Origin of the sequence: Novosphingobium sp. PhB165 (assembly GCF_004341845.1) — a bacterium.
GTDB lineage: Bacteria > Pseudomonadota > Alphaproteobacteria > Sphingomonadales > Sphingomonadaceae > Novosphingobium.
Genome location: NZ_SLVB01000016.1, coordinates 1 through 56,027, shown reverse-complemented (window position 1 = coordinate 56,027; position 56,027 = coordinate 1). Strand labels below are relative to the sequence as shown.

Sequence of the window (56,027 nt, the reverse complement as noted above, 5' to 3'; positions counted from 1 at the left end):
TCGTTCCGACGACTGCCCGAACTTCATGCGCCGGAGGCGGGCTAGTTGGACCTTGAACTTCTCGATCTGCAGCGCCGTCAGCTTGATCGAGTTCTGAGCGGTCTCAGGCTTCTCGCGGGTCTCGTCATGGGCTGCCCGTTCCGCTCCAGGAACGACCCCACTCGGCTCTTGGCTACGAAACCCCGGCGGCTTTTGCTGCCGAACTGCAAAACCAATGGCCTGCTCCGCTGCGCCCTAGGGCTCCGCTCCACAGGCCATTGCTTCATCCGCGCTCATGCGCAACAAAACTGCCCGGCTCTACCCAGCTGGAGGTAATCCGGGGGCGCGTCACAGATCCTCCCAATGTTGCGGGAGGAGCTTACCCCGAACAGTTGCAAATGTGAGTCAGAGCCACTTCTCGGCGGCGATCACCACCGTTCCTATTGACACATGCAAGAAATGAATATCTGCTGCATTGGTGGGAGAAGGGTATGCATTTTGGAGCCAAATCGTTGCTAAAGATCCTCTCGACAGTAGCGATGAGTTCCCTGATGCTTGCAGGCTGTCAGCACTCTGCGCCTGCGGCGTCGATCGGCGGCGGCAATCCCTATCCTATTAGCGACTACGTTTGCGAAGATGGAACTCACTTGGGTGTGCGCCTCCTGGGAGATCGGGTTTCGGTATCGGTCAACGGTGGGCCTGCGTTCGATTTGTCCTCTATGGGCTCAGAAGGGACCACTTATTCGAACGGCCGGCAGACGCTGACCATCGCGCAAGGGCGTCTATCGTGGGGCGTTGGCCGAGCGGTGCCGTCCGCATGCAGTGGTGGCTGAGTCTGCCCAGTATAAAATTGAAATGCGGAGTTTATTCGCTTGAAATGGGCCCTTGGCGGTATTTCACCGCGCTGAGGCGGCTGCGCGCGTTTTGCAACTATCTGCCCCTATGTGAATGCCCCTGCTGCACCAGAAGCCGCTATCCTTTCGATCGGAGAAGGTGAGCGTCAAACATTGGGCTCGACCTGATCAGACCAAAAATATGATGCAGCGCAACAAACAAATTGAGCTTTCGTAGAGGGGATTTTTATCCTACCATCAAGAAAAGGCGGCCCTTATACAAGGAGATATCGCTTGCGCCAATTTAGGGATAGCGCAGTCGACCTAGGCGCCAAGTCGTGTATTCCGGCGTCATGGCTCGCATTCCTGCTAGGCGTCTCGGGAACGACAGATATCTTCAACATGCACATGCAGGCTCAGCGGGCGTCATCTGGCGCCGACGTGAAGATAATTCCCGGGTGGGCCGAAGGCGTGTTCAAATGGTGGCCCAAGCGGACCAGTCCTCTCTGACGACAATGGCTTCCGGGTTGTATATGGGCTTAGCTGGCCGGTGAAGGACGCGCGGGCGCTTTCCTGGATGCTATGCAACCGCCGCCTGGACCCTAAAGTGCTAAACTAATCCGTTGGCATCATCCGGAAATCCGATGAAAGCCGGGCTCGCGAGGGAGCGCATCAGCTAACGGGGGTGTTTTGGGCCATCTCTCCAGGCGGTTGTCAGACACAATGCAGCGTGTTCGCACTTGGAAATGAATGAGCAATCGGTCGTTTAAGGAGGAGATGACATGATATCATGCAAATGGTTGAAGAAGGTTCTCGGTGCGCGCGATTCGCGTGTCTGGCGTCGGTTTCTTCCGGTCGGTCTTATGGCCTCGCTGTTTGTAGTGCTGTCTGCTCCTGTCACGGCCCAGCAGGTCGCTGCGTCGGGAGTTCAGGCGACACTCTTCAAGAACGTGCGTATTTTTGACGGGAAGAGTTCAGCTCTTTCCGGGCCGTCCAACGTGCTTGTTCGAGGCAATATCATCGAACGCATTTCGACCGCCCCGATTACCGCTGACGTGGGCACGATAATAATCGACGCAGGCGGACGTACGTTAATGCCTGGCCTTATCGACGCCCATTGGCATGCGATGTTCATCCGACCAACCCCTCCTGAGATGCTCGCCGGCAACGTGGGTTACCTCAATCTCATTGCTGGGGATGAGGCGAAAGACACGCTGCTGCGCGGCTTCACAACTGTCCGAGATGTGGGCGGCCCGGTATTCGGGCTCAAGCAAGCCATCGACAGCGGATTCGCGATAGGTCCGCGTATCTTTCCTTCTGGCGCAATGATCACCGTGACCAGCGGACACGGTGATTTCCGACAGTTGTCCGACTTGCCGCGTCAGATCGGGGGGCCGCTTACCCGCGGAGAACAGATCGGCGGCTTTGCACTCGCCGATAGTCCGGACGAGGTGCGCGTGCGCGCCCGCGAGCAATTGATGCAGGGTGCCTCGCAGGTCAAGCTTACCGCCGGAGGGGGCGTTTCCTCCCCTTTCAGTCCGATCGACGTGGTGACCTTCACTGAGCCGGAACTCCGTGCCGCAGTGGAGGCTGCGCACAACTGGGGTACCTACGTTGCCGTGCACGCGTTTACACCGGAAGCGATCGAGCAGGCCATTGCAGCTGGCGTGACCTGCATCGAACACGGCTTTCTCATGACTGAGGCCGACGCGAAGCTGATCGCCCAAAAGGGCATCTGGCTCAGCCTGCAGCCGTTGCCTGATGACCTGCGGACCGGATTTCCGGTGGGCTCCGTTCAGCGGGAAAAGGCGGATGAAGTGTTCCCCGGCATTAGCCGGACCTACGAATTGGCAAAGAAGTACAAGATCAAGACCGCTTGGGGTACCGACGTATTGTTTTCACGTGCACTTGCGCAGCAGCAGGGCGCCATTCTGGCTTCTCTCGCTCGCTGGTATACGCCTGCGGAGGCCTTGATCATGGCAACCTCCACCAATGCGGAATTGCTGAGCCTCTCAGGCAAACGTGCTCCCTATGTCGGTAAGCTTGGCGTGGTGGAAGCGGGTGCATTGGCGGATCTGTTGCTAGTCGACGGTGACCCGCTGCAAAATCTCAATTTGGTCGCTGATCCGAACCGAAATTTCCTCGTCATCATGAAGGATGGGAAGATCTACAAGAATACTTTGGCGCCCTGATCTTGAGGGGGGGCGGATCATGGCGAGTCGTTTGGCATCGTGACATAGTAAGCCTGTGATCCGCCAACTTGTTTGTGAGGAGTTGAATTGGTGAAACGTAATTCTACATCGCTTCTTAAGCACATTAAGTTTCTCATTATTCAATGTATAGAGAACTATTCGGAACTGAAGTGTGGCTATGCAATGCGCTAAACCCACTTCGTGACGTTCAGTCACCCGTCAGTCGCGCGTCTGCTATCCGGCAACCCGCAACATCGCGAAGAGAATGGCGCCAGCGACGATGATCACCCCTGTCGCAAAGACTAGTCGGTCGGCAAACAAACGGCGCATGGAACCCTCCCTAAACGAAGCTGTAGCGCTCAGCGTGGTACTTTGACATCGGCACATCCAGCTGTGCAAGCGCCCGTTCGATCGCGTCCATCATCGCATCCGGCCCACATATGAAGTATTCATGAGCGGCGTAGGGCGCCGGCAGATGTTGGATAAGCACGTCAGCGGAGATGAAACCCCGCTCCCCGCTCCACTCAGCTGGAGGATCCGCGAGGACATGAATGACTTTGAGGTCGAGCCGCGCCTCGAGCGCCTCTAGTTCCTCGCGAAACGTGATCAAGTCCCAGTCCTTGCTGCCATAGAATAGGATTACCGTGCGCTTGTCGCCTCGATCGGCAAGCGTACGAATCATGCTCATCATCGGTGTAACGCCGACGCCTCCGGCAATCAGCACATGCATGTTTGCAGGATTGCCAATGGTGAAGGAACCGTACGGCCCATCGAGATAGACACGCTGGCCGACTCGGGTCTTGGGTATCTCCCTTGTGAAATCACCCAGGTTGCGGATCGACATCTCGACACTGCCGTCCGTTACCGCCGCGCTAGACGAGAACGAAAATGGATGTGCGGTGATTTTGAACGGGCTTCCCAACACTGTCAGCCATCCGAACTGGCCGGTGCGGAAATGAAATCCATCGTGTCCCTCCGGCTGCATCACCAGCGTTGTGGTATCCCCGCGCTCCTCACGCACTTCCGTCACCCGATAGGGACGGCGGAGCATGAATAGCGGCTTGATTATCCGCACGTAGAGCAGCAACCCGACCCAGAAGATCGTCAGGCCAAACCAGAGAGCCCGTTTCCAGGGGTTGGCGAGGTAAAAACTCCAGCCTACCATGTGGAAAAGCCCACCTGCTACGGCGATGAGTGCAAGCGTGATGTGGCTGAGATGCCAAACCTCGTACGGGATTTTCAGCTTCGCACGCCAGAGCGCCGTCACCACCATGGCTATCAAAGAAAATAAGGAGAAAAAGGCGGCAACCGCGCCCCACGGCGCCTCGCTCAACTCGGGGACCTCCAGCAATTCCGGGTGGACCGCCGCCATGATAAGGGGGTGCACTATCACCAATGCGACCGCTAAAAGCGAAATCTGCCGATGAAAATGGTAAATGATGTCTTCGCCCCAGGGTTCGGTAACATAGCGGAAGCGAGCTGTGATCCCGAACTGCAGCCCCATGATCGCCAACCCGGAATAACCGAGGGCTGCCGAAAACTCGGTCCAAAAATCACGCGCCGGGGGCAACGAACCTAACAGAAGGGTCAGCAAAGGAAAAAGGACGAACAGTAGATATACAACGACCCAAACAACGCGGCGCATAGTATAAGTCATAAGATGGAGCTCCGCTCGAGAACACATTCCTCATTCCCCATTACCGCGCGGAGCGGGTCGGGATTTAGGTGCACGTCGTCAGAAATAACGCGGGGCCAAGCGTGAAAACGATCGTGATGAAGGCCGCAATCAGGGTCCCCATGATGACCCAGCGCATGAACGAGTCGGTTTGACTGAGGGGCGGGGTGGGGAACCTGCGCGCAAAAGTTCGCCACAGCGCTCCAATCAACGCAAGGTGGATGAGGATAGCCAGCGCCAGGCTCCAGCGCAGCGTGTCTGTCGACCAGCCAAACGTGCAGCCAACGCTGTGGAGGACGTAAGCGGCGGCGAGTGCGCAGGCCCAGACGCTAAACCCCACTGCGAGCAACCACAAATGACAAGCTTGGCCTTTATGGACCTTCATGGTGCTGTTTGTCAGTGTTTCAGGCTGAGACTTTGCCTTCACGATCGCATCCCCAATAGATCCACGAGCGCGGGCAACGCTAGGACTAGGCCGATGGCTAGCGCACCGGTAATCGCCGTGTAGTCGCTCCACAGCCGTGTTAAGCGGAAGTCGATATGACGCCGGGCTGACACAAGGCCGAAGGTAAGGCGCAGGATATTACTCAGCAGGAAAAGCAGACCGATCGCGGCGTGCAGCACGACAAATCCAAGAACAGCCGCGGCTGTCGCGCCGAGCGCATGTTCGGTAGGACGCGGAATGACATTCCCGATTAGGACGACGAGGCCGGCTATCGCCGCCACCAAGGCGGCGGCTGACAGCGCGATCCAGGCTCCTGGTGCGCGACTGCCGACGACGGCACGCAATGCCCCTCGCGCGCTGATCGCAGCGACAACGAGTACGACGACGGATGCCAGAGCAATCGCAAGGCTGGTGTCGGGCCTGCCCACCGGCGGCCAGTTCGGAGCGGAGATCCACAAATAGAGCAGGCCGAATATCAGCGATGTAAAGAGCGTCCCGTCCGCAACGAGCGTGAACGCGAGTGCCCACCATGCAGGAGGATTGGTCGTTTCCGTGTGTGGCGGCAAGCTCAGACCCCGACCAACCGGCAGGAGGCCATAGTCACGGGTTTGACCCGCGCTCTGTCCCGCCAGAACGAACAACGCAGCCGTCACCAGCACCATACCAAGGGATAGCAAGTAGAGCTTGAACAGCATGCACAGTACGGCGGTAGCCGTCGCCAGCGCTGTCCAAAGGGGCAAATAGGTCGAACGCGGCAGCACGATCAATTGTTCCGGCATGCCCGATGTCATGTGAACACCGAGCGTTTCCTGCCAGCCATTGCGCACGAACCCAAGATATCCTTCTCCACGAGCCAGTGACGGCGCAAGATCGCCAACGGCGATTCGGTCTGCACGAACTTCGATATGAGGTAGCGAAGCAAAGGCATATGGGGATGGCGGGATCGGCATGGCCCATTCGAGCGTCGCCGCCTTCCAAGGATCGCGGCGTACCCGCCGCCCGTAGCGGACCTGCGCGATGAGGTCGATCACCACCAGCGCGAAGCCGATCGTCATGATAAAGCCACCCAGCGAAGACAGGAGATTGAGCCAAGTCCAGTTTTCAACCGCCGGATAGGTGTAGATGCGCCGTGGCATACCGAGCAGCCCGGCCAGATGCATCAAGAAGAAGGTCATATTGAAGCCGACAAAGATCAGCCAGAACGCCGGGATAGCAAGCCGATAGACCGCGGTCCTGCCGGTCAGCAGTGGCAACCAATAATAGAGCGCTGCCAATATCGGGAAAGCGACGGAGCCACCGATTACGTAGTGGAAATGGGCGACAACGAAATAAGTGTCGTGCGCTTGCCAATCAAACGGAACCATGGCGAGCATAACGCCTGTCAGCCCGCCGATCGCAAAGGTGGAAAAAAAGCCGAAGATGTAGAGCATTGGCACATTCCAGATCGGCCGGCCATGGGCCAACGTGGCGAGCCAGGCAAATAGCTGCACCGAAGTCGGTACCGCCACGATCGCAGATCCTGCCGAAAAGAAGGCGAGTGCGAGATGCGGAATGCCCACGGTGAACATGTGGTGCACCCATATACCAAAGCTGATGAAGGCAAGGCCGATGATTGCAACGATGATCGCCCGGTATCCTATCAGAGGCGTTCCAGCGAACACCGGGATCATCGTGGACAGGAGGCCTGCCATAGGCAGGAAGATGATGTAGACATCCGGGTGACCGAAGAGCCAGAACAGGTGCTGCCAGAGCAGCGGATCGCCGCCTCGCGACGGGTCGAAGAACGGCAGGCCAAAGGCCCGCTCCGTCTCGAGCAGGATTGAGCCCAGGATTAAGGGCGGAAAGGCGACGACCATCATCAATGCGGTCACCAGCATATACCATCCGAAAATCGGCATCCGGTCGAGTGACATGCCCGGCGCCCGCATCGTCAAAATCGAGACGATGATCTCGACGGCCAGCGTCAGGGCCGATATCTCGACAAAAGTCACTCCCAACAACCACACGTCGGCATTGATACCGGGCGTGTAAACATTCGAGCTCAGCGGCGTATACATGAACCACCCGCTGTCGGGTGCGACACCTGCGACCAATGCGGTCGTGAGGATTGTACCGCCGAAAAGGTAGCACCAATAACCGTATGCGGTAAGTCGCGGGAAGGCGAAGTCCCTTGTGCCAAGCATCTTGGGCGTGAGATAGACCGCGATACCCTCCAACATGGGAATGGCGAACAGGAACAGCATAATCGACCCGTGCATGGTGAAGACCTGATTGTAGGTCTCCGCATCCATGAACGTCGCATTGGGCGTCGCAAGTTGCACGCGGGTCAGCATACCGAGCACGCCGCCGATCGCAAAGAACACGAACGCCGTCACCATGAAGCGCACCCCGATAACGGAATGGTTTATGGCTGCAAGACGCTGCAGCCCGGGGCCGGTGGCCCAGATCTCCGCGAGCTGGCGATGAAGCTTCAATGCCGATCCACCATGCGTGCCATCGTCAATCGTTGTATTCATTGCGGTACCTTCCCGGCTGCGTCGGGTTTGGCCAGTGCGGCGGAGAACTCCGCTGCCGGGTGAACGATGACGTCGAAGCGCATGCGACTATGGCCGATGCCGCAGAATTCGTTGCAGAGCCCCTGGTAATGACCGGGCACATCTGCCTGGAGCCGTAGAACGTTGCGATGTCCAGGCACCGCGTCGATCTTGCCTCCCAACCGGGGAATCCAGAATGCGTGGATGACATCGACACTAGTGACCACGATATCGACCGGCTTGCCTGCAGGGAGATGCAATACACCCTCGGTTTCGCCCCCATCGATCCCCGGGTAGCGGAACTTCCATTTCCATTGAGCGGCCTGCGCTTCGATGCGCATCGGATCAGCCCCGGTCCCCGGCAATAGCCGCTCGCCTGTTACCAACGCATAGGCGACAAGAGGCGTCAGGACGATTGCCGGCAGGCACAATCCTCCAAAGACGATCCAGCGCGCCGGTGCCACTTTTGCTCCCCAGTGAGGCCGAATCATCACCATAGCAAAGAGGATCATGACCAGTGCAAACAGCGAGACGGCGCCTGTCAGCATTAGCCACCACAGATTGGCGATCGAGCGCGCCGCCGATCCGGCGGGATCGAGTGTTGACAAAGGTCCTGTGCATCCCGCGAGTGTGGAAGATATTGTGGAGTAGACCACCGCGCGCGAAGCGATATGATAGCGCCTGAAAAAATGGTTCGGACCAGGAGAGCAGGCATCATGGCACCGAGCAAGAAGGATCCGTCCACGACGACAGAAAGTCCGGTCACGCTTGAGTTGCTTCGGCTTGACACCGGCTCCGCGGTGGCATTGGTCGGCCACCCGCTGCATGTGATGATGGTTCACTTTCCGATCGCCTTTGTCGTCGCCACACTTGGAGTCGATATCTTCTACTGGTGGTCGGGTGACCCGTTCTGGTTGCGTGTCAGCCTCTGGTCCGCCGGTTTCACTTTCTGGACGGGTGTCGCAGCGAGCGTCGTTGGCACTGCAGAACTCTTGCTCGTACGCGGCATACGTATGCACGAAGCGAGCTGGTCCCACGCGATTGCTGCCATGACCTTGGTCGCTATCTCCGGGGCGAACTGGGGGCTCCGGTTGGGCTATCCCGAATCGATTCTGCCGCACGGCCTTGCGCTCTCTGCGCTCGCCGCCACTGTGGCAGGCTTTGCGGGCTGGCATGGCGGCAAGCTCATATTTGATCATGGAATCGGAATTCTGGTTTCGCCCAGGAACTGACGCAGGCCGCCAGGCGCAAAGAGTTCCGTAGCGAACTGACTGGAATCGATATGGGGCTTTGCGAGCACCACCCAGATTATTGCTGTGATCAGGACGAGATAGGAGCTCGTAAGCGCCACGTACGAGAACCGTCGAAAGCTTTTGCCAGGCTCGAACAAGTGCGCAAGAACGAGGCCAGCGACGACGTGCAGCATGACCATCAAGCTGACGAGTGCCATCTTTAGTGAGAACCACTCGAGGAACGTGGTTTGCAGAAAGATGAGCGCTGTACCACTGCCGATGGCGATGAAGGCCGCTGGAGAGGTCATCCCCACGAAGACGAAGCGGGTCAACCGATGCAGCCGCTCAAGTTCCGGCCCGGGTTCAATGTTTCGGCGCTGCCAGAACAGAAATGGCATAATAATCAGACCGCTCGACCAAATGGCGATAGCGGCCAAGTGGATGAATTTGAATAAAGTTGTCATATGGATGGCGCGACCGGTCGCAAGTTCGACCATGCTAACCAGAGTCCCACGCCAAGGTAGGATAGAGACGCCGGCACCCACATCAGGAGGCCTGCCAATTGTTGGTCCGTCAGCGGGCTCATGCCCCAAGCTTGCGTGCTCGCGAAATGAACCGCGTACAGTGGATGCTGGGCGAATACGATCAACGCAGCCAATAGGCCCATCTGCGCGACCGTCGCCACAAGCGCGAGAAGCGCTGAACCAGGCTGCGTAGTCGGCGACAGAATTGTCCGCCACAAGAGCCAGGCACTGCCAAGAAGTGTGGCTTGCATCAGCCAGTAGCGTGGCACGCTGGCAAGTCCCCACTCATAAGGCGCCGGCATATGCCACACCCACAGCACGATCGCGTGAAGGCCGACGAGCAGAGCAAGCGGCGGCACCGACAGTTTTCGGAGGGGGAGCGAAACTGCGAGCAACGGTGCGACGGCAGATATCAACAAGACGTGATGCAGGACGCGTGCGGAGAAGAGCGCAGAGGACAACGCGCAAAGCGGGGAGACGAAGATCACGATTATGAGGACAGCCGCCGCGTAGCCGGCGGGGGCGTTTGCAGTGCGACCGGCCGCAATCACAATTGCTAACGCTGCGATTGCTGTCAGCAACAACGGATCGAAGTTCCAGCGCGCCAAGAGATCGCTTGGTATTGCAGCGGGACCGCAATAAGCGATAGCAACGGTGTCGCTCATCGTTGGCCTTCCGTTTCTGATTTTCTCGCTAAAGCATTGGTGCACCTATTAGCGAGGGAGCGCAATGCGCTCTTTGATGGGAAATACCTGTTCACACCCCGCCGAGATCACACCGATCGAGCTCTATCGCTATCGTTGTGTAAGCGCCGACGGATCCCCGCCTTGTGGGGATGGGTATCGGCGTGAATTTCGCAGCTCGCATGGAGGCCTTGCGAGTCTATATCGACCAGTCAATCGAGCCTCGTATGAGCGCCCGCTGAGATGGTGGAGCGATCGTACGAATGGAACGGCGTCGGCACTGGAGCGACGAAGAGAAGCTGGCGATCCTGAAGGAGACGACGCAGCCCGGCGCCATCATGACGGGCGCGCGCGCCGGTATCTACCGGGCCGTCGATGCCGCTGCCGCCTGACCACCTTCTAAGCCAGCTTCTGTGCCCAGCGCTATCCCTCTATCGGCCAGAGCTGGCGCCGGGCATGGCCCGAGATCATCCCATTTTTCGCCTTTCCCGACGAAGTCCGGCGGATCCTATACACAACGAATTCTATAGAGGCTTTGAATGCCAACTTTCGCCGCGCTGTTCGCGCACGGGGCCATTTCCCCAATGATGACGCCGCGACCAAGCGGCTGTATCTGATCTTGAACCGTTCGGAGAAAGAGTGGAAAATGTCGCCGCGTGAGTGGAACATGGCGAAAGCGCAATTTGGCCTGATGGCAACCGCCTCGCCACACGAAATTCCTGACAGTTCCGAATGGCTCCGTGATTGGCCGCAATATGCAGCGACACCGGCATCAGGAGTTCATCCGCTTACTGAATGCCAACGAAGCTCAGATGCCTGCCGACAAGACCATCCACGTTATCCTCGGCAATTATGTGGCCCACAAGCAGCCCAAGGTCCGGGCTTGGCTGGCCCGGCATCCGCGTTGAACCTTACACTCCGTTTCAACATCCCGCTCCCGGCTCAGCGCCGTCGAAGGTTTCTTCGCAAAGCTCACACGCCGGCGGCTGAAGAACGGCGCCTGTCATTCCGTCGTCGATCTGCCGGCAGCCATCAACCGCTTCATCAGCGAGCACAACGAGGCACCCTGTCCTTTCCTCTGGAAAGCCGATCCAGACGAAATTGTCCCAGTCATCAGGCGCGGTCGCCAAATGTTGAAATCAATCCAGGTTGGAGGTCGCATTGACACTAGCTCGTCACGCGGCTGTCCGCTTGCGGAAATACACTCTTTCAGCCCTTGGTTCGGCGATGGCGTCGAACCCGGCATCCAGCCAGGCGCGTCGATGCGGCGCGCTGCAATCGGCATGGCCGTTTGTGCACCACCATTCGGGCTCCGCCGCGCCGCGCGGAAGCAGGCCGCCAATGATGCTCTCTATCTGCGCGAAACCGATCTCGACGCCTTCGGCGTCGTTGCGGACTCGCCACCGTCTCAGGAAGACGCCCAATGCATCGTATTTGCCCATGTCGATATCCAGACGCTCAGTTCGGGATCGTCAAGCCGATGTGCGCCGGATCGGCGTCATGACCGGGACGAGCGGAGGGAATCGTCAGCGCCATCATAATCCGGGTCGAGCAGAGGGCGCAGTCGAGCGCGGAGTCCGAGTCCTCGGTGCAGGCGATGCAGCCGAGGCCCGACCGCGTACCGTCAAACAGGCCGAGCAGCAGGCGCTCGTCGGGGGAAAGCCACGCCGCTGCCACCCGATCGGGCGGCTGAGCACGGCCTGGTACCGCGTCATCAGGCTGGCGAACACCGGCGCGAGCATCCCGCAATCGATTGGGGACAGCGGCGCTTAGAGGCGTTGCTGGGCGGGCGCGCTGGCGTCGCGCGCGCCGCCAGAAACTGGCAGCCGCCGTATCCAGTTCGCGGACGCGCGCAGTTTGCTGAGGACATCAAGGCCCTCCAGCCCTGGAAGCATCCGGTCCAGAATGATGACGTCGAAAGTCTCAGCCGCCCCGAATTCGAGAGCTTCCGGCCCGCTCTCCACCATCCGGGTCACAATACCATTGGCGGTGAGACCGCATTTGACGAACACGGCGGTCGCCGGATCGTCTTCAGCCAGTGGCGCGCACACTATAGCCAAACTCCAGCAGTCTCATCGCCACGTAATGCCCGGACGCCGAACACTGTGTCGGACATCTCTCCTGTGTCCCGACAAACGAGTGACGCCAAAAGAATTCGCCAATCGGATCTCAACGCCTTCGAATCCGCTTTCCCTGGAAGTAGTGCAATACGAACATCGGCAGCGCCAGAATGCCCGTGATCCAATGCGCCTTGCTCGTAATTTCCCGCCAGTCCTCGTTGGCTACATAGTAGAGCAGGAATCCGCTGACGATGAGCAGGGCGGCCATGCTTAGCAGTGAAAGGCCCAGAGCGCGTTGGCTTCGGTACGTCCAGCCGCGCCAGACGTGCACGACCAGCAAGCTTCCCAGACCCAGCAGGACGATCTGCATCGCCGCGCCGTGAATGCGCAGCATCCATGGTTCCAGCGGATTGGTTTCGGGGCCGAAGTCCCCCTGGATCTGCATGAAGTTGTGCAGCACCAGCCATGCTGCGCCGCTCAGCCACAGGATGCCGCAGCCCCAACACAGGAGCCGGACTTGCCAGCGCGCAAGTTTGGCAGTCTTGAGATGCAGCATCAGTGGGTCGCTCCCAACGCGCGCCTGTCGATCAGTTCAGCATTCAAGGTCGCAAGAACACGCCCGGCAGTCGTCGGACATGCTATCGCCACCTTGGTCATTGCATCAGCGATAACGCACCGTTCGGCAATGACAGTGACGGCATCGCCTGCCAACACCGGCGCTTCGCCCAGGACATGCGGGCTGGTTGCGTGCGTGCGGTGCTGGCGCCGATTGTGGAGATTGCTCGAACTCGCAAGGGCAGCGTTGCGAATGGCAAGCGACGCCCCGAGGGTTTCATCGGCTTCCCGCAGATGCACGATTTCCTCCCATTCCCCGAAGACGCGAAGATCACCGCCGGCATTAACGATTCCCGATGGAGCACCGGCTTCCAGCAATGTCTCCACCGCACAGTCGACCGCATAGCCCTTCGCGATGCCGCCAAGGTCCAACAGGGTGGCGCGCGAAATCGACACATGGGCCTCGTCGAGAATCTCCACATCGGGCATCCCGCCGATCCATTCCTTGTCCCGATATCCGGCGGGTTGCGGCAGGAATCCCCATTCGACCAGTTGCCTGCCTACCGCCGCATCGAACACGCCATCAGTCTGATGATAAAGATCCTTGGCGAGCCGTAGAACCCCTATCGTCGCGCTGTCTACGTGCACGCTGGAGTCCGGGCGTGCACGGCGCAACGCGGCCAGATCGCTGTCCTCTGAATGAAAGGACATCCGTGCGTGGATATGCTCGATCCGCGCAAAAGCGGGATCGATCGACGCCGCCGCCGCTTCGGGAACCGCAATTTCGACGAAGGTCCCCAGGATCGGCCGGCAGCGCCGAACCATTTGGTCATGCATGGGCAAGAGCGACAGCGTAAGTCGCCAGGACGCGCCTTACGCCGTCCGTGATATGCTTGCAGGAAAGTGTCGCTCCCGAGACATTGCGTATTTCGCCGCCGAGCTTCAGAGACTGACCGGCGCGCTTGCCGACGAATTGCTGCCGCCAGCGCGGATCGCGGACCTGACCGCCATAGGCCTCGCGATAGTCGAGGATCTCGACATCGCGTATTGCCCCACTGCTGTCGAGAGAGACGGCATAGGTGATGAATTCGTGCTTGCCGACGACTTCATCGACGATGAACCAGCCGCCGTCCGCCGCCCGCCAGGCCCGCAGATCACGCGACAGGGGGCTTTCCCCCGATGCCTTGCGGATCGCGGCGACCTGCTCGGCCGTCAGAGTGCGGAACTGCGGCGTCAGCGATTGGCGCGGGAACATCTGGTTCTGCGCCTGTTCGACCGTCAGGTAGACCGTTGCCTGCGCTGGTACGGCCAGGGCGAGCGCTGCCAGCGGAATGATGCGATAGGAAAACTGTGCCATGATCCGATCCTAGAAATAATATCCAACCTTCAGGCGGAAACGGTACTTTTCGAAGTCGTCGGCATTGGAAATGCCATTGACGACAAGGCTATCGGAGGGCGGATTAGCGTAATCCTTTGCCCACGGCATCTGGAACAGTGTGGTGAACGTCGCGAAGAAGTGGCGGCCGCCGTAATGGAGCGTCGGACCCATATACCAGGCCAGGTTCGTACGGTTGGATGCCTTGAAGGGATTGAGCCCCGCAAATTCGCGCTCGTTCTGCAGTTCGCCGCCAAGTGACCAGTTCGACGTGAAGCGGTAGCTGCCGGCAAAACCGAAATTGACGTCGGTCTCCTTGTCCCAGTGCGTGACGAACTCTTCAGACGTAGGATCGGCGCTCGGATCGCCCAGCAGCTTGCGCCATTCGTAACCCAGCGTGGCGTTGGCGGCGAAGACGAGCTTGTCGTCCAGGAAATTCTTCTGGAGGATGAGGCGCGATTCCAGTTCGCGCGTGCGTGGCCCGATCGAAGGTTCCATATAGAGGGCGACCCCGATCCCGTTCGTGTAGGGGCTGGAAACCCGGTAGATGCCTTCGACAGAGACGGATTCCAGGCGCGTCTTGCGAAAGCGCTGGTCCGGGTCCGAAGCGAAGTCAGCAAACACTTCTGGCGGGACGGTATCGCCGCTGGGCGTATTGCCCTTCACGTTTGCGTAGGCGAGGTTGAGGTAGCCAGAGAGCTGGAAATTGTCCGTCACGCCGTGCGAGACTTCGGTTCGCGTCTGGATGAGGTGAAAGTCTCCCTGTGAGCGCCCCTCCCGCAGAGTGATCCATTGTTCGACCTCGGACTGGTCCTTCGGCAACGTATCCGTGGTGTAGATGAACCCAAACAATGGTTCGTCTGCGCGGGCAGGTCCCGCCAACACAGCACTCACAGCGAAAATTCCCAGCGCCGCTGGCTTCCAGTACCCCACACTCAAACTCCCTAATGCGATTGCTTCGCATTACCGGGAAAGCAGCCGTGTGGTTGTTATAAAATCCCAATGTACCTTAACGAAGATGTATCGAACTGCCTGCCGCCACCTCTGGGAACTACGTTTCGGCGGCTTGCCAATGGACGAGCAAGTCTGGAGACATAGCTGCCCTTCAGGGGGAATCGACTCTAAAGGGAGCTGTCGACGCTCGCGCGCGTCAGGTTCGACACTGTCGGGGCCGTTTCAACCAGAAAGACCAAACGGCGACGAAGCCTAGCAGAGCGAGTCCGAGCCCGGAGATGCTCATCAGCAGTCGATTGGCAAGCCGCCGGTCTTCGCCGCATGGAGCGTGTACAAGGCGTTTTGGGCCGATGTGCCGATGGGCTGAGTGCGCGCATCGCCGGACGGCCCCGTCAGCACGTCGATGCGCTCGATATTCTCCATCGGTACGTCGAAATAAGGCGCGAGCGCGAAACCATCGCGCCGCAGGTGTTGGTGAAATCGACCGGGAACCCTCGGATACTTATGTTGTCGAATGCGCCGCCAATCGCGTTATCCTGAACCGAGGGATCATAATAGCGCTGGCTCGCCCGTCGCTGGGGATTTGTTGTATCGAGTAGCGTGGAGGGTTATTAAACGATGCGCTTGCGCTTTGCCCTACAGATTTTTCAGTGGCGGAATAATTTTTCTATCCATGCCGAGTTTGGCACTAATTGGATGGCATCCGGAAGACGGCAGAATACGGTCAATAGGGCGCTTTAGGCAGTGCGAGGATTGTGTCGATCATGCCACATATGACAAAGTTGTAATTTCGTTGTTGAAGAACGGTCCGCGTATAGTAATCTTTGCAAGCATCGTTGTTTTGTTCGATGCCGAGACGTGAGAACCTCACAAGCAAATAGGGATAGTCTCGCCTCGCGGGACTTGACCGGATGGCCGATGCATATGTCCAGGACCCTTTGCGGTCTAAACGCGACGGCGCATGTGCTTGCATGTTCTCAACATCCGGTTCCTACCGGCTCCGCCTCGCTAGTCGAGCGGAGCCGGTAGATGTTTTCCATGACTGATCTTGGTTTACCTGGCAGCAAGTCATGCGATTTGCTTTAGGCTTTGGTAGCGTCCCGCTCGGTGACGATGAACCTCTTCCACCTGATGACGACCGGGTTTGCGCGGCTAGCGAGACGCTCGACCGCATTTACCGCGTCGAGCGCTCGGGGCTACTGCGGTTCGTAATGCGCCGGTCGCGCCGGGAGATCGCGGAAGATGTCGTCCAGCAGGCCTTCGTGCGATTTGCGGCACGCGGCAATGTGCCTCAGATCGAGAACCCGGGAGGCTATCTGCGGCAATCGGCGATCAACCTGCTGCGTGACAATGCCCGGCTGGCAATGCGCAATCCGGCGCCAAATTTCGAGGTCATGGACGTTGCGGAAATTCCCGATTGCGATCCCGTGGCGGCGCTTGAGGCCCGTGACCGTCTTCGCCGCATCGAAGCCGCTGTAGGCAAGCTTAAGCCTCTGACACGGCAGATATTTCTGGGGCGAAGGGTCTATGGTTATAGTCTCGCCGAAATCTCGAAGCAGACGGGTCTGAGTCAAAAGGGGGTCGAAAGGCACATGGGAATCGCGATCAAGAAGCTCGGCCAGCACTTGTGTAGCCATGACTGACCGGCCCCCGTACTCGCTTCCGGAGCGGCTTTACGAAGAAGCGAACCGATGGGCTGAGCGCTGCGATGCCGGCGAGCGTGGCGTAACTGAAAGCCTCGAGGCCTGGCTCGGCTCCGATCCACGCCACCGTCAGGCCTATGAGGAAAGCAGGGCCTTGCTGGGCGAAGCGCGGATCGTCCCCAAAGGTCTCGGTGGCTTTGATGGAAACCTGACGAAGGCGCCGTTCTACGCACGCCAAAGTACCCACATCGCGCTAGGGACTGCGGCGGCGGTCTTCCTTGTCGGTTTAGCGACCGTCTGGGCCAGCGGCCATCATCTCTTGCCCCAATTGGTGACCCCGGCCGAGGCGGCGACGTACGAGACTGGAATCGGGGAAATCAGGACCTTCCGCCTCGCCGATGCGAGCGCGATCACCCTCGACACCGATACCCACATTTCGGTCTCACTTTCCGGAACGGCCCGGGACATCGTTATTGCGAAGGGACGGATCAGGGTGGAAAGCGGGGCGGGTTCCAGCCCTTATGCCGTGAGCGCGGGCAGGAACAGAGCGACAGTCCAGGGCGGTGTCTTCGATGCCTTACTGACAGGTGCAGCGCTGCGAATTGCCGCTCCGCATGGGGCGGTTGAACTGAACGCGGCCGAGCCGCCAACCGGCGCCCCCCGGCAGATCGCTGCAGGCTCGCAGATCGAGATCGGATCGCCGGCAAGCGCCGCCGCTGTTCCGGGGCCCGACCTTGAATGGGTCTCCGGAATGCTCGCGCTCAACGGTACCCGGCTCGATCAGGCTGTGGAGGCGATCAATCGCTACAATCGCGCCAAGATCCGTCTTGGCGCCGAAGACCTGGGCTCGCGCAAGCTCAGCGGCGCTTTTGCAGTAGGCGATCCCGTGGGGTTTGCCGAGGCGGTCGGCAAGATGCTGGATCTGCATGTCGACCTGTCAAATCCTGCTCATATTGTTCTCTCGAAACAGTAAGAATTAGTTTCCGGAAAATGCGATGAAAAAAGAGTAGGGCAAAATCTCGTCCCATCGTTCCCCTCATGACCAGCCAATTCGTGGCGGAGGGGAAACAAGAAAATGGAAAAGAGAGCTTATTCGGTCACGCTTTGGCTGGCGTCGGCGTCACTTGTCGCATTTGTAGCCTGCCCTTCGGTCGCAATAGCGCAGCAAACTGCGCAACTATCCGTCGATTTGCCAGAGCAGCGCCTGGCAGAATCGCTGAGGGCTCTTGCGCTGCTCTCGGGCCGGACGGTCCTTGCGGATGACGGGAGCGTTGCCGCGAGGCGCGCTCCCGCTCTGCATGGAACTTTCACGCTCGAGCAAGCTCTCGACCGTCTTCTCGCAGGTTCAGGTCTGAAAGCGGAGGCTGCGGGCAACGGTTATGTCGTCCGCGGCGCCGCGCGCGGCGGCAAGGAGAGTGCTGCTGGAGGCGATGATATTGTCGTGACCGGTACGAGACTGCGCGGAACCGAGGTGGCTTCCCAGGTCATCGTGCTTGGCAACCAGACACTTCAGGATTCCGGCTTCGGCGACCTTGGCGATGCTGCGCGCAACATTCCGCAAAGCTTCGGCGGCGGGCAGAACCCGGGGATCGGGCTTAACGTACCGGCATCGGCGGGCGCAAATGCCGGTGGCGGTTCGACCGTCAACCTGAGAGGGCTTGGCAGCGATGCGACGCTGACCATCCTCAATGGCAGGCGGCTGCCCTACGATACCGCGCTTCAGGGCGTCGATATCTCGGCCATTCCGCTCGCGGCGGTGGACCGTATCGAAGTCGTCGCAGACGGTTCTTCGGCAATCTACGGGTCTGATGCCGTTGGCGGCGTGGTGAACGTGATCCTGAGGCAGGACTACGAAGGCCTGCAGACCCGCGCCCGCATTGGCGGCGCAACCGAGGGCGGTGATTTCCAGCAGCTCTACGGGGTGCTCGCTGGACATCGCTGGAACGGTGGCGGCATGTTCGTGACTTACGAATACAACCGCAACACCGAGCTCAATTCGAACCAGCGCGACAGTACGGTATCGCACCCCAACATGACGCTGCTGCCCGCGAGCCAGCGTCACGCCGTGGCGGCGCACGTGCATCAGGATCTGGTGACCGGCCTCACCTTTGAAGGCGACGTTCTCTACAACGAGCGAACGGGTTCGCTCACTTATCCGCTCAATGCGGCCTCCGATCCGCATGTCAGCCGCGTCGACCAGTCCTACAATTCCTACTCGCTCGCGCTTGCCGGTGCGCTTCACTACCGGCTCGGTCACTGGGACGTCACGGCAGCCGGGACATACGGCAAGGGGCGCAACGACCTTCTGGCCGAATACGTCTATAGCGATGTCACGGGTCTCACCTCCGCAAAGCGCTACCGCAACCGTTCGACCACCGGCGAACTTGCGGCCTCTGGTCCGGTGTTCCACCTGCCCGGAGGCGATGCCCGGATGGCGGCGGGGCTGGGCATCCGCGACAACGGTTTCGAGATCTATGCGGGGCCGGGCAATTACCAGAACGCCAAACCGAGCGAGACGGCCCGCTATGTCTTCGGCGAGCTCAACCTGCCGCTCATCAGTCCCGATCTTGGCGTTCCCCTGGTTCGCAAGCTGTCACTGAGCGGAGCGCTGCGGCACGAGGATTACGATACGGTCGGCCAGATCACGACGCCCAAGCTGGGGCTCATCTACGCGCCCGTGTACGCGCTCGAGCTCAAGGCCACCTGGGGGCGCTCGTTCCGCGCGCCGAGCTTCTATGACCAGTACGGTGCCCAGACCGCCAGCCTTTACGGCGCCTCGCGCCTGGGTGGGGTCGGCTATCCGGCGAGTGCGACTGCCATCCTGCTCGGTGGCGGGAATCAGGACCTGAAGCCCGAACGGGCGAGAAGCTGGTCGGCGACCGCCTCGTTCCATCCCGCCGCGCTCGCAGGCGCGAGTTTCGAAGTGACCTACTTTTCCACGAACTACGTGAACCGCGTCGTCACCCCGATCACACTGACGGCGCAGTCGCTGTCCAATCCGATCTACGCGCAGCAGGTCAGCTTGAACCCGAGCGCTTCCCAGCAGGCGAGCATCATTTCCGGTGTGGACCAGTTCTACAACTTCACTACGGGGGCCTACGATCCCTCGCAGGTTGTTGCCATTATCGACAACCGCAAGGTCAACGCCGGCCGCCAGACCGTTCACGGCATTGACGCGCTGGCGCAGTATTCGGCCAAGCTAGCCGGAGGCACAGCCTCGTTCGATCTCAATGCCACCTATCTCGTCAGTGAGCGCCAACTCTCGGACGGGCAGCCGATCGAGAAGCTTGCAGGCTATCTCTACAATCCGCCGCACTGGCGCGGAAGGGCAGCGGCAAGCTGGGACGACGGATCGTGGCGCCTGACGGGAACGCTCAGCTATATCGGCGGGGTCGTCGATACGCGCGCAAGTCCGCCGGACACGGTGCATGGCATGACCACGCTCGACCTCTCGGCGCGCTATCGCTTCATTCGCGAAGGCAGTGTGCTCGATGGTCTCGAAGTCGGGATGTCGGCGAACAACCTCTTCAACGCGATGCCGGCTCAGATCACCACCACGACCTGGGCCGATACGCCCTACGATTCGACCAACTATTCGCCCGTGGGGCGCTTTCTGGCTCTCGAGGTCGTCAAGAAATGGTAACGACGGCTACTTCCGTGCTCGCGTTGGCGAGCGCTATGCTCGGGTTTTCGATCGCCACTCCGGCTGCCGCGGCGGACCGCTGTTCGGATCTGCTGCCGCCCGTGGTGCGGCCAGTTGGGTCCAAGCGCGACATCACGCCCGAGGATCTGGTACGGCTCCGGCAGATCGGGCCTCTCGAAGCGGTAATTCCGGCCCCATCTGCACTTGCCGTCTCGCCAGACGGTCGTGAGCTGGCTTTCGTCATCACGCGCGCCGATCCCACAACCAATAGCCATTGTGTCGGGCTTGCGGTCGTGGATGTGGCGGGTCGAAGTGAGCCGCGGCTTCTCGACCAGGGAGGCCAGCTCGCGCTTGTTTCCAACGAGTATCGAAAGCGGATCTGGGGTATCGGATATCCGCTGACGATCACGCCGCATTGGTCGCCTGACGGCAAGTCGATTGCCTGGCTTCGCCGGGACAATGAGCGCACGCAAGTCTGGGTCGCCGATGCCGCATCGGGACAGGCACGGCAGATCACGCATTCGCCGGTGGATGTCGAAGCTCTGGCATGGAGCACCGATGGCAAGACGATCGTCTATGCCGGCCGCCGAGGGCAAGTGGAGGAGAGGGCGGCCTTTGCGAAGGAGGGGCTGTCCGGATTTCACTACGATACCCGCTACGTGCCGATCATGTCGAACAAGCCGATGCCCGACGCGGCCATTCCCTGGACCGCTTATGTCGTCAGTCCGCTCACGGGCGAGGAGCATCCGGCCAGTCAGGATGAGGCGGCGCTGCTTCCGCCCGACATGATCGGCAAGGTCGAGCCGCCGCCTCGGGCCGCAAGCGCCGATGGGCGGCTGGCGGAGACGCACCGGAGTTCTGCCAACCCGGTCAGTCCGCTGCTTCTCTCGGTCCACGCGCCCGGCGGCGCCCCGATCGATTGCAATGCGGATGCTTGTCGCGGTTCGATCGACAGCATGTGGTGGACTGGGGATGGGAAGGCCCTGATCTACCTTCGGCGTGAAGGCTGGGCGCGCGGTGACAGCGCGCTCTATCGCTGGGTACCGGGCGAGAGGGAGCCGCGTCAGCTGCTCAAAACGCGAGATCTTGTCAGCAACTGTGCGATGGCGCCGGACGGACTTGTCTGCCTCTACGAGCGGGCGATCGCACCGCAGAGGGTTGTGCGGATCGATCCTGCAACCGGCGCGATGCGCGACATTTTCGATCCCAACCCGGAGTTCCTGGGCATCCGGTTCGGGCAGGTCCAGCGCCTCGAATGGCGCAACGACCAGGGCGCCGAGGTGCGCGGCGACCTCGTGTTGCCGCCCGATTATCGCCCCGGAACACGCCTGCCGCTCATCGTCACGACCTATATGAGCAACGGCTTCTTGCGCGGCGCGATGGGCGACGAATATCCCATTCATGCCTTCGCGGCGGCGGGGTTTGCGGTGCTGAGCTTCAATAAGCCGCGCGCCGTCGCCGACGACAATCCGGGCCTCGATACAATCAAGAAAGTGCAAGGTGACGGGATACGGAACTGGGCCTGGCGGCGCGAGGTCCAGTCGGCCATCGACCGCGGCGTCGACAAGGTGATCGCCATGGGCATAGCCGATCCGAAGCTGATCGGCATCAGTGGACTGAGCGACGGGTCGAGCACGGTGCAGTTCGCGATGATCAACAGCCGCCAGTTTGCGGCCGCTTCGATGAGCACGTGCTGCCTCGAGCCGTGGGCGGTCAATGTGGGTTACGGACCGGCATTTGCGGCGCATATGCAGGAGCAGGGCTGGGGGGCGCTCACTGCTGACGACCGCACGTTCTGGGCACCGGGCTCGATCGTGCAAAGCGCGGCCGGCACCGACACGCCGCTGCTGATGCAAGTTGCCGATCGTGAATATCTTGGCGGGATCGATGTCTTTGCCGCGCTCCGGGAGCAGCACAAAGCCGTCGACATGTTCGTTTTCCCGGACGCCTATCACTTCAAGTATCAGCCCGCGCAGCGGCTGGCCGTCTATCGGCGCAATCTCGACTGGTTTGCATTCTGGCTCCAGGGCAGGATCGATTCCGATCCTGCCAAGGCCGGGCAATATGCGCACTGGCAGGAACTCGCCAAGGAGAGGGAGGCAGCCCAGCGCCCTCAGGATTGAGGGTGCTGGGCTGCGAGCCAGGCCTCGACCTGTGAGAGTTGGAGCAGACGCCTGTGGGCGGTATCTTTGATGGGGCCCGTGTCGCTTGTGGCGCGTTCGACCGCATCGCTATCGATGAGGCCGAGCCGCCGCAGTTGGCCGTCGAGCAGCATCGATCGCACGGTTTCGCGGTTCTTGCAGTAGACATCGGCGACGAAGCTCTCCGGTGATCCTTTCGACTGCCGCATGACGATCTCCCTCGGCAAGCGGTCGGCGAAAGCGTCCCGGGCGATGATCCGGCTGCGGCCATCGCGGAACCACCACCAGCTTGGAACGCGAAGGCATGCCTCGACGACCGGCTGGCTCGCGAGCGGACTGATATGCCGGACCGGACTGAGCAGGTCGCAATCTTCCGCCCATCCTTGGGCGGCGGCGATGACCGCCACGTGGGCGGCTGCCCCATGCTCTGCGTTGCGGGGGGCGCTGAGCCATGCGTGCGGTGCCTGCGATGCCAGATTGGCGATTGCATCAGGGGCAAGAAGGGCAAGGTCAGGCCTCCACCGAAACGTGGCGGATCGCCGGAACCGGCGGCGGGCTGCGCGCCACAGGACTTCGAGCGCGCTGGCCTGTCCTAACGCGGCAACCGTCCTCGCGCACGACCACACCGTTTCGTATGTATCGGCATGGCGTAAGGCATCGGTGACAGGTGCAACCGAATTGAGAGCAAGGAACACGTTGTCGCCGCCCCCGCCATCGAGAGTGAGATCGGCGCCGAGTGCGTCGGCTGCGCTGGCGAGCGCCGCATTTGTTCCCTGCATGAAGACCCGCGAGCCGGGCGATGGCAAATCCGCGCTTTCGGATCGCGTGACGTCGACGGCATTTAGCGGGAAATCGAGTTCTTCGAGCTGGCAGCCGAGGTGCCGCGCGACCATCCGTGCCCAGTTGCGCTCGTCGCCGAAGCTGTCCTCGTGGACGAAGTTGACGCAGCGATATTCCCCGCCGAGCGATGACAGGCAAGCTGCAAGGATCGAGGAGTCGATACCGCCCGAGAGCATGAGCAGCGTCTTCGCCGCATCTCCCCTGAGAGCGCGGAGCGCCTGGTAAATCGCGCTGCGAACTTCATGCTGTGCCTGCTCCGTCGTCTCGTACCACTGGGCGCGCTCAGCATGGGGCCAGGGGGACCAGGCTTCTCCCGTGGACGTTCCGCCGGGCCCGATTAGCAGTGTTGCGCCGCCCGGCAGATTGCCGATCCCCGTCAGGCACGTGCCCTCTCCAGGGAGACCGGGGAACGCCAGCCGCTCGGCAAGTGCGCGGGCGTCAGGATTGCCCATGGCTACGCCGGCAATTGCGAGCGCGGCGACATCCGATGCCGCGATCGTCATCCCGTCCTCGAATCCATAAAGGCAAGGAAGTTTGCCGAACGGCGCGCGAAGGACCGTAATCCCGAAGTTTCCGGGCGCGCGCAGCAATGCGACGTAGTTGCCCCAGAACCGGGTGACGAGGCGGTCCGCATCGACCGGCCGCTCCGCCAGCATACGACCGATGCTTTCTGCCGAGCTGGCGAGGTTGGTGCCGCGCGAGAAGACTTCGCCAATCACCATGCCGCGATCCTCGCTAAGATGATGATGAGCCAGTGCCGGCGAGACCGCAACAAAGAGGCGCGCGTCGCTGTGGCAGATTTCCAGACCGGCTGTGCGCGCGCCCTCGGCAATCGCCTCGCGATCGGGGATCGGCCGATCCGGCGTGCCAACCACGGCGAGATAGCGTCCCGTCATACAACCAGGATCGGGACATAGGGAGCGACGGTTCCGGCATCCTCGCACACGAGGCCGGAACCCACTTCCACCCAGCAGTGCGCGCTGAATGGTCCCAACTGCACACCCATGACCATTCGGGCGCAAACGCCGGCTTTGGCAAGATCGCTCATCAGGGCCATCGAAGTGGGAAGGCAGCGTCCTCGGGTCGATCGGATGAGCCCGGCGTGGCGATAGGCGCTGGCAACACCTTGCAGCGCGGCGGCCGCATCCCGCGCGGGCTGCAGGTTTTCGCGTTTGCGGATGACGTCCGCGATGTTTGCGGCAAGGGCTCTCGTTCGGACCCGCCGGTTCCACAGGGATCTGTTTGCAAGCGCCCGCGCGGTGCCCAGCGGAACGGATGCAGACGCACCATCCTGAGCCTGCGCACTTGCAGTGATGGCGGCGCGGCGCGTGCAGGCCGTCAGCGGATAGCCATGCCCCATCGACAGAACGCCGATGCGTTGCAGCGCCTGCCTGACCGGGGGCTCAGCCTCGCCGGTTTCGGTAAGCCGGTGAAACTGGCGGTCGAGAGGCTGGGGCAGGCAGAAGTAGCGATCCGCCTCGAGATCGAGGAAGATGTATCGCTCGCCAATGGCGCAGAAGCTCACGCCGCGGCGAAGTCCGTGACCCGACATGATCGTCTCCAGACACGTTTCCCGATGATCGCAGAGGAGTGGCGCGCAGCCCGAGCTGCGCGCCACCTTGGACTCAGTCGTCCGACAGGCCCGCCTGCGGGCTGCCGATGCCGACATCGAGATCGTTGGGCTGCACGCCCTTGGTTTCGGTGCTGGCGGTGCCGAGTTCGATCGGCGTGTTTTCACGGTCCATCGTCTTTGCTCCTTCAACAAGCTGCCGGAATTGGCAGCCGAAGAAGCCTACGAATGAGTTGGCGATATACGAACTATATAGTAACTATATGTCGACAATATACCGGCTTTGGCGTGTTAATGATGTTTATTGATGGTCAGAATATCGATTTTTATGAGAGTAAATGTTTCTATTCGTATGGTTTAGAGTGCTGCCGTCGACGAATAAGCTCAAAAGATGAGCGAAGGCGGCGTTGATGATAAGACTTCAAAACTTTGCCGATAGAGGCTCCTGGTACCTCGGTAAGCGCAATTTTGAGTTCTTCGAGTTCACCCTCGACGTCTTCGAGTATCTCCGACTCGATATGACGGATTGCATGCAGATTTGCATTCAACCGCCGCATGGCGATGCGGTACTGCGTATTGTTCGAACTGTAAGCGAGGTCCGTGAACAGGCTGGCCACGCGATCTGCATAGTCCTCACCTCGCCCGAGACGGGACGGATCGTGTCCCGCCAGGGTTCCTGACCGCAGCGAGAGGCCGATGAGCGTGCGGGACCATGAATAGAGATCGCGCAGGACAGGCTCATCGAGGGTGAGAACAAAGAAGCCCCCCGGCACGAGCGTTTCCACCAGTCCCTCGCCGACGAGGCGATTGAGCGCCTCGCGAACCGGCGTGGTACTGGCTTCGAGCTCCTTGGCGATCGCCCTGGGATCGAGCCTGAGCCCGGGGCGCACATGCCGCTGGCCGATGAAATGCCGGATGTGCTCATAGATCCGGTCGGAGGTCGCGCCTGCGTTCACGACACGCCTGCGCGTTCAGCAGTGAGGTTGTTGACCATCGCCAGCTGATCCGGTCGCAAGGCGTCGGTTGCGGCGAGCGGCCGATCGGGGTCATAGTCCTCGTCCAGAAGGACCGAGGGGCACTGACCTTCGTAGTTGCCGAGGTTGGGCCGGTGCTGGCGGTAGCCTACCAATGCGGCAAGTTCCGGATTGAACCTGCGAGCGATGTCGGGCGGATAGGCAAGCCACTGCGCCTCATAAGGCTTGAGCCAGCCGAGCGAATAGCCCACGACAATGCCTCGGCGGACTTCTTCCGTCGTGTTGCTGCCGGCCCCGTGCAGGGTCGAGCCGAGGAACAGCAGTGCCGCGCCGGGCGGGATCTCGACGGCGACCGGTTGTCCGCTCGTCTCCGGTTCGAGCGCGGCTGCGCCATGGCTTCTGGGCCAGACCAGTGTCGCGCCGTTTCCGGCGGTGAATGGGGTGAGGGGCCACATCACGTTGACGAGGTACTCGGCGCTGCCTTTGGGCGCTCCCCACATGTCCTGGTCGCGGTGCGGCAACTGTGCCGGCGCGCCGCCGTGGACGGCTATGGCCTGCGTGGTATTGAGCTGGATGCAGTCGCACCATGGCAGCAGGATCTGCTCCGCGATCGAGATGATGAGCGCGTGCCGGACGAGCGCCTCGGCGTGCGGAGAATGCGCGAGAAGACGGCCGAAGCGCTTGGTCGTCTCACCGTAGAAGCCGCCTTGGCAGAACGGCGTGCGATGAAAGCGAGGGGCGAGATCGGCATCGAGCGCGCTAATGGTTTCTGCGGCAAGCGCATTCTCGATGACGCTGTAGCCGTGCTCCTTGAGCTGGGCCGCATGCCGGGCGACTTGGGTGAAGAGATCCATGTCCCGTCCCCTTCAGTCTGCCCCGCGGCCAGAGCCGCGATGGTTGGTGGTGATTCCCGCAGCTGCCAGCTTCTGCGGCGTGTCGCGGTCGATATCGATGCGGATTGCCGCGAGCACTTCCTTGCCCGCGTAGCGCGGAGGGCCGAGCGGGCGGCAGTCCCACCCGAATTCCAGTACCTGCCTGAACCAGCCTTCTGATGCGATCGCGGTGTAGGCGGTGATGCCGTTCATGAGCGCGTGGTCGACAAGCGTGCAGATCAGCGCGTCGCGCGCTTCGCGGCGTTCGGATGCCCTGAGGCTGCGGTCGAGGCAAAAGCGCGTGATTTCCCGGATCGTGGGTCCGCGCGGTACGCCGGCCTCGCAGAAGGCGGCGTAGAAGCTGTCGAGAATGTGCGGGCGCGTGGTCGGAAGCAGCCGCGCCGAGGCGTAGTGCTCATTGTCCGGGCCAGAGAGGATGATGTAGCGCGCGTGGGGATTGTCGAACTGGTCGAGTTCGTACTGTCCGGCAAGCACCGGCAAATCCCATTTCAGCAGGTCGACGAAGACCGACTTGCGGGCCGCCCACATCGCGCGCAGCGCCTCGTCCGAGGCTTCGCGATTTTCGTAGTTTTGAACTTTGAGCATCGGGAGGACTCCTTGGCCGTGACATTGGTTGTCACGCCCCAAGGGTCATCCCGATCACTGTCAGCGCGCCATATCGGAAAACCGATATATCATCGCCGGAAGATCTCGGAGAAATTCACCGTTCCGTCGAACAGTGCCCGGACCACCAGCAATGTGCGTTTGGAAACGTCGTAGCGCTCGCAGGCCTGCCTGAGATGCAGGCCCGCCGTCAGCTTGCTGATTCCTATGATCGTGCCGATCTCGCCGTCGTTCTTGCCAGCAGCGGCAAGGACCGTGCATTGGCGCTGGGCATTGGTGAGAAGCGGGCTGTCCGGCACGACGATCCCGCGTCCGAGGGTCAGCACGCGCGCTTTCTCGAAGGCCCAGCCTCCGAACAGCTCTGCAAGAAACAGCATTTCCTGCCTGGCAAACGAAGCCCCCGGTCCGACGAAGGTCACCGAGCCATGCGCTTCCCCAGGTACGCAGATGGGTATGGTAAAGCCGTCCGAGATTCCCTGTTGGCGTGCGCGCTCCATGACCGAGTAATCTTCTCTATTGAGGCCGATCAGGCGCGGTATTTTCTGCCACGGGAACCCGGAACTGGTCACATAGCTCGCGCGATGGACGGGATCGCTGGGCCCCAGTCCGTGCTGATCATAATAATCGACCCACTGCGGCGGGTAATTGTGCAGGCGCATGAGCCGTCCGCCCGTCCTCAGTGGGTCGCTGTGATGGGTCAGCGCATAGCGCTGGAAGCCCAGGCAGACGGTGACATCGGCGAGGACGAGAGCCAGATCGTCCATTGTTGTCGCCATGCCGATCAAGCGCCAGAAGCGCGTCATCAGTTCGGAAATCTGCGTGCCCAAGGTTCGACTATACGATCTTCGGCGGCGTCACTTGTCACCGTAGGTCCGGCGATCGCCCTTCCTGTTCGTTGGGTGCAGGCTAGCGGTTTCTCAAGCCGCCATCCGGCAGGTGTTGTCGCAAAATCGTCATATCACCCGGCCGGCACCCTCGGGAATTCACATAAGGGGAAAAAATGTCTGCATTTCGGTGAAAATTTGTTAATTCAATTCTTTTCGCGTTCGCTCAATTCAACCAATCAATTGTCCCAATGAGATCGGGTGGGCTGCCTAATTGGCAGGATACCACAGGCTATCTCTATTTAAAAAATGCCGATCGTGCCGGTTTGATGTGGGAGTGGCTCCGCAGGGATCCAGAGTACCGCACCTGGTATGTCCAAGCCTCGGCTGCGACGCGCGGGCCGATGCCAAGCGCCTCGAAATGGGGGCTGCACTTTCGCCGAAGCGCCGGACCGGGATTGTCTCTCGGCCCGGATAATCTGGCATGCGAATCGCGATCCTGCGACACTCTCTGTCGAAGCAGAGCCGGGACATCCCGGCGATCCGGGGGCCCTGAACATCGACCGGATCCGACCCTGGCTCACAGCCGTTAGCTCCGTTTCGGGCAGGGAGTACGCTGTTCTGTCGGATGGGTCCCATCATATCCGGCTCGACGTGCTTGCAGGCACGCTCAGCGGAGAGGCCGCCGTGCAGCTGCGCTTCTGCTTCGACGGGATGGAGAGGGCGGAAGCGGGCGTCTTGCCGCTGCGACGGCTACTTGCGCTGCACCGCTATCGGCGGTTTGGGAAGGCACTCTATCCGCGCGACCCGGCGATTGGACGTGGCAGCCTGCTGCTACGCGTGCATGACGCTCTGTGCGACGGCGTCAGTCAGCGCGAACTCGCCAGCATCCTTGTCGGACCCGATAACGTCGAGCGCGACTGGCACCATCCATCCGACTCGCTACGCTCCCGCATTCGCCGCCTTGCCCGTCAGGCGAAGGCTATGGCGCTTGGAGGCTACAAGGACCTTCTGATTCGCCCGTAATTGCGGGGTAGACACGTCATCAAATTTGACCGGTAACATTGCGTCGTGAGGCAATACGCCGGCCCAGTTTTGCATGGCGCCTGACAGTCGTTGCGCTCCATGGCGGGCGAGCCCGGTTTCTCCAACACGACAATTCGGCGGATCCGGACGCCTTTGGGACTACAGCCCATGTTGCGGCCGGATAGATGCCCTTGGCTTTCCTCTCTATCGATGGCGGCCATGACGCACCGGCGGTTGGCGTGGAGCGAGGACGGGACTCAAGTCTGATGGAAAGGGCTCCGGTTTGACCGGAGCCCTTTCGCTTTTATTCAGTTCGGATCAGAATTTGGCGGAAACGCCGACCTTGAAGTAGCGGCCCAGGATGCCGTCCCAGTAGGTAACGACGCTATTGTCGGTACCGGCGGGAGCAGGATACGGCGCGTTGGTGTCGAAGATGTTGTCCACCATGAAGCGCAGCGTGTAGCTGTCGTTGATGTCGTAGCTCAACGAGCCGCTCACATAAGCCACCGCCTTGCGGGTGGGGTACTCGTAGGTATTCGGCGCAGCATTAGGATCGACTTGCGACTTACCGATATACTGGATCTGGGTGAATGCGCCAAATCCGCCATTCTTGTAAGCGATGCTCGCGGTTCCCTTGTGCTTGGGATAGCCAACGCCGCCGCTGATAACGTCGAGGTCTCCCACGCCGACACGCTGTTCCAGTTTGCTGTTGTACTGGTAGCCGCCTTTCAAGAGGATCGAGCTGTCAGCGCCGAGGAACGGGGTCTGGATGATATACGTAAGATCGGCCAACAGACCGCGATACTTGTACGACGCAGCATTGATATAGCCGGTTCGAATGAAATCGACCTGGCCGTCTGCACCGCGATCGATCTGCGAGCAGACCGGGCTCGGGAAGCTGGTCGCGTCATAGCACGCGGCCATCGTCTGATCGGCATCGAGGCTGACAATTGCATTCTTAAGCGAAACATTCACCCAATCGACGGACAGCGAGAAGCCCGGGAGGGCCTTTGGCGTGACGATCAGGCCCACGGTCCAGCTGTTTGCCTTCTCGTTTTCAAGATCGGTATTGCCTGAAAGCGAACCACGGCTGGTGAAGTCGACGATATTCGACGTGAAATTCGCCGGAAGACCCGCGGCGGCGCAATTGGCCGCGCGGTTCGCGGGGTTAGGGCCGGTCGTGATAAACCGGGAATCGCAGGGATCTTCTGCAGTGGTGAAAATGGCGCTGGACGGGTTGAACAACTCGGTGATTGCAGGCGCGCGGATTGAACGGGTGAAGTTGCCGCGAATCCCGAAATCTTCGATGAAGTTGATCTTGCCGCCGGCGGTCCAGGTGAAGTCGCTACCAGCCAGCGAGTTGTTGACGTAACGGCCCGCCGTGTGGAGTTCGGCGGAACGCAGGAACGACAGGCCCATTTCCGGCGAAATGAGCGGAACGTTCAACTCGCCGAAGACCTCGTCGGTGTTGTAGCTGCCGCGAACCGGATCGATCGGAATCGATCGGCCGTACTGCCCACGGTCCGCAGTCGGATCGGTCGGATCGGGGATGCCGTAGAAGAATTCGCCCGGATCGAACCTGGCCTTTTCATTACGATGTTCGTAGCCCAGCGCGAAGTCGACACCGCCCGCCCAGGTATTGAACAGGTCGCCGGTGACATCGGCAGTGACCACCCATTCCTCATTGGTCGCGGTCGGATGGGCGACGGTGGTGATGTAGTCGGCGACTTCTGGACCGTTCTGGTTACCGAACGGATTGAAGGGTACGCAGGTGCTGCTGATCGTCGCGAGTGGCGAGCTCGCACCGGTGCAGCCGGCAAGGGCGTTCTCGAAGTTCTGCTGGACGAGTTCACGGCTGCTACCGTTCGTATGCGAACGTCCGTAGTTGCCGACCACTTCCCACTTGAAGTTATGCGCGCCAATCGAGAAATCGCCCTCGAGACCGCCCGTGATGCGGTACAATTCGACAGTTGTACTGCCAACGCCCGCAGTAATGTCGGTGTTTGCGCGGCCGAGATAGAAGTAATCCTGGCCAGCCGGAAGCTGCGAAGCGATGGTTGCGCGCGCGGCGGGCGAAAGGAATGGATTCGAGAGCGGAATTATGAGGTTGCCATCAGGGGTGCCGGCATCGTCGAACAGCCACGTATTGTAAACTGGCTGCGCACGCAGTTCGGTACCCTTCGACCGAGCGTAGTTGAACTCGGCAAAGACCTTGATGTGGTCGGTGACTTCGTAATCGCCATGTATGTAGCCGAGGTATCGTTCCGTCGGGGACAGCAGGTTGGTTAGCGGGACAAGACTCAGGCCATTACCGCCCGACGAGTTGATTCCAGGATGTTGATCGCCGAAGTCGAGCGGGGTCAGATTGCCTTTGGCATCGAAGACCAGCGCGTTGCCGGAGGCATCGAGGATTTCTCCGCCGAAGCCGGGTGCGCTGTCGATCGAGGTTGGCGCGCCGTACTGGGACAACGCAGGGATGCGGCGATCCTTGATAAGGACCTGGCTGTACTGGCTGGCGCCGTTGGGAGCCGCGTAGGACAGGCCAGCAGCAGTGCGCGCGCGGTCAGAATAGAGCAGGCCTTCCTGCTTATTCCATTCAAAAGAACCGACTATGTTGCCACGGCCGCCGCCGAAGCTGGTGCCGGCAAGAATGCCCAAGCGATACGAAGCAGCGTCGCCCTCGTCGGCAATCCCTGTCTGGGCATCCAGCTTGACGCCCTGATACTTCTGCTTGAGCAGGATATTGACGGTGCCGGCGATTGCATCCGAGCCATAGATTGGCGCACCGCCCACAGCCACGGTTTCAAGCCGGTCGATGGCAAGCGTCGGAATGGTGTTGAAGTCCACCTGCGAACCAGCGGCCACGGGGCCGAAGATCGACGTGGTGTTTGAGCTGACGAAACGACGGCTGTTGACCAGCGTCAGAGTGCGCTGCGACCCCAGGCCGAAGAAGTCGATAAACGTCTGGCCCGAGCCGAAGCTGCCGGCCTGAGTGCCGACACCGCTGCCTGCCGGCGGACCGAAGGCGGGAATTGTCCGGAGGGCGTCGCCTGCGTTGGTGAAGCCGCGGTTTTCGAACAGATCCGAGCCGACAATAATAGTTGGCTCAAGCGTATCGACGCTGCGGCGTTGGATACGAGAGCCGGTGACGACAATGGCTTCGCCAGCGGAGGCTTCGTCTTCTGCGGGAGGAGTGGTGTTCTGGGCGTAGGCGGGGCCGCAGAGCATGATGAGGGCCGAAAGACCTGTCGCGCCGCACAAGGCGGCCTTATGAAGGTTTATTTTCAAGTTGTGTCCCCTGTCGCCTTTGGGCTCACGGCGGGAAGCGTGACCAGACAGCCGTGCACCCAGATGTGGAAAACGCGCTGCGTAGATGCAGTGGATTGCCATGACGGGATTTTTCGCGCCGCGGATGCAAGCTTTCAATGGCAAATGCTCGTCTGATCAATTTGCAGCTTAAGTTGTGGCGAAGATGCAACACGAAATTGTGCTTTTACCCGATCACCTCAGAGGCTGGACAAAGCGGGCCACGCCGAAACCAAGTGCTCGACCGAACCTTTCCAGTGCCGCGCCCGCCCAAACTCTACTATAAATCGGAGCGTCCGCATTGTTGAGGCTCTCAACGCCGAAGGAGCCGAACATCTTTGCCGGGCTTACAGGTACACCGGCAATACAAGGTCTTGTTCGATTCACTGCCGGTGCTGAGGGTGATTGGGCCTTTATTGCCCATGCCGCTGCACATTTTTGAAGCGTTAGGGTCGGAAGCTATCGCGATCAGGATGATCGAAAATGCTTGATCTGCGAGCCGGTCGTCTTGGGTCACGAAACAAGGCTGTGGGGTCTCGTGGAAGTCGGCCCGCGGTGCTGTCAGTGCATTTCCGTTTTTGTGTCCAAGGCTGCGCGTTCCGCTCCCAGAAGGATGGAACTCCATAGATCCTGCAATCGTGCGTCGATCGAACGCGCTGCATTGCTAGCTTCGGCGGATTGGCCAAATCAGTCTATCCACTGGTTGGTGATGTCGCGCTCGTAGCTGGCGCCTTGACCGTAGCGCTGTGAGCTTTGCAGCCGAATTTGGCTCGGTTACGAGAACATCGGGTCGCGAACTCGGTGTCAGGAGGGCAATATGTTCGAGTATCCGCTCGACTTCGTGCTCGACATCGCGGCGCGCCTCGGCCGCCCTGACGTCGTCGACGTTCCGGAGGAGATTGGCTACATCTTCCGCTGCGGCCGGCGCGCGTGCACGATAGACGCCGCGCATTTCGGCAATCTGGGCACGCAGCGTCTTCCAGATTTTTTGTGGCTCGTCGTTTCTGGCATCGAAGAAGTGAACAGGGGTCTCGGGCGGATCGGCGCCGACAAGGACCTGCTCGACGTCGCGACGACGCAGGGCATATCCTTCGAGGCGTGATTGCACGGGTTCGCCGGAGTTGAGCATCTCGAGGGGCTCATCTCCGCGTGCCAAGACGAGGACATTGACGGTGTGTGCGATGCGCATCGGAACCGCTTTCCATCGATTCGAGAAGGTGGCGCTTTATTGTCGCGGCAGGTTCGTCGTCGAATTTCGAACAAAGCACGATGAGTGTGCGATCGTTTTCGGCATATTCGGCAAGGTCGCGTCGTTGCGGCACGCTCTCGATGCCGCGCGTATCGACGCCTGTAATATCTGGCCCTCGCTGCTGAGGCAGGGCGAAGGCATCAGTAAGGTGATGCGGTCGGGCACGCTGAAGCGGCTGTCGTCTCCGCTGTTGATGCCGGACGCCGTCCTGGAGACCCAGGTCAGCCCGTCGTCACTGTCTTCCGGCAAAATGATCGGACGTTCCTTCCGCTCCCCCAGCTTCATCGCGACAAGGATGCGGTCCGTCGTCTCTTCAACTCCAAGCTCCGCCTCCAGCATTACTGCGACGGGATCTGTGGGAACCAGATCGTCGCTCACGCCTAAGAAGACATCCTCCCAATGGGCCATGCGGCCGATAAATTCTCGCCGCAGTTGTTCGCCGAGGTCACGCCTGGACTCGCTGGATCCATACGGCGTGCTTAGCACGGCGTATCTGGCGGCATAATCGGCGGCGATCTTGATGATGTCGCAAGTCGGACAAATCGCTCTGTGTCTTCTCCGTTGCCTGAACAATCCGTTCGCGGACGAGAGTGTGAGGTGATTTTGCCATGCCGCGATAATCCCACCGATCGGGGCCGCGCATGATCTGACAAATGACGCTGCCTTTTGGCACTCCCATGTCCTTGATGACCCGGCCGCGAAGGGCCGAGCCATCCTGTCAGAGAGTCAACGGTCTCAGGCTTTGGCCTGGTCTATTCGGGCCGGGATCACTTCTTGGCCGCCGACTTGTCCGGTTCGATTGCAAGCGGCTGGAGGAAACGGGAGCTGAAGCCTTCGAGCGGAATTTGTGCGACGCCGCCGGTGCGCTTTGCCACGAAGATGAACTTGCCATTGGACACGAGGGCAACACCCTTGACCGCGTCATGGCCATAGTAATTGCACTGGATGCACGTTGCGTCCCTCACCTCGGTCCGCTTGACCCACGCATCGTTCTGCCCTGCCATCTTGGCAGCGCTCGGAAGTTCGTAAATTGCCAAGCGCAGTGCCCAGGAGAGACCCGCAGTGAGCAAAAATAACACGGCGATGACCGCCATGATGCCAATACGCCGTTCCACGCGAAAGAAATCCCGTACTCGCTCGGGGCGCGAGCTGAATTTCTCACTGACGAAGCCTGCAAAACCGTAGAACAGGGCGACATAAAGAGCGACTGGTGGGATCAGGAATGCGTATAGCGCATTGCTCTGGGACGAGTCGAGCACGATCTCCCAGCCCTTGGATATCAACCGGGCGCTGGATAAATCGAAACTTCCCTCCGGAAGGCCGAAGATCACGCCGAACTGGTCGTAGTACCGCAAGCCGAGATCGTAGAGCCAAGCGCGAACGGCGGTTGCTCCGCCCACTAGGTTGACGACGCCTGCGCCGAGCGCTGCCAATGTAATCTTGTCCAGGCCCAGAAGATTGACCCGGCGCGGCGCGTCCTGCGGGATTTCAACAATGGCTTCGCCGGAGGGTGTGGTAGTCATTCGTGCTTTTCCGTTGACGATGAGGATTGTTTCCGTCGCCATTGAGAAAAGTATAACGTTGATTCAATGGGAAAAATTTGCCGGTTAGGCCGCGGAGTGCGGTTGGGGCCGCCGCGAACGGCTGCGGCACGCGTCGGCATTGGTTGTCGCGTACGGGAGCGGGGGATCGAGCGCTCCCGTACGGTGCGGCCGGTTATTTACTCGGCCGCAATCCCAAGCTTCTTGCGCGGGGCTGCTTTCGCCTTTGTCGGCGTCTTCTTCGCGCTCGCCGGATTGGCCTTTGCTGCGGGAAGGGCGGTGGGGTTCAATCCTTCCGGCTCGGGAGCCATCACGGCTGCAGGTTCAGGGGCGAGTTCTGCGGCCACCGGTGCGACTTTTTGCGCCTTGGCCTTGACGGCGACTTTGCTGCCCTTCTTGCGGCCGAGACCAATCGTCTTGGCAAGCTCGCGGCGCCGCTCGGCGTAGTCGGGGGCAATCGTCGGATAGCTCGCCGGCAGGTTCCAGCGGCGGCGATATTCCTCAACCGTCAGCTGGTGGTCGGTGGTGAGGTGCCGTTTGATCATCTTGAACTTCGATCCGCATTCCAGACAGACGATCCCGTCCGGTTTTACCGAAGCGCGGATCGAGACGGCCGGTTCACGCGGCGCTTCCACGGCGGGCTCGGGTGTCTTGCCGAGACCGGCGAGCGATCCGTAGACCGTCTCGATCAATTGCGTGAGCTGATCCGACGGCACAGAATTGTTTCTGACATGTGCGGTGATGATGTCTGCAGCGAGAGAAAGAAGAGATTCGTCTGCCATTGGTTGTACGAGTGCCCGAATATTTTATTGGTTTGGGTACTCTCCTTCATTCCTCGCTCAAGCGCAACATATCGTGCGCGGGGACCGTTCAAAATAATGATGCCGTCCTGAAATGGATCGATCGAAATCGCCGCGAACGTTATCGGGTTGCGCTTTCATCTGCAGATCTCTCACGCCGCCTGCGTTTTAAATGAAATGAGGGACCACTGTGCCGATCGGGTGGCGGGCGTGCCTGTTCGCGCAGCGCTACGCCAATATTTGCGGCAGGCGTGTGCCCGGCCTGCTTCCTCAGTAGCGATGTGCGGCTTGCTTCATGTCGTTGATGTCGCAATTCTGGATGGACCCGCGGCCCCCTCGATACACTTGTCGCCGTTCCGGGCGGAGGCGCTTGCCAGGCTCGTCTGAGCGGGATTTCTCGGTTTCAAGAAGGCCACAATGAACGACCACCGCATTCAATCCGGTCCGACGCATTTCGACATCGATGCACGCGCAAGTTTCGGGAAATCCCCGCATCACCCCGCTGGACCCGCACGAGTTTACCGATGAGGCACGGCAGCTGATCGCGGAGACTTTCTCCAACGTCGAAGCCATCGACATGTCGGACATTCCGTCCATCTTCGGCATCATGTTCAAACATCCCGGGCTGTACCGGGCTCAGTTGCAATTGGGCAACGAACTTGGCCGAGGCGGCTGCATCCCTGCGCGCGAACGAGAACTGGCGGTGCTGCGGGTCGCGTGGCTGTCGCGAACGCCCTACGAATGGGGGCAGCACCTCGTATATGGCAAACAGGCCGGACTTTCGGACGTGGAAGTCGAACGCGTTACCCAAGGCTCGGATGCTGAGGGCTGGGATGACTTCGATCGGGCAATTGTGCGCGCGGTGGAAGAGCTGATGGGTGACTATGCCATTGCCGACGCCACGTGGGAGGTGCTGGCCAGTCGCTGGAGCGAACCGCAACTCATGGAATTACCGGGCCTTGTCGGCCAATACGTCATGGCTGCGATGGTATTCAACACAATGCGCTTCGACCTGCTGGAGGGAAACACCGGATTGCGCAGGCGCTGAGAGCGGGGGGCCACAGGCTTGATCGATTTCCCAATCATCCCATCGCGGTGGCGCTGAAAAAGCGGGGCCGGTGGCCTGAAGGCGCAGGTGCATACATTGTCGCCTTCGCGGACAAGCACCGGCAGCTTTTGCATCCGGCGAAAAAATGCACTCACCCCGAGGAGAGAACAGATGAAAATGATCCCCGCACCGCTTAACGGGAAAGTCGCCGTCGTCACCGGCGCTGGCTCGGGCATGGGGCGGTCAATCGCTGAGCGCTTCGCTCGCGACGGCGCCAAAGTGGCGGTATGGGATATCAATGGCGATGCCGCAGCCGAAACCGCAAAGGGCATCACCGATGCTGGCGATGCCGCCATCGCCCTCGCCGTCGATTGCGCCGATGAGGCCGCGATCAAGGCGGCAGCGGATGAGACCCGAACCGCGCTCGGCCCGATCGACATTCTTGTCAACAATGCCGGGATCGGCCCACATGTCCGGTATTTCGATCAGGACGTCGCCATGTGGGAGGAGATGCTGCGCATCAACCTGACAGGACCGCACCTGTGCATCCGCGAGATGCTGCCCGCGATGCTGGATGCCGGGTGGGGCCGGGTCATCAACATCACATCCTCCTCGACTCAGAGCGGCTCGCCTAGCCAGGCTCACTATGTCGCCAGTAAAGGCGGCTTGCTCGGACTGACCAAGGCGCTGGCCCTCGAATTCGGCAAGAGCGGCGTCACCTTCAATATGGTCCCCCCAGGGTCCATCGACACGCCAATGCTGCGCCGTGCGACAACGCTCGATATGGAAGCATTTGGAAAGACGATACCGGTCGGCCGTCTGGGGGTTGGCGAGGACATCGCTGCCGCTTGTGCCTACCTCGCTTCGCCCGACGCTGGTTACATCACCGGCCAGACCATCAGCGTCAATGGCGGCAGATACATGGGGTCTGCCTGATTGTGCAGACTAGCCGGCAGGATACCGGGTGGATCCTGACCGCGGTCAAGCGCAGCGTGGGATGCTGAACGAACTCTCCCTGTCACTTCCGATCAATGAGTTATCAGCAGGCCGAGCGCGGCTCCGCTGTTCGTTCGGCGATCTTGTGCTGGGTAATGAGCGGATTTTCCTGCCGGCCCATCGTCCAGTTCTTCCCAAGCCGGACGGTCGCATTCGGCGCGCACCAAATCTCACCCGAACTGTCGAGCGCGGTGACCCATATCAGGTTGTGTTCCTGGCCATAGTCGATGATCCCGATCGCGTAGCCGTCGCCCTTGCCGACGACATGCAAAGGAACAGTGGGGTTGAGCTGCGTAAACATGCGGCGAAACTCTCCGGGAATGACCGGGCCGGCGCGGCTGGCACGTCGGCCCGTCGTGGCTTATTCGCTCTTGTCGGTGCCCGGCTTCGAGGTCTTCGGCGCCTTGCCGTCCTCGACCCGGCCTTCGTTGCGAAGATCGCGACCTTCCTGGGCCTTCTTTTGCGCCTCGGGCGACTTGCCATGCTCGTTCATCTCTTCCTTGATGTAGCCGGCAGCTTCCTTGGCCTTGCCTTCGATGCTCATGGTTCTCTCCAAAGTACACATCCGACGCTCTTGCGTGGTGAATACTAATTGCGCGAGAAGCGATTTGGCTCCTGTGAACAAAAGTTACCGTTTCTTCGCGGACTTTTCACGGCCTGTGAAGTATTTATTGGAATCTCGGGAACCAATCGGAATTGTGCCAGAGTTGGGCGAGTGCAGAGTGCAGAGTGCAGCGTGCAGCGTGCAGCGTGCAGCGTGCAGCGTGCAGCGTGCAGTGGGTAACGGCTAATGGCCAACGGGAAATGGCCAAGCGCGTGCGGGATGTGTGGTCGTGCGGCGCGTCCGGCGGAAAGGTCGGGATCTACAGGCTCGTCACTGAGGCCGAGCCGATGTGCAGCGATCGGTGGGGCGGATGGGTTTCAGCCTCTTGGACGGCCGTATTAGCGGGCAGAATGGGCAGGGCGCCCCGCGCCTGAGGCGCGAACGCGCTCTATGCTGCGCGCGGACGGGCTGAACGCCCGCCTGGTCCGCACGCACGGCACCGAGCCCCGTCGGGTCTCGTCCTTGCGGCCACGATCGCTGGCGCGGCGAGGGCGCGCCTTCGGCGCCCCCTGAAGCAGGCGCGCGCGGGGAGCCGCGCGCGGCGTTGTCCGTGAGCCTGGCCCCGAGCGAATGCGCGGGTGGGCTTGCCGCCCGTCTGGGCCCGCCGGCATCGCCTGCAAGCCGCGCCGAGGCGCGGCTCCTCCACTTAACGTTCCGGCCGCAAGCGGTGCAGGCGCTGCCTGGCGCGGGCCCTGTCGGTCGTCCGGGCCGCCCACCCCCGCCTTCGCCGGGGGAGGCCATGGTGGTTTTGGGCGGGTCTTGGAGATGAGACATGCGCAGCAATCGCAAGGCTCCGTCATGCGCGGGGCCCGAAACTGGAGATATCGGCAGCCACACGCCGTCTAATGGGCAGGGCGAGACTTCGCGCGGGCGCGGTTCCGCAAGCGACAGGGCTTCGCTCTATGACGAGGTGACGAGCCGGGTTATCGCCCAGCTTGAGGACGGATGCGTTCCTTGGGTGCAGCCGTGGGGCATCCCGGCGGCAGGCGGCGGAGCCGGAGAGGGTGGGAGCGTTCCGGCTGCCGGTCTTCCCCGCAATGCCCTGACGCGGCGTCCCTATAGCGGGATCAATGTCCTGATCCTGTGGGAAGCGGTGATTGCGGGCGGCTGGCCTTCGCAAGGTTGGCTGACGTTCAGGCAGGCGCAGGAGGCGGGCGGCAATGTGCGCAAAGGCGAGCATGGCACGCAGGTTGTCTATGCCGACCGCTTCACGCCCGAGGCCGAGAAAGAGCGCGCACGCGAGAGCGGCGGGGAGGCGAGGTCCATTGCCTTCCTCAAACGCTTTACCGTTTTCAACGTGGCGCAGTGCGAGGGGCTGCGGGGGGATTTGCTCCCCGAACAGGTTGCCTTGCCTACGCGCGAAATCGTGCCGGTGGCCGAGGCGGTGATCGCCGCAAGCGGTGTCGATTTTCGTATCGGCGGCGACAAGGCGTTCTATGCGCCGGGCGCGGACTTCGTGGCTGTGCCGCCGCAGCAGGCTTTCCGCGATCAGGTGAACTTCTACAGGACGGCTCTGCACGAGCTGACCCACGCGACCGGCCACGCATCGCGACTCGGCAGAAATCTGACGAATGCGTTCGGTTCCAAGGACTACGCCCGCGAGGAATTAGTGGCCGAAGTGGGCTCGGCTTTCCTTTGCGCCGCGCTCGGCATCGTGCCCACCGTGCGCCATGCCGATTATATCGGAGCATGGCTCGAAGTGCTGCGCGAGGACAACCGCGCGATCTTCCGGGCAGCAAGCATGGCGAGCAAAGCCGCCGAATGGCTGCTCGCTCGCCATGAGGGGGCCAATCTCGAGAAGAGCCCCGAACGGGATGCAGAGGCGGGCCCCTCCGCTTCCCCTGATGTCAGCCTATCTGACGGAAATCTTGCAGGAAAGTGGCGCGGTGGTGCGGGCGGGCCGGATGCGGCGAATGGTGGTGGCGCTGAGGTCGGCGTAGGTGCGGCGCTACCGGATTCGCAAACTGCGCCCTGCGCCGCCTTGCCGGGAAACGGGAGGGCAACGGCATGACCCTCCTGACCCGCTCCATTCGCGCGATGCTCAGTGCCAATTTCGAGCAATGCATGGAAAATCCCAAGTTCGATCCGCTGCCGCTGGTCCGCCTGTTCAATCCCATGGGCCGTGCGGTCTGGCTGGTTTCCGAACTCTACGCCGACGACGACACCCTGTTCGGGCTGGCGGACCTCGGCTTCGGATGCCCGGAACTCGGCATTTCCTCGCTCCGCGAGATCGAGGCGATTCGCTTGCCGATGGGCCTCACCATCGAGCGCGATATCGCTTTCAGCACGCGGCACCGGCTTTCGGTCTGGACCGAGGCCGCCCGCCTCGCCGGATCGATCCCCGATGCTGCACTGCTTCTGGACCGTCTGACCCGCGAGGACCCGGCGGCCATCAGGCTTTCGCCCCGCTGAGGGGCGGATGACGCCGGGCAGCCGGGGCAATCGGTTCCGGATGGCCCAGACCTAAGCCGGTCCACCTTATCCCATCACGAACTCGGTGGACCGGCACTCTCAATCAGGAGTGCTACCCATGAAACTCGAATTCATCGCGCTGGGCAACCTTGCCGTCAGCAAATCGAATATGCGTTACGCCCGCAAGGCCCCCGACGTGTCCGATATCCTGCCGACCGTTCGGGCGCGCGGGGTGATCCAGCCGATCCTCGTGCGGCCCAATTGCCAAGGGGATGGCGAGCCGGGCCATTTCGAGATCGTTGCCGGATGCCGCCGCTTTCATGCCGCGCAAATCGTCGCGGCCGAACGGCAGGCGGCCCGCGCCGAGGCGGGCGAGCCGGACCCCGACACTGCCATGCTGCCCTGCGCGGTTCTGGACGATACCGACGATGCCAGCGCAGTCGAGGCGTCGCTCATCGAGAACGTGGCCCGGCTCGATCCCGACGAAGTCTCGCGCTGGGCCTGTTTCACCCGGCTGGTGAAGGAAGGGCGCACTATAGAGGATATCGCGCAGACATTCGGTCTGCCCGACCTAGCCGTGAAGCGCATCCTCGCGCTGGGCAACCTGCTTCCGCGCATCCGCGAGATGTACCGCGCCGAGGAAATCGATGCGGCCACAATCAGGCACCTGACCCTGGCATCGAAGTCGCAGCAGAAGGCATGGCTTGCGCTTGCCGACGATCCCGCCAGCTATGCGCCGCGCGGCTATCAGCTGAAATCGTGGCTGTTCGGCGGGCAGTCGGTGCCGGTGGGACACGCGCTTTTCGATGCCGAGGCGAGCGGGCTTGCGACAGTCGCGGACCTGTTCGGGGAGGATGCTTATTTTGCGGAGACGGACGCCTTCTGGGATTTGCAGAATGCAGCCATCGAGGTGAAGCGGGCATCCTTCCTCGAGGCGGGCTGGGCCGATGCCGTCGTGCTCGGGCCCGAAACCCATTTCCATTCGTGGGAACACGAGAAAACCGCCAAGCGCAAAGGCGGACGGGTCTATCTCGACGTGCGCGCCAATGGCGAAGTCGTCATCCACGAGGGCTATCTCTCCCGCAAGGAAGCAGCGCGCATGGCCAAGGCAGGCGGGGCGGACGGGGGAGCTTCGGGCACGGGCACTGGCACTGGCACTGGCATGGGCAAGGCCGACCGACCCGAGCTGACTTCCGTCACGCAGACCTATATCGATCTCCATCGCCACGCTGCCGTGCGCGCCGCAATGCTTGAGCGTCCGGGCATTGCCCTGCGGCTGATGATTGCCCACGCCATCGCCGGTTCGCCGCTCTGGCGGATCGTTCCCGAATCGCAGACCGCGAAGAACGACGCGGTGAAGGCGAGCGTGGACGAATGCCCGGCCGAGGCCGTGTTCGACGAGCGGCGGCGCGCGGTCCTGGCGCTGCTGGACCTTCCCGATGACGACCCGACAGTGATTGGCGGCAGCGGCTACAGCGTGCGCGGTTCGCACCGTGACCTGTGCCGTCTGTTCGCGCGCCTGATCGAACTTCCCGATACGGCGGTGATGGAAGTACTTACGTTGGTCATGGGCGAGGCGCTTGAGGCGGGAAGCGCAGCGGTCGAGGCGCTCGGCACCGAGATCGGCATGTCGATGTCCGATTGGTGGGAGGCGGACGAGGCCTTGCTCGAGACGCTTCGCGACCGCGAAGTGCTGCTCGCGATGGTTGGAGAAGTGGCGGGTTCGCTGGTGGCGTCCGCCAATGCGGGCGAAAAGGCGAAGACCCTGCGGGGTATCATCCGCGATCATCTTGCAGGAGCAGGCGGGCGCCCCAAGCGCGAAGGCTGGATCCCGCGCTGGATGACCTTCCCGCCCGCCGCCTATACGACGCGCGGCGGCGTGGGCACGGTCGAGGCCCATGCGCGCGTGGCCGCATCCATGACCGGCGAGGGTGGGCATGACGAATGCGCGGACGGGCCCGATCCGGACACTGCATTGCCTGCAATTGGACCTGTAATTGGACCTGTTGGGGCTGTCATCGACCCTGTCATTGGGCCTGAAACCGAGCCCGAAACTGGCCCTGACGCCGGAAGCGAACCGGACACCGGTTTTGGCAGCGGCTTCGGTGAAGGTACCGAGCCTGATGCGATGCCATCGGCTGGCTGATGGCAATGACCGGAGGCGGAGCGATCCGCCTCCGGTCGCTTCGTGCGAGTGGCGGCAAATTTGTGGGCCGCGCGCCCGCGCCCAAGGGGCGGCGGGCGAGCGGCCATGATCGGCGGTTCATTGCCGGGCGCGCGAATCGGTTGCCGCAGCACGCCACGTCGTCGCAGGCGTTAAGGAGCGCCGGGCGTCAGGGCCGTCGGACGTCCTATAGAACCGGCAGCCGCCCCAGCAGCGGATGACCGGACGGCCGCGCGCGAGAAGGTCGGCGGACATCGTTTCTTCACCTGCCCTCGATACCGTTTTGAAGATGGAGAAATTTACGCGGCGGCCCCGCGCCTTGAGGGCGCGGAGCCGCCGCTACCCCCTAATGTTCATTGCCCCGATCCCTGCCGGGTGGCACGGGCCGAATTCGGGGACGAATATCGAGTTCAGGACAGAGTACGGGGCACGGACATGACAGCACTTCAGGATATCGAAAAGCTGGTCGCCCGGCTCTCACCCGAGCCGGTTTGCGATGATTGCATCGCCCAGACTCTCGGCCTCTCACCGCTGGAACACACCGATCAATCCGCGCGCGAGCTTGCAGGAACAAACGGGTTCGAGCGGCGCAAGGACGTGTGCAGCCTTTGCGGCGATACCCGCCTCGTCACGCTTCAGCGCTGAGGGGCCGGCGCGCGGATTCGCGGCAGGACCCGCAGTGATATTGGCACCGCTTGGCAGGTCGCGGGCCGCGGGCGGATGTGCGCGCACCACCGACAGCGACTGGTCAATAAGGGCCAAGGGACCGCAACCTGCGGAAAATCCCGATGCCGCTATCCGGGATCGGGACTATATTCGTTGCTGCCTCCGACTTCGGAAATGCCGGAGTGCACTGGTAGGGGATCGCTCTTCTCCGCAGGAGCGATCCCCCCAGACCATTCCGCTTGAACAACACCGGTTTGCACTAGCAGGCCGCGCAGTTTGTGCGCGGGGAAGCTGATGCTGCGTCAGTGGCGCGGCGCTGCGCTCGCACCATCGGCGGCGGCTTTCACAGAGACCGCCCAAGCGCACAGATACTCGCCGCGCACGTGATACTTCTTCTCGGCTTTCAGATGCACCATCGCCGCATGCCTCAGCGACTGGGCGAGCTCCTTCGCCGTGCAGAGGCCTTTTTCCTCGAGAAGGCCGCCGATCGCGGCAAGCGCGCTGCCGAAGGCGAATACAGCATCCTCATCCATCGATGCTTCTCCCTGAAATGGCGCAGTGGGAGCCGAGTCGCGGTCATGTCTCCCCCTGTTCCAACGCCCGTGAACCGACGCGGATGCATCTCGGTTCGTCGGAGTATGACCTTGGCGGGTGCAGAATTCGGGGCGTGAATGGGGCCATTCCGCACGCGCGGCGGTTTGGTTGTGGAGATCGGGCGCGCTCTCTGACCACTTCGCCGCGCGGCGTTGCCCTTCAGGAAATAACCCTGCTATGCACATTCTTGCGGCCGGCGCCCTCGAAATACCCGGGCCGTTCCCTCCTACTCAGGACCATCCCTCCCCCGGGATGGTCCTTCTTTCAGGTACGGATCGAGATGGGTCGATGGCCGGAGATCGGGCGTCGATGATCGGGCGTCGATGGGCCGGGCTCGACCGGTCCATAACCCTGTGGAAATGCCTGTCCACAAGCTGTTGCCAGCATGTGCCTTACCTGTGGTGTTCCTGAGCAAAACCCGCGCGGCGGCGCTCGGAAATTCGGGGCAATTGGGCTTTGGCGCTAACGGGTGCCGGCCGCGTGGTGGCGGCCGATCATGCGCGCGCCGCGCGCATCGAGAACCCGGCCCCGGGCGAGCGGTGGATCGTGCAAAGCCGGCGGGCCTCATCCCAGAGTTCCGCGCTCCTGCGCGATGCTTTTTCATGAGCGATGACAAGCGCGCCGACGACATCGGCCGCCTGGAATTCGAGTTGCTCCTCGTGATCCTCGGACAAGGCGGCTTCGTCTCCAGCCTTGAGGAACCTCAAAGTGTAGATGTTCATGCGTCTCTCCCGCGGACTGCTCACCATTTCGCGGCCCGTGTTGCAATTGCGCGGAGGGAGTACCTCCCTTGCCGGGGGTGCGAGATATGGACGCAGTTGGGCCGGTTTCAGGACAGTGGCGAGCAAACCTGGCTGCCCCGTTTGTCGCCCGCGAGACACGCGAATTGCGGGCCAGTTGGGCACCTTCAGGACGCGCGGAATTGCCGGCTGCGGGCCCCGCGGTGAGCGCTGCCGCGAGGCACCCGTTCGCGGCGTGGGAGGGCCACCGTCGGCATCGATCCTTGCCCGCTCAGCGGCCACCCGCGTAGTTGGTTCGGCACATTGTCGGCTCGCAAGGAGGGCGTCACCACACGGTTTGGATCGAAACCATGGGAAGCCCCGTCCTTGCCGCCACGAAGCGCATGCGCGGCTGATCGCCGGCATTTGGTGCTCCGGACATGGAGCGCCGAAACCCGTTTCCGGATCCGAAAGGCACTGACCTGGAAGCGGTCGCAGCCGCATGAAACCATCGCGCGCCGGCTTATTTCCCCGCCCGCCGGAAGCGGGCTCCTCGCGGCCGCTTCGCTGCAAATAAGCCGCCTCGCTCCGGTCCTTCGCTCATGCTCCGGCCCCAAGGGTTCATGCGTCCTTGCGAGCGCTCCCCCCCCGGTCTGCCATCGTCCGGAAAATCGGTTCCCGGGCGACCCATTGAGGAGACGAGAAATGCCAGCAATCGGATATGTCACGCGCGATGGCCGCGGCTTCAAGGGCCAGCTTCGCACCCTCTCGATCCGCACCGAAATCGAGATCACGCCCAACCCTCGCAAGACCAGCGATGCGCAGCCCGACTACCGGGTTTCCTCGGGCGGCGTGGAGGTCGGTGCAGGGTGGCTGCGCCGCAGCGAAAGCTCGGGTAACGACTACGTATCGCTGAGCCTCGCTGCCCCCGAATTCGGGCCCCGCCGGCTCTACGCCAACCTCGGCCGCGCCGCCGGTCAGGACGACGAGGACGCCTTCGCCATCATCTGGAATCCGGCCGACTGACCCGTCCGGACCGCCCCGCACCGAGCCCATAACCGGCGCGATGCGGGGCCTCGCCGGGCCGCGAAATCACGGGCACGCCGCGAGCGGGGTAGGGGGGCGAAAACGCGCCTGTCGATTTTCGCCCCTGCCGCAGGCCGTCTCGAATGGTCATGCCTCGTGCCCGGAAGGTCCAACCCAGACCTGCCGGAAGGGAGCACGAAACATGACAGACAATGCTGCAGGGGGCCTCGCCTCCGAGGGGCGAACGGGCGCCGATGGCTGCACCCAGCAGCGGGCGAAATCCGCCCGCGAAACACATCCGTTTCTCACCTCCAAGCAGGCTGCGTTTCATCTTGGGCTGGCAGTCGTCACACTCAAGGGGATGCGCCGGAATGGCACCGGTCCGAGGTGCCGCAAGCACGGGCGCGACTGGCGCTATCACATCGACGATCTCGAAGCCTGGTCGCTCTCCAACGCGGCAGGAGGCGATCATGGGTAACGCCCGGAACCTCCCGCTTTTCGAATGGGGCGAAGCTTTGCGCGCGGCGCGGGCGCGTAGCCGGATGCTGCGCCGCCGCGCTGTCCTTATCGGCGCCGGGATTGCAGCATTGGGGCTGACGCTGGCATTCCCACCGGTGCCCCGCCTGGTGTGGAACCACAGCGCCAGCGCGCAGATCGGGCTCTACCTTGTCTCGCCCGGCGCGCGCGCCATGCCGGGCGATATGGTGGTCGCCTGGCCGCCCGAAGCGGCGCGAACCCTCGCGGCGCGCCGCCATTACCTGCCCTCGGGCGTGCCGCTGGTGAAGCGCGTTGCGGGCGCGGCCGGTGACACGATCTGCGGCCATGGCGACGTCGTGACGATCGATGGAAAACCCATCGCCCGGCGACTTGCCGCCGATCGATCCGGCCGGCCGCTACCACGCTGGGAAGGATGCGTGCGCCTGCGGGAAGGGAGCTATTTCCTGCTGATGACGCTGCGGCCGGACAGCTTCGACGGGCGCTATTTCGGGGTCACGCAAGAGCGCGATATCCTCGGCAAGGCGCGTCCGCTGTGGCTGCCGTGACGGCGGTATCGCAAGGCAAGCGGAGCGGCGCACTTTGGCGCCGCTTCCGCATTCGCTTCCGTTTCGGCATTGTCGTCGCGGCATACGTTATGCAGGCCGCCGTGCCGACGATCGGCCTTTGCACTGCGGCCCCTGCGCAGGCCGGCGAGAGCGATGAGGTCGGCCTTTGGCACGCCGAAATCGCCGAGGCATCTGAGCGGTTCGGAGTGCCGGCGGTGTGGATCGAGCGCGTCATGCGTGCGGAAAGCCGGGGGCACACTTCGATTGGAGGTAGGCCCATCGTGTCACCCGCAGGCGCGATGGGGCTCATGCAGCTGATGCCGGCGACATGGGAAGAACTCCGCGCGAAGCTCGGCCTCGGAACCGATCCGCACATGCCGCGCGACAACATCCTGGCGGGCACGGCGTACCTCAGGGAGATGTTCGACCGCTTTGGCTATCCGGGGCTTTTTGCCGCCTACAATGCCGGGCCGGCGCGCTACGCCGCCTCGATCGGCGAGGGGCGACCGCTGCCTCCCGAGACCCGAGCCTATCTCGCCTCGGTCGCGGGATACGGGGCGCCTGCGGGCACTGCATTCGCAGGCGGCGTGCCTGCGTCCTCACATGCTCCGCACGCGGGCACAGGAGGTCCATCGATCTTCATTGGCCTCACTTCTGCGCCGTTGCCGCAGGAAGCCAGTGACCAAAACTCCCCCGATAGCAGCCAGGCTCCCGCTCGGATCGACCCGATATTTGCCATTCGCGCAGCACGCTGACACCGGCAATTCCGGAGCTGTCTGAAAAGCGTATGGATGCGCTGGATCTCGGTCTTGCGCGAGGACGAGAGGTGGTTTGCCCTCCTCGGATCTGCCGAGCGTGACGGTCTCTGCGGCGGCTGTAAAGGCCGGCGGCCCCTCCAATTTTGCCGCAGCAATAGAGCGCGCGTTCCGCGCGCGAGTTTGTTTGTTTTCCTGGGGCAAAATCGGTTCCTCCGCCGCCGCTTCGCGGCGCACCGGCAAGCCGGCGCGGCCCTGACAGCCACCGCGCCGACCGTCGGGCGACTGGGGTCCTCGAAGAACGGGGACGCTCAAGCGAAGGAGGCTGACATGGTTGCGCAGGTGAACATTGGAATTGCGGCTGAACGGGTCATCGCGAAGCTGGTGGCGGGGCTGGAAATCGAGTTCGGGAGCGGTGCAGCACGGGCTCTGGCAGCGCGGTTTCTGGATGCGGAAGAATGCGATTTTGTGTGGGACGCACGTGTCTGCGAGCGTTGGCTGGGCACTTTGGAGTGTGGTTCGCAGAGCGAAGATGATGACGCTGTGGAGCTGGACCGGGTGGCGGTCATCGGATGCCTGGATGGCTCATGGTACGCGGCCGTCAGCATTGTCGATGGCGAGGGCAGGGCGCGGGGATTGATGGCGCGGCGCAGCTGCGCGAGCCAAGGCGAAGCGCGCGAAGCATACGCAGCCTTGCGATGAGGCGCGAGGGGACGTTGCGGCCGGGAAGTGGGTGCCGGATGGTACCTGCGTCCCGGCCTTTTTTGTGCTCGGCGGGCAGCGAACAGGCGGGCATCGGCAGTGGGGCGAGGGGGGTGTTTGAAGCGGCGAGGGGCGGCCGGGAGGGGAAGGTCGTGCATGGCAAGATAAAGCGAAGCAGCGCTTCTTGGGCCCTTGGGCGCCAAGGCATTGTCTGCACATCGTTTTTAAGAGAGTTGGATTATCTCGCACCGGACGGGCCAGGGAGACAATTCCAGTGCCAGCATACCTGTGACCCGCACAAAACCTCGACTTTCCCGCGAGATACTTGAGGGGAGGACAAGGGGCTCGCCATATTCAGTCCATGCCACACGATGACGATCGCTTCGAGCCTCGCCTCAGTCGCTCCCGCCGCGAGAGCGGCGGCATTGGCAGTGGAAAGAACGCAAGCCGAGGGCTTCGCGGCAAGGTGCTCGAACAGGTCGCCCGGCGCGGTGGAAATCCGCACGGGGCCGGGGCGTCGTTTGCTCCCGTAAAAGCGAAGCAGTCCGGTCGTTTCAATGCGCGTGGTCGCGGCGCCAAAATTGCGGCGAGTTTGCCGCGCGGTTCCGGCTGGTCTTTCGATCATGCCAGCGGAATTCGTGTGCGGTCCCGCCGGGTGACGGTGAAGGCGAGAGTGGTGAAGCTCGCGGGCAAGGTGGCGGCAGTACAGAAGCACATCGGCTACCTGGAGCGGGACGGCGTCACCCGCGACGGTGAGCCGGCCCGGTTCTATTCGACATTTGCCGACGAGGTCGATGGCCAGGCTTTCGCCGAGCGCGGGCAGGAGGATCGCCACCACTTCCGCTTCATCGTCTCACCCGAGGACGGGCCCGAGTTCGAGAACCTCAAGACCTTCACTCGCGATCTCATGGCGAAGATGGAACAGGACCTGGAGACGACGCTCGACTGGGTGGCGGTCGATCATTTCGATACCGGCCATCCGCACACCCATATCCTGGTGCGCGGCAAGACCGAGGACGGCAAGAACCTCAACATCGCCGGCGACTACATCGCCCACGGCATTCGTGCCCGCGCTTCCGAAATCATGACCCGTGATCTCGGGCCGCAAAGCGAGATGGAAGTGCGCCAGCAATTGAGCCTGGAAGTCGACGCCGAGCGACTGACCCGGCTCGATCGGACGATCATTGCGCAGGCCAGGGACAACCTCGTGGATATCACGCAAGTCGAAGGTCCAAAGGCAGGCGATGCCTCCTACCAGCAACTGCTCGTCGGGCGCGCCCGCGTATTGGAGCGGATGGAGCTTGCCGAGAAGGCCGGGCCACTGACCTGGAAGCTCGATCCCGACATCGAACAGACCCTCGGGAACATGGGGCGGCGCGGCGACATCATCCGCACCCTGCACCGCGACCTGACCGCTTCGAAATGGCGCGAGCTTCCAAGCCTCAAACTGACGCCCGAAATCGAGCCGCAGCCAATGGTCATTCACGGCGTACCGGATCATCGTAAAGGTGAGCCCGAGCAGAGCCATGCCCCGATCGTCGGCAAGGTGATGAAACGCGGTGCTGCGGATGAGGATCACGAGCGGCGCTATCTGATCGTCGATGGGGTCGATGGGCGCAGCCACTATGTCGATATCGGCAGTAACGCGGAGGCGACCCCTATTGGTTCTCTTGTCAGGCTCGAACCCAAGCAGGCCAGCATTCGTGTCTCAGACACCAACGTGGTGGAGGTCGCGGCGGCCAATGGGGGGCAGTACACGATCGATCTTCACCTCAGGCATGATCCCAATGCCATGCAGACATACGCTGAAGCACATGTACGGCGGCTTGAAGCGATCCGCCGAGCAACCGGCCAGCTCGACCGCGAACCGAGCGGCGTCTGGAACATCAGACCCGATCATCTCGAAACTGTGATGGCTTACGAGCGCGGGCGACAACGGGCCGAGCCGTTTCGGATCGAGGTTTTGTCGGTCAAACCCGTCGAGCAACTGATCGGGACGCATGCCGAGTCCTGGCTTGACCGCGAGCTGGTGGCGGAAGGCAAGACCGAAATTGCGAGCGGTGGCTATGGCAATGACGTGAAGAAGGCGCTTGATCTGCGCCGCCAGTGGCTGCTCGAACAGCAATTGGCGGCGGCTGAAGGAACGGACGTCATCTACAGCCGCAACCTGCTGCGCGTTCTGCGCGAGCGCGAGGTTAGGGCGGTCGGGGGCCAAATGGCGAAGGACCTCGGGATCCCGTTTGTCGAGGCGCAGGCCGGCAAACGGATCGAGGGCGTTTACCGGCGCAGCGTCAATCTGGTCTCCGGGAAGTTTGGTGTCGTCGAGCGCAGCCGCGACTTCACCCTGGTCCCCTGGCGTGCCGAACTGGAGAAGCAGGTCGGCAAGAATGTCTCCGGCCTTATGCGCGAGACGGGGGCGGTTAATTGGACGATCGGACGCCAACGAGGCGGGCCAGGGATTACCTGATCGACGCCGGCGTTGGGTGCGGACAATTTCCAAAAACGTTTACGCCCGTTCAAAGGTGGTCAGACCGCCTCGTGAAACGTTTGCCCGGTTCGGCAATATCCTCAAATATCCAATAAAGGCGAATTAGCGCCCTTTTCGTGCGGTGCTGACGCGGCGAAAATCGCAAGGCACAGCCGTTCATTCGGTCTCCCGAAAGCGCGGCCTTATCGTCCCGTCAGCGAGAACCTCGATGAAAACATACAAGACCCGCCATCAGCTATTCCTTCCCGAGGAAATGAGCCGCCGGCTGGCGCAACTCGCCGGCACATCAGGCAAGGCGCGTTCCGAAATCCTCGTTGAGGCTCTTGATGCCTGGTTAAATCGGCGCGAGGCACCGAAGGGTGACGAAGCCATCCGCGCGCGGTTGGCGCGGATCGAGCGGCAGCTCGACTGGCTGCGCCGGAATGAGGGTCTGGTTTGGGAAATCACCGCGCGCATGGTGCGCCATCAGCTGATCGTGGGGGCGCAGATGTCGATCTCGAAGGAGTCGGAGGCCAAGGGGGCAATGCTCTTTGCCACACTCATCGATGAGGTAGCGGATCGGTTGGCTGGTAACGCGGCGGAGGAAAGCGCGGATCCGGCGATCCGTAAGCTGAGGTCGTTTCAGTGAGCGCCCCGGACGAAAACGCCGGGATGCCGCGCTATCCGGAACCGCTGGCTGTACGCATTCCCGAGGCATGTCGCATGATAGGTGTTGGGAGGTCAAAGCTCTATGAACTGATCGCTGACGGGACCATCCAGATCGTCAAGATCGGCAGTATCACTGTCATTCCGGTGGGCCAGCTTCGTGCTCTGGTTGAGATAAAATGAGACTCCGTGTTCCGAATTCCGTGCGATGGTCGAGAATGGGGGGGGGCGGGCAGCCCTGGCACTGGTTGCTTACGTGCACAATCGCTGACTGTGACGGGGACGGGGACAAAAATGCAGCATCGATGAAATGCTGAGCATCTGGCGCGAACAGCCAAACTCTCGCACGGCGCGTGAGCCTCAACACGGTATGAGGCGGTACGGATTTAATCATGTATAAGAAAGATATGCGACCCTTTGACCTATCCTTAGCTGACGTTAATTGGCGCCGTAATCCGCTAAGCCCTTCGCTTGGCAGCAATTGAGGGTTCGTTTGGAAAGGTTGATATCACCGCCTTTGGTTGACTTGCCGAAGCTGCGGCAGCCGTTGACGGCTGGCGAGAGCATGGTGCTGGAAATGTTCGATCAAACGCTCGATCCCGAGTGGGAAATATACGTCCAGCCCCATCTTAACGGCCTGCGGCCGGATTTCGTCCTTTTGCATCCAAGGGTTGGAATTGCGGTCTTCGAGGTAAAGGATTGGAATCTCGATGCGATGGACTATTTCGTTCGTGAAGAAACGAGACGTCCAGAGTTATGGGCTAGGCGGGATGGCAAACAGTTCTCCCGGCAATCCGAAAATCCCTTTCCAAAGATCGAATATTACAGAGAAGCCATATACAACCTTTACTGTCCCAGACTCACCAAAGACAAAGGCTTCGGCGCCATTACGGCGGGGGTCATATTCCCATTCGCCAGCATTAATCGCCTACGGTCGCTCTTCGCCCCATTTCTGCAACACGGTGAGCTGGAAGCTGCGGCAAAATATACCCCCTTGAGCGGCGTAGAGGAGGTCGCAAATGGGATGATCGCTCAGGTTTTCCCGGAATCTGCGCGTAAATCGTCGATGCTCATGCGTCCTGAACTCGCTGACGATCTTCGCGGTTGGCTCACGGAGCCAGATTTTTCAGCGACACAACGTCGCCCCCTCGAAATGAACGCTAGCCAGAAGCAGCTCGCTGGCTCGAGGACCGAGACTGGATTTAGGCGAATAAAGGGGCCGGCGGGATCAGGTAAATCACTGGTGTTGGCTGCGCGTGCCGCACGAATTGCCGATGAAGGCAAGACAGTCCTCGTGGCGACTTTTAACATCACGCTATGGCATTACCTGCGAGACTTGGTCGTTCGCGAGCTGAAATCTGGGTCCAGTTATCGGAATATTGTTTTCGTTAACTTTCACAGTTGGTGCAGGGACGTTTGCGAGACCGTGGGGTGGTCCGAACCCTACGACGAACTCTGGAAATCTGGTGATCCTGTCTCAGTAATGGAGACAGCCCTCCCGGAACTGGTAGGGCAAGCGGCCACTGAATCAGCGGCCCCGAGCTATGACGCCATACTTGTCGATGAGGGACAAGATTACCGTCCCCTTTGGTGGAGCACATTGCGCACGTTTCTGAAGCCTGGCGGCGAGATGCTCATGGCGGCAGACGCGACACAGGACATTTACGGGACCGCTGGAGCTTGGACTGACGATGTTATGACGGGCGCTGGCTTCAGAGGTGCGTGGGCCAATCTGGATGTTAGCTATCGGTTGCCCGCGTCCGCGGTGCCGCTAATTCGAGACTTCGCTGAGCGCTTCCTTCCAGATACGGAGATCGACCTACCGCTTCCCCAGCAAGCCTCGTTCGAACTCGCTCCCTGTAGATTACGATGGGTACAGTGCGCGACTGAAAAGTCGATCACGACCTGCGTCGAAGAACTGCTGCGCATGATGCATTTCACCGGCCAGGGCAGCTTCGCCAATGCGGATATTACCTTCCTTGCATCCGACACAGCAAGCGGTAGCGAAGTGGTTGATGAACTAGAAGCGCGCGGCATCAGAAGCGTGTCGACCTTTGCGCAAGACACGCAGGAACGGAGGCGCCAGAAGGTTGGCTTCTACATGGGTGATGCGCGCATAAAAGCGACGACACTTCACAGCTTTAAGGGCTGGGAGTCACCGTTGCTGGTCATACAGGCTGGAGTTTCGACCGATTCTGGAAGCCGAGCACTCATATATACTGGCCTTACGCGGCTCAAAAATACAATCGCGGGCAGTCGGCTTACGATCGTAAGCTCGTCACCAGAGTTTCTCGATTTCGGGAAAACGTGGCCCAATTTCCATGACGTTTCAGCCGAAGGCAAGACCGGTTTCGGGGTGAGCGGACGCTGACGCGGCGGTTGCAGAATCGCTTGAACTGGTGCGAGCTGCCGGAATAGCGGATGAGGTGGATGGCTCCCGCTCACGGCATCAAAGTGCCAAGATGGGTTTGCTGTCATGCAACCCGAGCAGAGGAACCACCCGCCATGAAGATTAGCACGATCGGCCGGTATCGGCGCGACCGGTGAGGTCGTAATTCGCAAGGCGTTGCGGCGATCGCAAATGCTGTCGTTCTTCGAGAAACTGCCGCCGTGCCTGGTAGGCGCTGAGGCCTGCGGGACGTCGCATCACTGGGCGCGCGAACTCACCAAGCTGGGCCATGAGGTCAGGTTGATGCCGGCGGCTTACGTGAAGCCGTATGTGAAGCGCGGCAAGAACGATGCCGCCGATGCAGAAGCGATCTGCGAAGCGGTCACACGTCAGACGATGCGGTTTGTGCCGATCAAGTCGCGCGAACAGCAGGCGGCGCTGTCACTGCACCGCGTGCGCAACCTTCTGATCAAGCAGCGCACACAACTGGTCAACATGATGCGCAGCGTACTCGCCGAACTGGGGGTCGCTATCCCGGTCGGAATCAGGAAGGCGCTGCAGATCGCGCGCGAGATCGTCGACGGGGAATCCAAGCTCGACTTGCCCGCCGAAGCAGCGAACGTCATCGCCATGCTGGCAGGGCAACTGCTCCAGCTTCACGCCCAGTTGCGCAAGCTCGACCTGCGGCTTGCCGCCTTGCAGCGGAGTGACGACAGGTCCCGGCGCTTGGCGACGATCCCTGGTATCGGACCGATCGGCGCAACCGCGCTCGCCGCGTCTGTGACCGACCCAAGTCAGTTCTCTTCGGGGCGCCAGTTTGCCGCCTGGCTGGGGTTGACCCCGCGGCAGAGTTCGAGTGGCGGCAAGGAGCGCTTGGGGCGCATTACTAAGATGGGTGACAAATATCTGCTGCAGCTCCTGGTTATCGGCGCAACCGCGCTGGTCCGATACGCCAAGCAAAAGCTTGACACGGTCGATCCTCGCTTTGTCGCGCTGCTCGCCAGAAAGCCAGCGAGGGTCGTCTCGGTCTCCATCGCTAACAAGACGGCGCGGATCGCATGGGCGCTCATGGCGCGCGGCGGCGTCTTCGAACGCGGGCATGCGCCTATGCTGGCGATAGCATAGATCATAGAGCTTGGCTGAGGAGATCAGCTTCACGAGGTTGTGAGAGCGAAGGATGTGATGGCGAAACCGGTCGAACCGGGAACAAGGACAACCCAAGGTCCGTCCTAGGCGTAATAGCCTGCAAAGCCGATAGGACCTTGTTCGCGGACAACATCAGGGCCAGCAGTCTGCACCGACTGCATCAACAGGCCGGACAGACGACTGCACCCGACCAGACGCCAGATCATCACTTTATGTTTGCAACGCGGGAGCCATCCACAGACGATGGTGCGCAACACCGCATCGCGCAGGTCCGCGCGGTAGTTGAGTTCGTCGGTGTCCGCGGTCTCGAACAGCAGCCCGTCGAGGCGCACAGTCTGCATCAGCAGACCGTCGCGCGTCTCGAGCGTTACGTCATCGACATGCCGGGCATAGGGCAGGTGATCGCCTGCCCCTTTCTCCCGTGCGATGGTCTTCGGGTCGCTTGTCAGGGACGGTAGGAATTGCATTGCCACAGGGCATGGTTCTTCACGCGGGGACAGCGGCTGACGCGCACGATCCAAAGGTCAAGGAAGCGC

The 56,027-nt window shown here is 61.4% G+C and carries 54 protein-coding genes and 5 pseudogenes (1 of these 59 running past the window's edge); 28 read left to right on the top strand and 31 right to left on the bottom strand.

What is annotated here, in order from left to right; all coding sequences use genetic code 11:
* A protein-coding gene (locus tag EDF56_RS25000; protein WP_279389739.1) for an IS66 family transposase crosses the window boundary here: on the bottom strand, nt 1-66 show its 5' portion. The gene continues 867 nt to the left of window position 1, outside the view; 66 of the gene's 933 nt are visible here — the first part of the coding sequence; the start codon lies at nt 64-66; its stop codon lies beyond the left edge, outside the window.
* 80 nt (nt 67-146) lie between these two features.
* Between EDF56_RS25000 and EDF56_RS24995 the strand changes: the two are divergent.
* Both EDF56_RS24995 and EDF56_RS24985 read left to right on the top strand, forming a co-directional pair.
* Nucleotides 147-298 (top strand): annotated as a pseudogene (locus EDF56_RS24995) (IS3 family transposase); the annotation flags it as partial.
* A 1,296-nt stretch (nt 299-1,594) separates the two neighbouring features.
* Complete coding sequence (locus EDF56_RS24985) at nt 1,595-3,004, top strand: amidohydrolase family protein (protein WP_207905091.1); 1,410 nt, start codon at nt 1,595-1,597, stop codon at nt 3,002-3,004.
* 340 nt (nt 3,005-3,344) lie between these two features.
* Here EDF56_RS24985 and EDF56_RS24980 read toward each other — a convergent pair whose 3' ends face one another.
* The 4 genes from EDF56_RS24980 to coxB all read right to left on the bottom strand — a co-directional run bounded on the left by EDF56_RS24980 (nt 3,345) and on the right by coxB (nt 8,266).
* Nucleotides 3,345-4,661, bottom strand: coding sequence for a ferric reductase-like transmembrane domain-containing protein (locus EDF56_RS24980; RefSeq protein WP_132392747.1), 1,317 nt, complete (start codon nt 4,659-4,661; stop codon nt 3,345-3,347).
* A gap of 64 nt (nt 4,662-4,725) precedes the next feature.
* Nucleotides 4,726-5,106 carry a hypothetical protein gene (locus EDF56_RS24975; protein WP_207905088.1) on the bottom strand — a complete coding sequence of 127 codons (381 nt, stop codon included), beginning with the start codon at nt 5,104-5,106 and terminating at the stop codon, nt 4,726-4,728.
* Entirely contained in the window at nt 5,103-7,640 is a 2,538-nt protein-coding gene (gene ctaD, locus EDF56_RS24970; RefSeq protein ID WP_132392745.1) for a cytochrome c oxidase subunit I, read from the bottom strand. Before ctaD ends, EDF56_RS24975 begins: the two co-directional genes overlap by 4 nt.
* Nucleotides 7,637-8,266 carry a cytochrome c oxidase subunit II gene (gene coxB, locus EDF56_RS24965; RefSeq protein ID WP_243652850.1) on the bottom strand — a complete coding sequence of 210 codons (630 nt, stop codon included), beginning with the start codon at nt 8,264-8,266 and terminating at the stop codon, nt 7,637-7,639. Before coxB ends, ctaD begins: the two co-directional genes overlap by 4 nt.
* Before the next feature lie 108 nt (nt 8,267-8,374).
* On the opposite strand from coxB, the gene EDF56_RS24960 reads away from it, so the two are divergent.
* Nucleotides 8,375-8,890 (top strand): DUF2231 domain-containing protein, encoded by a 516-nt coding sequence (locus EDF56_RS24960; RefSeq protein WP_132392741.1) that lies wholly within the window; start codon nt 8,375-8,377, stop codon nt 8,888-8,890.
* Here the strand turns inward: EDF56_RS24960 and EDF56_RS24955 are convergent.
* Both EDF56_RS24955 and EDF56_RS24950 read right to left on the bottom strand, forming a co-directional pair.
* Nucleotides 8,854-9,387, bottom strand: coding sequence for a CopD family protein (locus EDF56_RS24955; RefSeq protein ID WP_207905085.1), 534 nt, complete (start codon nt 9,385-9,387; stop codon nt 8,854-8,856). The genes EDF56_RS24960 and EDF56_RS24955 overlap by 37 nt on opposite strands.
* Entirely contained in the window at nt 9,351-10,079 is a 729-nt protein-coding gene (locus EDF56_RS24950) for a cytochrome c oxidase assembly protein (protein WP_207905082.1), read from the bottom strand. The genes EDF56_RS24955 and EDF56_RS24950 overlap by 37 nt, the downstream gene beginning before the upstream one ends.
* Before the next feature lie 281 nt (nt 10,080-10,360).
* Between EDF56_RS24950 and EDF56_RS24945 the strand changes: the two genes are divergently transcribed.
* From EDF56_RS24945 to EDF56_RS24935, 3 genes and pseudogenes are all read left to right on the top strand, one after another.
* A complete protein-coding gene (locus EDF56_RS24945; RefSeq protein WP_132392739.1) occupies nt 10,361-10,489 on the top strand; it encodes a transposase in 129 nt (42 codons plus the stop codon).
* A gap of 26 nt (nt 10,490-10,515) precedes the next feature.
* Nucleotides 10,516-10,791, top strand: a pseudogene (locus tag EDF56_RS24940) (transposase); the annotation flags it as partial.
* Between the two features lie 25 nt (nt 10,792-10,816).
* Nucleotides 10,817-11,242, top strand: a pseudogene (locus EDF56_RS24935) (IS630 family transposase); the annotation flags it as partial.
* A gap of 30 nt (nt 11,243-11,272) precedes the next feature.
* Here EDF56_RS24935 and EDF56_RS24930 read toward each other — a convergent pair.
* From EDF56_RS24930 to EDF56_RS26265, 8 genes are all read right to left on the bottom strand, one after another.
* Nucleotides 11,273-11,539, bottom strand: coding sequence for a toxin-antitoxin system, antitoxin component (locus tag EDF56_RS24930; protein WP_132392737.1), 267 nt, complete (start codon nt 11,537-11,539; stop codon nt 11,273-11,275).
* A 16-nt stretch (nt 11,540-11,555) separates the two neighbouring features.
* Nucleotides 11,556-11,846, bottom strand: coding sequence for a hypothetical protein (locus EDF56_RS24925; protein WP_132392735.1), 291 nt, complete (start codon nt 11,844-11,846; stop codon nt 11,556-11,558).
* Between the two features lie 20 nt (nt 11,847-11,866).
* The gene (locus EDF56_RS24920; protein ID WP_165912380.1) at nt 11,867-12,148 is read right to left on the bottom strand and encodes a response regulator; all 282 of its coding nucleotides are present in this window, start codon (nt 12,146-12,148) and stop codon (nt 11,867-11,869) included.
* 118 nt (nt 12,149-12,266) lie between these two features.
* Entirely contained in the window at nt 12,267-12,713 is a 447-nt protein-coding gene (locus EDF56_RS24915; RefSeq protein WP_132392731.1) for a hypothetical protein, read from the bottom strand.
* Nucleotides 12,713-13,549, bottom strand: coding sequence for an FAD:protein FMN transferase (locus EDF56_RS24910; RefSeq protein WP_132392729.1), 837 nt, complete (start codon nt 13,547-13,549; stop codon nt 12,713-12,715). The genes EDF56_RS24915 and EDF56_RS24910 overlap by 1 nt, the downstream gene beginning before the upstream one ends.
* A complete protein-coding gene (locus tag EDF56_RS24905) occupies nt 13,542-14,069 on the bottom strand; it encodes an FMN-binding protein (RefSeq protein WP_132392727.1) in 528 nt (175 codons plus the stop codon). Before EDF56_RS24905 ends, EDF56_RS24910 begins: the two co-directional genes overlap by 8 nt.
* 9 nt (nt 14,070-14,078) lie before the next feature.
* Nucleotides 14,079-15,020 (bottom strand): DUF6662 family protein, encoded by a 942-nt coding sequence (locus EDF56_RS24900; protein ID WP_243652849.1) that lies wholly within the window; start codon nt 15,018-15,020, stop codon nt 14,079-14,081.
* A 306-nt stretch (nt 15,021-15,326) separates the two neighbouring features.
* Complete coding sequence (locus EDF56_RS26265) at nt 15,327-15,464, bottom strand: hypothetical protein (RefSeq protein ID WP_207905080.1); 138 nt, start codon at nt 15,462-15,464, stop codon at nt 15,327-15,329.
* 647 nt (nt 15,465-16,111) lie between these two features.
* On the opposite strand from EDF56_RS26265, the gene EDF56_RS24885 reads away from it, so the two are divergent.
* The 4 genes from EDF56_RS24885 to EDF56_RS24870 all read left to right on the top strand — a co-directional run bounded on the left by EDF56_RS24885 (nt 16,112) and on the right by EDF56_RS24870 (nt 22,450).
* Nucleotides 16,112-16,684 (top strand): sigma-70 family RNA polymerase sigma factor, encoded by a 573-nt coding sequence (locus EDF56_RS24885; protein WP_132392725.1) that lies wholly within the window; start codon nt 16,112-16,114, stop codon nt 16,682-16,684.
* Nucleotides 16,677-17,657 carry a FecR domain-containing protein gene (locus tag EDF56_RS24880; RefSeq protein ID WP_132392723.1) on the top strand — a complete coding sequence of 327 codons (981 nt, stop codon included), beginning with the start codon at nt 16,677-16,679 and terminating at the stop codon, nt 17,655-17,657. The genes EDF56_RS24885 and EDF56_RS24880 overlap by 8 nt, the downstream gene beginning before the upstream one ends.
* A gap of 468 nt (nt 17,658-18,125) precedes the next feature.
* Nucleotides 18,126-20,327 (top strand): TonB-dependent receptor, encoded by a 2,202-nt coding sequence (locus EDF56_RS24875; RefSeq protein ID WP_243652848.1) that lies wholly within the window; start codon nt 18,126-18,128, stop codon nt 20,325-20,327.
* 35 nt (nt 20,328-20,362) lie between these two features.
* Nucleotides 20,363-22,450 carry an Atxe2 family lasso peptide isopeptidase gene (locus tag EDF56_RS24870; protein WP_243652847.1) on the top strand — a complete coding sequence of 696 codons (2,088 nt, stop codon included), beginning with the start codon at nt 20,363-20,365 and terminating at the stop codon, nt 22,448-22,450.
* Here EDF56_RS24870 and EDF56_RS24865 read toward each other — a convergent pair.
* The 7 genes from EDF56_RS24865 to EDF56_RS24835 form a co-directional block, all read right to left on the bottom strand.
* On the bottom strand, nt 22,441-24,204 hold the full coding sequence (locus tag EDF56_RS24865; RefSeq protein ID WP_132392717.1) for an asparagine synthetase B family protein: 1,764 nt from the start codon (nt 24,202-24,204) through the stop codon (nt 22,441-22,443). The genes EDF56_RS24870 and EDF56_RS24865 overlap by 10 nt on opposite strands.
* Nucleotides 24,201-24,926: a lasso peptide biosynthesis B2 protein gene (locus EDF56_RS24860; RefSeq protein ID WP_165912378.1), complete on the bottom strand. Its 726-nt coding sequence runs from the start codon at nt 24,924-24,926 to the stop codon at nt 24,201-24,203. Before EDF56_RS24860 ends, EDF56_RS24865 begins: the two co-directional genes overlap by 4 nt.
* A 7-nt stretch (nt 24,927-24,933) precedes the next feature.
* Nucleotides 24,934-25,053 carry a benenodin family lasso peptide gene (locus EDF56_RS24855; protein WP_132392713.1) on the bottom strand — a complete coding sequence of 40 codons (120 nt, stop codon included), beginning with the start codon at nt 25,051-25,053 and terminating at the stop codon, nt 24,934-24,936.
* 169 nt (nt 25,054-25,222) lie between these two features.
* Nucleotides 25,223-25,834 carry a GntR family transcriptional regulator gene (locus tag EDF56_RS24850; RefSeq protein ID WP_132392711.1) on the bottom strand — a complete coding sequence of 204 codons (612 nt, stop codon included), beginning with the start codon at nt 25,832-25,834 and terminating at the stop codon, nt 25,223-25,225.
* Nucleotides 25,831-26,706, bottom strand: coding sequence for a phytanoyl-CoA dioxygenase family protein (locus EDF56_RS24845; protein ID WP_132392709.1), 876 nt, complete (start codon nt 26,704-26,706; stop codon nt 25,831-25,833). Before EDF56_RS24845 ends, EDF56_RS24850 begins: the two co-directional genes overlap by 4 nt.
* A 12-nt stretch (nt 26,707-26,718) precedes the next feature.
* Entirely contained in the window at nt 26,719-27,330 is a 612-nt protein-coding gene (locus EDF56_RS24840; protein WP_132392707.1) for an acyl-homoserine-lactone synthase, read from the bottom strand.
* A gap of 89 nt (nt 27,331-27,419) precedes the next feature.
* Nucleotides 27,420-28,151, bottom strand: a complete 732-nt coding sequence (locus EDF56_RS24835; RefSeq protein ID WP_165912377.1) for an autoinducer binding domain-containing protein — start codon at nt 28,149-28,151, stop codon at nt 27,420-27,422.
* 675 nt (nt 28,152-28,826) lie between these two features.
* On the opposite strand from EDF56_RS24835, the gene EDF56_RS26160 reads away from it, so the two are divergent.
* Complete coding sequence (locus tag EDF56_RS26160) at nt 28,827-29,198, top strand: DUF2285 domain-containing protein (protein WP_165912376.1); 372 nt, start codon at nt 28,827-28,829, stop codon at nt 29,196-29,198.
* Nucleotides 29,199-29,516: 318 nt separating this feature from the next.
* On the opposite strand, the gene EDF56_RS24825 is transcribed toward EDF56_RS26160, so the two are convergent.
* Complete coding sequence (locus tag EDF56_RS24825; RefSeq protein ID WP_132392777.1) at nt 29,517-32,588, bottom strand: TonB-dependent receptor; 3,072 nt, start codon at nt 32,586-32,588, stop codon at nt 29,517-29,519.
* A gap of 733 nt (nt 32,589-33,321) precedes the next feature.
* Here EDF56_RS24825 and EDF56_RS24820 point away from each other — a divergent pair.
* Nucleotides 33,322-33,606: a hypothetical protein gene (locus EDF56_RS24820; protein WP_132392701.1), complete on the top strand. Its 285-nt coding sequence runs from the start codon at nt 33,322-33,324 to the stop codon at nt 33,604-33,606.
* Between the two features lie 123 nt (nt 33,607-33,729).
* On the opposite strand, the gene EDF56_RS24815 is transcribed toward EDF56_RS24820, so the two are convergent.
* The 3 genes from EDF56_RS24815 to EDF56_RS24805 all read right to left on the bottom strand — a co-directional run bounded on the left by EDF56_RS24815 (nt 33,730) and on the right by EDF56_RS24805 (nt 36,076).
* Nucleotides 33,730-34,131, bottom strand: coding sequence for a hypothetical protein (locus EDF56_RS24815; protein WP_132392699.1), 402 nt, complete (start codon nt 34,129-34,131; stop codon nt 33,730-33,732).
* A gap of 389 nt (nt 34,132-34,520) precedes the next feature.
* Complete coding sequence (locus tag EDF56_RS24810) at nt 34,521-35,318, bottom strand: hypothetical protein (RefSeq protein ID WP_165912375.1); 798 nt, start codon at nt 35,316-35,318, stop codon at nt 34,521-34,523.
* Nucleotides 35,319-35,473: 155 nt separating this feature from the next.
* A complete protein-coding gene (locus EDF56_RS24805) occupies nt 35,474-36,076 on the bottom strand; it encodes a MucR family transcriptional regulator (RefSeq protein WP_132392695.1) in 603 nt (200 codons plus the stop codon).
* A gap of 481 nt (nt 36,077-36,557) precedes the next feature.
* Here EDF56_RS24805 and EDF56_RS24800 point away from each other — a divergent pair, with 481 nt between their 5' ends.
* Both EDF56_RS24800 and EDF56_RS24795 read left to right on the top strand, forming a co-directional pair.
* Nucleotides 36,558-37,142, top strand: coding sequence for a carboxymuconolactone decarboxylase family protein (locus EDF56_RS24800; RefSeq protein WP_132392693.1), 585 nt, complete (start codon nt 36,558-36,560; stop codon nt 37,140-37,142).
* A 171-nt stretch (nt 37,143-37,313) separates the two neighbouring features.
* A complete protein-coding gene (locus EDF56_RS24795; RefSeq protein WP_243652805.1) occupies nt 37,314-38,078 on the top strand; it encodes an SDR family NAD(P)-dependent oxidoreductase in 765 nt (254 codons plus the stop codon).
* A gap of 103 nt (nt 38,079-38,181) precedes the next feature.
* Here EDF56_RS24795 and EDF56_RS24790 read toward each other — a convergent pair whose 3' ends face one another.
* A complete protein-coding gene (locus EDF56_RS24790) occupies nt 38,182-38,439 on the bottom strand; it encodes a hypothetical protein (protein WP_132392691.1) in 258 nt (85 codons plus the stop codon).
* Nucleotides 38,440-38,499: 60 nt separating this feature from the next.
* Nucleotides 38,500-38,682 carry a hypothetical protein gene (locus tag EDF56_RS24785; RefSeq protein ID WP_132392689.1) on the bottom strand — a complete coding sequence of 61 codons (183 nt, stop codon included), beginning with the start codon at nt 38,680-38,682 and terminating at the stop codon, nt 38,500-38,502.
* Nucleotides 38,683-39,565: 883 nt separating this feature from the next.
* Between EDF56_RS24785 and EDF56_RS24780 the strand changes: the two are divergent.
* The 4 genes and pseudogenes from EDF56_RS24780 to EDF56_RS24765 all read left to right on the top strand — a co-directional run.
* Nucleotides 39,566-40,522 (top strand): annotated as a pseudogene (locus EDF56_RS24780) (zincin-like metallopeptidase domain-containing protein); the annotation flags it as partial.
* Nucleotides 40,523-40,749: 227 nt separating this feature from the next.
* Nucleotides 40,750-41,154, top strand: a complete 405-nt coding sequence (locus tag EDF56_RS24775) for a DUF2958 domain-containing protein (RefSeq protein WP_132392685.1) — start codon at nt 40,750-40,752, stop codon at nt 41,152-41,154.
* A 118-nt stretch (nt 41,155-41,272) separates the two neighbouring features.
* Nucleotides 41,273-43,300 (top strand): ParB N-terminal domain-containing protein, encoded by a 2,028-nt coding sequence (locus EDF56_RS24770; RefSeq protein WP_132392683.1) that lies wholly within the window; start codon nt 41,273-41,275, stop codon nt 43,298-43,300.
* 453 nt (nt 43,301-43,753) lie between these two features.
* Nucleotides 43,754-43,963 carry a hypothetical protein gene (locus tag EDF56_RS24765; RefSeq protein WP_132392681.1) on the top strand — a complete coding sequence of 70 codons (210 nt, stop codon included), beginning with the start codon at nt 43,754-43,756 and terminating at the stop codon, nt 43,961-43,963.
* A 323-nt stretch (nt 43,964-44,286) separates the two neighbouring features.
* Here the strand turns inward: EDF56_RS24765 and EDF56_RS24760 are convergent, their stop codons facing one another.
* A complete protein-coding gene (locus EDF56_RS24760; protein WP_132392679.1) occupies nt 44,287-44,517 on the bottom strand; it encodes a hypothetical protein in 231 nt (76 codons plus the stop codon).
* Between the two features lie 555 nt (nt 44,518-45,072).
* Nucleotides 45,073-45,300, bottom strand: a complete 228-nt coding sequence (locus EDF56_RS24755) for a hypothetical protein (RefSeq protein ID WP_243652846.1) — start codon at nt 45,298-45,300, stop codon at nt 45,073-45,075.
* A 702-nt stretch (nt 45,301-46,002) separates the two neighbouring features.
* Here EDF56_RS24755 and EDF56_RS24750 point away from each other — a divergent pair.
* From EDF56_RS24750 to EDF56_RS24705, 10 genes are all read left to right on the top strand, one after another.
* Entirely contained in the window at nt 46,003-46,323 is a 321-nt protein-coding gene (locus EDF56_RS24750; protein WP_132392677.1) for a DUF736 domain-containing protein, read from the top strand.
* A 202-nt stretch (nt 46,324-46,525) separates the two neighbouring features.
* Complete coding sequence (locus EDF56_RS24745; RefSeq protein ID WP_132392675.1) at nt 46,526-46,801, top strand: helix-turn-helix domain-containing protein; 276 nt, start codon at nt 46,526-46,528, stop codon at nt 46,799-46,801.
* Nucleotides 46,794-47,366, top strand: a complete 573-nt coding sequence (locus EDF56_RS24740; protein WP_132392673.1) for a S26 family signal peptidase — start codon at nt 46,794-46,796, stop codon at nt 47,364-47,366. The genes EDF56_RS24745 and EDF56_RS24740 overlap by 8 nt, the downstream gene beginning before the upstream one ends.
* On the top strand, nt 47,354-48,121 hold the full coding sequence (locus EDF56_RS24735) for a lytic transglycosylase domain-containing protein (RefSeq protein WP_243652845.1): 768 nt from the start codon (nt 47,354-47,356) through the stop codon (nt 48,119-48,121). The genes EDF56_RS24740 and EDF56_RS24735 overlap by 13 nt, the downstream gene beginning before the upstream one ends.
* 330 nt (nt 48,122-48,451) lie before the next feature.
* Nucleotides 48,452-48,823, top strand: a complete 372-nt coding sequence (locus EDF56_RS24730) for a hypothetical protein (protein ID WP_132392669.1) — start codon at nt 48,452-48,454, stop codon at nt 48,821-48,823.
* Nucleotides 48,824-49,184: 361 nt separating this feature from the next.
* On the top strand, nt 49,185-51,290 hold the full coding sequence (rlxS, locus tag EDF56_RS24725) for a relaxase/mobilization nuclease RlxS (protein ID WP_132392667.1): 2,106 nt from the start codon (nt 49,185-49,187) through the stop codon (nt 51,288-51,290).
* A 229-nt stretch (nt 51,291-51,519) separates the two neighbouring features.
* Nucleotides 51,520-51,939, top strand: coding sequence for a hypothetical protein (locus EDF56_RS24720; RefSeq protein ID WP_132392665.1), 420 nt, complete (start codon nt 51,520-51,522; stop codon nt 51,937-51,939).
* A 23-nt stretch (nt 51,940-51,962) separates the two neighbouring features.
* Nucleotides 51,963-52,139 carry a helix-turn-helix domain-containing protein gene (locus EDF56_RS24715; RefSeq protein WP_132392773.1) on the top strand — a complete coding sequence of 59 codons (177 nt, stop codon included), beginning with the start codon at nt 51,963-51,965 and terminating at the stop codon, nt 52,137-52,139.
* Nucleotides 52,140-52,473: 334 nt separating this feature from the next.
* Nucleotides 52,474-54,327, top strand: coding sequence for an NERD domain-containing protein/DEAD/DEAH box helicase (locus EDF56_RS24710; protein ID WP_243652844.1), 1,854 nt, complete (start codon nt 52,474-52,476; stop codon nt 54,325-54,327).
* A gap of 159 nt (nt 54,328-54,486) precedes the next feature.
* On the top strand, nt 54,487-55,470 hold the full coding sequence (locus EDF56_RS24705) for an IS110 family transposase (protein ID WP_132392661.1): 984 nt from the start codon (nt 54,487-54,489) through the stop codon (nt 55,468-55,470).
* A gap of 263 nt (nt 55,471-55,733) precedes the next feature.
* On the opposite strand, the pseudogene EDF56_RS24700 reads toward EDF56_RS24705, so the two are convergent.
* Nucleotides 55,734-55,958: pseudogene (locus EDF56_RS24700) on the bottom strand (hypothetical protein); the annotation flags it as partial.
* Between the last annotated feature and the right edge of the window lie 69 nt (nt 55,959-56,027).

Excerpts from the sequence above, each read along its gene's own strand:
- EDF56_RS24985 (WP_207905091.1), top strand. The coding sequence starts at position 1,595 with ATGATATCATGCAAATGGTTGAAGAAGGTTCTCGGTGCGCGCGATTCG.
- EDF56_RS24980 (WP_132392747.1), bottom strand. The coding sequence starts at position 4,661 with ATGACTTATACTATGCGCCGCGTTGTTTGGGTCGTTGTATATCTACTG.
- ctaD (WP_132392745.1), bottom strand. The coding sequence starts at position 7,640 with ATGAATACAACGATTGACGATGGCACGCATGGTGGATCGGCATTGAAG.
- EDF56_RS24960 (WP_132392741.1), top strand. The coding sequence starts at position 8,375 with ATGGCACCGAGCAAGAAGGATCCGTCCACGACGACAGAAAGTCCGGTC.
- EDF56_RS24955 (WP_207905085.1), bottom strand. The coding sequence starts at position 9,387 with ATGGTCGAACTTGCGACCGGTCGCGCCATCCATATGACAACTTTATTC.
- EDF56_RS24950 (WP_207905082.1), bottom strand. The coding sequence starts at position 10,079 with ATGAGCGACACCGTTGCTATCGCTTATTGCGGTCCCGCTGCAATACCA.
- EDF56_RS24945 (WP_132392739.1), top strand. The coding sequence starts at position 10,361 with ATGGAACGGCGTCGGCACTGGAGCGACGAAGAGAAGCTGGCGATCCTG.
- EDF56_RS24930 (WP_132392737.1), bottom strand. The coding sequence starts at position 11,539 with ATGGGCAAATACGATGCATTGGGCGTCTTCCTGAGACGGTGGCGAGTC.
- EDF56_RS24915 (WP_132392731.1), bottom strand. The coding sequence starts at position 12,713 with ATGCTGCATCTCAAGACTGCCAAACTTGCGCGCTGGCAAGTCCGGCTC.
- EDF56_RS24910 (WP_132392729.1), bottom strand. The coding sequence starts at position 13,549 with ATGCATGACCAAATGGTTCGGCGCTGCCGGCCGATCCTGGGGACCTTC.
- EDF56_RS24905 (WP_132392727.1), bottom strand. The coding sequence starts at position 14,069 with ATGGCACAGTTTTCCTATCGCATCATTCCGCTGGCAGCGCTCGCCCTG.
- EDF56_RS26265 (WP_207905080.1), bottom strand. The coding sequence starts at position 15,464 with ATGGAGAATATCGAGCGCATCGACGTGCTGACGGGGCCGTCCGGCGAT.
- EDF56_RS24885 (WP_132392725.1), top strand. The coding sequence starts at position 16,112 with ATGCGATTTGCTTTAGGCTTTGGTAGCGTCCCGCTCGGTGACGATGAA.
- EDF56_RS24880 (WP_132392723.1), top strand. The coding sequence starts at position 16,677 with ATGACTGACCGGCCCCCGTACTCGCTTCCGGAGCGGCTTTACGAAGAA.
- EDF56_RS24870 (WP_243652847.1), top strand. The coding sequence starts at position 20,363 with ATGCTCGGGTTTTCGATCGCCACTCCGGCTGCCGCGGCGGACCGCTGT.
- EDF56_RS24865 (WP_132392717.1), bottom strand. The coding sequence starts at position 24,204 with ATGACGGGACGCTATCTCGCCGTGGTTGGCACGCCGGATCGGCCGATC.
- EDF56_RS24855 (WP_132392713.1), bottom strand. The coding sequence starts at position 25,053 with ATGGACCGTGAAAACACGCCGATCGAACTCGGCACCGCCAGCACCGAA.
- EDF56_RS24845 (WP_132392709.1), bottom strand. The coding sequence starts at position 26,706 with ATGGATCTCTTCACCCAAGTCGCCCGGCATGCGGCCCAGCTCAAGGAG.
- EDF56_RS24840 (WP_132392707.1), bottom strand. The coding sequence starts at position 27,330 with ATGCTCAAAGTTCAAAACTACGAAAATCGCGAAGCCTCGGACGAGGCG.
- EDF56_RS24835 (WP_165912377.1), bottom strand. The coding sequence starts at position 28,151 with ATGACGCGCTTCTGGCGCTTGATCGGCATGGCGACAACAATGGACGAT.
- EDF56_RS24825 (WP_132392777.1), bottom strand. The coding sequence starts at position 32,588 with ATGGCAATCCACTGCATCTACGCAGCGCGTTTTCCACATCTGGGTGCA.
- EDF56_RS24820 (WP_132392701.1), top strand. The coding sequence starts at position 33,322 with ATGTTCGAGTATCCGCTCGACTTCGTGCTCGACATCGCGGCGCGCCTC.
- EDF56_RS24810 (WP_165912375.1), bottom strand. The coding sequence starts at position 35,318 with ATGGCGACGGAAACAATCCTCATCGTCAACGGAAAAGCACGAATGACT.
- EDF56_RS24805 (WP_132392695.1), bottom strand. The coding sequence starts at position 36,076 with ATGGCAGACGAATCTCTTCTTTCTCTCGCTGCAGACATCATCACCGCA.
- EDF56_RS24800 (WP_132392693.1), top strand. The coding sequence starts at position 36,558 with ATGCACGCGCAAGTTTCGGGAAATCCCCGCATCACCCCGCTGGACCCG.
- EDF56_RS24795 (WP_243652805.1), top strand. The coding sequence starts at position 37,314 with ATGAAAATGATCCCCGCACCGCTTAACGGGAAAGTCGCCGTCGTCACC.
- EDF56_RS24790 (WP_132392691.1), bottom strand. The coding sequence starts at position 38,439 with ATGTTTACGCAGCTCAACCCCACTGTTCCTTTGCATGTCGTCGGCAAG.
- EDF56_RS24785 (WP_132392689.1), bottom strand. The coding sequence starts at position 38,682 with ATGAGCATCGAAGGCAAGGCCAAGGAAGCTGCCGGCTACATCAAGGAA.
- EDF56_RS24775 (WP_132392685.1), top strand. The coding sequence starts at position 40,750 with ATGACCCTCCTGACCCGCTCCATTCGCGCGATGCTCAGTGCCAATTTC.
- EDF56_RS24770 (WP_132392683.1), top strand. The coding sequence starts at position 41,273 with ATGAAACTCGAATTCATCGCGCTGGGCAACCTTGCCGTCAGCAAATCG.
- EDF56_RS24765 (WP_132392681.1), top strand. The coding sequence starts at position 43,754 with ATGACAGCACTTCAGGATATCGAAAAGCTGGTCGCCCGGCTCTCACCC.
- EDF56_RS24760 (WP_132392679.1), bottom strand. The coding sequence starts at position 44,517 with ATGGATGAGGATGCTGTATTCGCCTTCGGCAGCGCGCTTGCCGCGATC.
- EDF56_RS24755 (WP_243652846.1), bottom strand. The coding sequence starts at position 45,300 with ATGAACATCTACACTTTGAGGTTCCTCAAGGCTGGAGACGAAGCCGCC.
- EDF56_RS24750 (WP_132392677.1), top strand. The coding sequence starts at position 46,003 with ATGCCAGCAATCGGATATGTCACGCGCGATGGCCGCGGCTTCAAGGGC.
- EDF56_RS24745 (WP_132392675.1), top strand. The coding sequence starts at position 46,526 with ATGACAGACAATGCTGCAGGGGGCCTCGCCTCCGAGGGGCGAACGGGC.
- EDF56_RS24740 (WP_132392673.1), top strand. The coding sequence starts at position 46,794 with ATGGGTAACGCCCGGAACCTCCCGCTTTTCGAATGGGGCGAAGCTTTG.
- EDF56_RS24730 (WP_132392669.1), top strand. The coding sequence starts at position 48,452 with ATGGTTGCGCAGGTGAACATTGGAATTGCGGCTGAACGGGTCATCGCG.
- rlxS (WP_132392667.1), top strand. The coding sequence starts at position 49,185 with ATGCCACACGATGACGATCGCTTCGAGCCTCGCCTCAGTCGCTCCCGC.
- EDF56_RS24720 (WP_132392665.1), top strand. The coding sequence starts at position 51,520 with ATGAAAACATACAAGACCCGCCATCAGCTATTCCTTCCCGAGGAAATG.
- EDF56_RS24715 (WP_132392773.1), top strand. The coding sequence starts at position 51,963 with ATGCCGCGCTATCCGGAACCGCTGGCTGTACGCATTCCCGAGGCATGT.